60 protein-coding genes and 1 tRNA gene (2 of these 61 cut by a window edge) are annotated in these 55,171 nt (G+C 62.9%); 38 read left to right on the forward strand and 23 right to left on the reverse strand.

Going from position 1 to position 55,171, the window contains the following annotated elements:
* Positions 1-1,407 carry the 3' portion of an NAD(P)H-quinone dehydrogenase gene (locus AB0O87_RS13790; RefSeq protein ID WP_363517160.1) on the forward strand. 42 nt of this gene lie to the left of the window's left edge, so the window shows 1,407 of its 1,449 coding nt (coding positions 43-1,449); the start codon falls outside the window, past its left edge; it ends in the stop codon at positions 1,405-1,407.
* A gap of 239 nt (positions 1,408-1,646) precedes the next feature.
* Here AB0O87_RS13790 and AB0O87_RS13795 read toward each other — a convergent pair whose 3' ends face one another.
* Entirely contained in the window at positions 1,647-2,000 is a 354-nt protein-coding gene (locus AB0O87_RS13795) for a sulfur reduction protein DsrE (protein WP_363517162.1), read from the reverse strand.
* A gap of 85 nt (positions 2,001-2,085) precedes the next feature.
* On the opposite strand from AB0O87_RS13795, the gene AB0O87_RS13800 reads away from it, so the two are divergent.
* Complete coding sequence (locus AB0O87_RS13800; protein ID WP_363517165.1) at positions 2,086-2,706, forward strand: helix-turn-helix domain-containing protein; 621 nt, start codon at positions 2,086-2,088, stop codon at positions 2,704-2,706.
* Between the two features lie 248 nt (positions 2,707-2,954).
* On the opposite strand, the gene AB0O87_RS13805 is transcribed toward AB0O87_RS13800, so the two are convergent.
* Both AB0O87_RS13805 and AB0O87_RS13810 read right to left on the reverse strand, forming a co-directional pair.
* Positions 2,955-4,721, reverse strand: coding sequence for a biotin carboxylase N-terminal domain-containing protein (locus AB0O87_RS13805; protein WP_363517168.1), 1,767 nt, complete (start codon positions 4,719-4,721; stop codon positions 2,955-2,957).
* A gap of 77 nt (positions 4,722-4,798) precedes the next feature.
* The gene (locus AB0O87_RS13810; RefSeq protein WP_363517413.1) at positions 4,799-5,437 is read right to left on the reverse strand and encodes a Maf family protein; all 639 of its coding nucleotides are present in this window, start codon (positions 5,435-5,437) and stop codon (positions 4,799-4,801) included.
* Between the two features lie 23 nt (positions 5,438-5,460).
* On the opposite strand from AB0O87_RS13810, the gene AB0O87_RS13815 reads away from it, so the two are divergent.
* The 6 genes from AB0O87_RS13815 to AB0O87_RS13840 all read left to right on the forward strand — a co-directional run bounded on the left by AB0O87_RS13815 (position 5,461) and on the right by AB0O87_RS13840 (position 11,095).
* Complete coding sequence (locus tag AB0O87_RS13815) at positions 5,461-6,711, forward strand: TRAM domain-containing protein (RefSeq protein WP_363517171.1); 1,251 nt, start codon at positions 5,461-5,463, stop codon at positions 6,709-6,711.
* A gap of 37 nt (positions 6,712-6,748) precedes the next feature.
* Positions 6,749-7,408 carry a response regulator gene (locus AB0O87_RS13820; RefSeq protein ID WP_363517174.1) on the forward strand — a complete coding sequence of 220 codons (660 nt, stop codon included), beginning with the start codon at positions 6,749-6,751 and terminating at the stop codon, positions 7,406-7,408.
* A complete protein-coding gene (locus tag AB0O87_RS13825; protein ID WP_363517177.1) occupies positions 7,398-8,633 on the forward strand; it encodes an ATP-binding protein in 1,236 nt (411 codons plus the stop codon). Before AB0O87_RS13820 ends, AB0O87_RS13825 begins: the two co-directional genes overlap by 11 nt.
* The gene (locus AB0O87_RS13830) at positions 8,630-8,803 is read left to right on the forward strand and encodes a hypothetical protein (RefSeq protein ID WP_363517180.1); all 174 of its coding nucleotides are present in this window, start codon (positions 8,630-8,632) and stop codon (positions 8,801-8,803) included. Before AB0O87_RS13825 ends, AB0O87_RS13830 begins: the two co-directional genes overlap by 4 nt.
* Positions 8,804-9,622, forward strand: a complete 819-nt coding sequence (locus tag AB0O87_RS13835) for a hypothetical protein (RefSeq protein WP_363517183.1) — start codon at positions 8,804-8,806, stop codon at positions 9,620-9,622.
* Positions 9,623-9,895: 273 nt separating this feature from the next.
* Positions 9,896-11,095: an ROK family transcriptional regulator gene (locus tag AB0O87_RS13840; RefSeq protein ID WP_363517416.1), complete on the forward strand. Its 1,200-nt coding sequence runs from the start codon at positions 9,896-9,898 to the stop codon at positions 11,093-11,095.
* 11 nt (positions 11,096-11,106) lie between these two features.
* Here AB0O87_RS13840 and AB0O87_RS13845 read toward each other — a convergent pair whose 3' ends face one another.
* The 4 genes from AB0O87_RS13845 to AB0O87_RS13860 all read right to left on the reverse strand — a co-directional run bounded on the left by AB0O87_RS13845 (position 11,107) and on the right by AB0O87_RS13860 (position 14,736).
* On the reverse strand, positions 11,107-11,301 hold the full coding sequence (locus tag AB0O87_RS13845) for an acyl-CoA carboxylase subunit epsilon (protein WP_363517186.1): 195 nt from the start codon (positions 11,299-11,301) through the stop codon (positions 11,107-11,109).
* Positions 11,302-11,345: 44 nt separating this feature from the next.
* Positions 11,346-12,944 (reverse strand): acyl-CoA carboxylase subunit beta, encoded by a 1,599-nt coding sequence (locus tag AB0O87_RS13850; protein ID WP_363517189.1) that lies wholly within the window; start codon positions 12,942-12,944, stop codon positions 11,346-11,348.
* An 81-nt stretch (positions 12,945-13,025) separates the two neighbouring features.
* A complete protein-coding gene (locus AB0O87_RS13855) occupies positions 13,026-13,964 on the reverse strand; it encodes a hypothetical protein (RefSeq protein WP_363517192.1) in 939 nt (312 codons plus the stop codon).
* Between the two features lie 79 nt (positions 13,965-14,043).
* Positions 14,044-14,736, reverse strand: coding sequence for an NTP transferase domain-containing protein (locus AB0O87_RS13860; RefSeq protein WP_363517195.1), 693 nt, complete (start codon positions 14,734-14,736; stop codon positions 14,044-14,046).
* A 249-nt stretch (positions 14,737-14,985) separates the two neighbouring features.
* Between AB0O87_RS13860 and AB0O87_RS13865 the strand changes: the two genes are divergently transcribed.
* From AB0O87_RS13865 to AB0O87_RS13875, 3 genes are read left to right on the forward strand one after another with little or no spacing between them, the layout of a single operon-like run.
* The gene (locus AB0O87_RS13865) at positions 14,986-16,641 is read left to right on the forward strand and encodes an ATP-binding cassette domain-containing protein (protein ID WP_363517198.1); all 1,656 of its coding nucleotides are present in this window, start codon (positions 14,986-14,988) and stop codon (positions 16,639-16,641) included.
* Entirely contained in the window at positions 16,617-18,182 is a 1,566-nt protein-coding gene (locus tag AB0O87_RS13870) for a hypothetical protein (protein ID WP_363517201.1), read from the forward strand. The genes AB0O87_RS13865 and AB0O87_RS13870 overlap by 25 nt, the downstream gene beginning before the upstream one ends.
* A 40-nt stretch (positions 18,183-18,222) precedes the next feature.
* Entirely contained in the window at positions 18,223-18,489 is a 267-nt protein-coding gene (locus tag AB0O87_RS13875) for a DUF3039 domain-containing protein (RefSeq protein WP_363517204.1), read from the forward strand.
* A gap of 2 nt (positions 18,490-18,491) precedes the next feature.
* Here AB0O87_RS13875 and AB0O87_RS13880 read toward each other — a convergent pair whose 3' ends face one another.
* The gene (locus AB0O87_RS13880; protein ID WP_363517207.1) at positions 18,492-19,817 is read right to left on the reverse strand and encodes a nicotinate phosphoribosyltransferase; all 1,326 of its coding nucleotides are present in this window, start codon (positions 19,815-19,817) and stop codon (positions 18,492-18,494) included.
* A gap of 62 nt (positions 19,818-19,879) precedes the next feature.
* Between AB0O87_RS13880 and murI the strand changes: the two genes are divergently transcribed.
* From murI to AB0O87_RS13900, 4 genes are all read left to right on the forward strand, one after another.
* Positions 19,880-20,731 carry a glutamate racemase gene (gene murI / locus AB0O87_RS13885; protein ID WP_363517210.1) on the forward strand — a complete coding sequence of 284 codons (852 nt, stop codon included), beginning with the start codon at positions 19,880-19,882 and terminating at the stop codon, positions 20,729-20,731.
* Between the two features lie 32 nt (positions 20,732-20,763).
* Complete coding sequence (rph, locus tag AB0O87_RS13890) at positions 20,764-21,501, forward strand: ribonuclease PH (protein ID WP_363517213.1); 738 nt, start codon at positions 20,764-20,766, stop codon at positions 21,499-21,501.
* A 2-nt stretch (positions 21,502-21,503) separates the two neighbouring features.
* Positions 21,504-22,097, forward strand: a complete 594-nt coding sequence (gene rdgB / locus AB0O87_RS13895; RefSeq protein WP_363517216.1) for an RdgB/HAM1 family non-canonical purine NTP pyrophosphatase — start codon at positions 21,504-21,506, stop codon at positions 22,095-22,097.
* Between the two features lie 99 nt (positions 22,098-22,196).
* On the forward strand, positions 22,197-23,120 hold the full coding sequence (locus tag AB0O87_RS13900) for a cation diffusion facilitator family transporter (RefSeq protein WP_363517219.1): 924 nt from the start codon (positions 22,197-22,199) through the stop codon (positions 23,118-23,120).
* Positions 23,121-23,154: 34 nt separating this feature from the next.
* On the opposite strand, the gene ligD is transcribed toward AB0O87_RS13900, so the two are convergent.
* Positions 23,155-25,098, reverse strand: a complete 1,944-nt coding sequence (gene ligD, locus AB0O87_RS13905) for a non-homologous end-joining DNA ligase (protein WP_363517419.1) — start codon at positions 25,096-25,098, stop codon at positions 23,155-23,157.
* 57 nt (positions 25,099-25,155) lie between these two features.
* Here ligD and AB0O87_RS13910 point away from each other — a divergent pair, with 57 nt between their 5' ends.
* The gene (locus tag AB0O87_RS13910) at positions 25,156-25,965 is read left to right on the forward strand and encodes a Ku protein (RefSeq protein ID WP_363517222.1); all 810 of its coding nucleotides are present in this window, start codon (positions 25,156-25,158) and stop codon (positions 25,963-25,965) included.
* 8 nt (positions 25,966-25,973) lie between these two features.
* On the opposite strand, the gene AB0O87_RS13915 is transcribed toward AB0O87_RS13910, so the two are convergent.
* The 5 genes from AB0O87_RS13915 to AB0O87_RS13935 form a co-directional block, all read right to left on the reverse strand.
* The gene (locus AB0O87_RS13915) at positions 25,974-26,738 is read right to left on the reverse strand and encodes a VTT domain-containing protein (RefSeq protein WP_363517422.1); all 765 of its coding nucleotides are present in this window, start codon (positions 26,736-26,738) and stop codon (positions 25,974-25,976) included.
* A gap of 75 nt (positions 26,739-26,813) precedes the next feature.
* Positions 26,814-26,895, reverse strand: a tRNA-Leu gene (locus tag AB0O87_RS13920).
* Between the two features lie 58 nt (positions 26,896-26,953).
* The gene (locus tag AB0O87_RS13925) at positions 26,954-27,535 is read right to left on the reverse strand and encodes a hypothetical protein (protein WP_363517225.1); all 582 of its coding nucleotides are present in this window, start codon (positions 27,533-27,535) and stop codon (positions 26,954-26,956) included.
* Positions 27,532-28,365: an endonuclease/exonuclease/phosphatase family protein gene (locus AB0O87_RS13930; RefSeq protein WP_363517228.1), complete on the reverse strand. Its 834-nt coding sequence runs from the start codon at positions 28,363-28,365 to the stop codon at positions 27,532-27,534. Before AB0O87_RS13930 ends, AB0O87_RS13925 begins: the two co-directional genes overlap by 4 nt.
* Positions 28,362-29,162 carry a glycosyltransferase family 2 protein gene (locus tag AB0O87_RS13935; protein ID WP_363517231.1) on the reverse strand — a complete coding sequence of 267 codons (801 nt, stop codon included), beginning with the start codon at positions 29,160-29,162 and terminating at the stop codon, positions 28,362-28,364. The genes AB0O87_RS13930 and AB0O87_RS13935 overlap by 4 nt, the downstream gene beginning before the upstream one ends.
* 106 nt (positions 29,163-29,268) lie before the next feature.
* Between AB0O87_RS13935 and AB0O87_RS13940 the strand changes: the two genes are divergently transcribed.
* From AB0O87_RS13940 to AB0O87_RS13975, 8 genes are read left to right on the forward strand one after another with little or no spacing between them, the layout of a single operon-like run.
* A complete protein-coding gene (locus tag AB0O87_RS13940; protein WP_363517233.1) occupies positions 29,269-30,435 on the forward strand; it encodes an ATPase, T2SS/T4P/T4SS family in 1,167 nt (388 codons plus the stop codon).
* Entirely contained in the window at positions 30,432-31,289 is an 858-nt protein-coding gene (locus AB0O87_RS13945) for a type II secretion system F family protein (RefSeq protein WP_363517236.1), read from the forward strand. Before AB0O87_RS13940 ends, AB0O87_RS13945 begins: the two co-directional genes overlap by 4 nt.
* A complete protein-coding gene (locus AB0O87_RS13950) occupies positions 31,286-32,224 on the forward strand; it encodes a type II secretion system F family protein (protein WP_363517239.1) in 939 nt (312 codons plus the stop codon). Before AB0O87_RS13945 ends, AB0O87_RS13950 begins: the two co-directional genes overlap by 4 nt.
* 21 nt (positions 32,225-32,245) lie before the next feature.
* Positions 32,246-32,458 (forward strand): hypothetical protein, encoded by a 213-nt coding sequence (locus AB0O87_RS13955; protein ID WP_363517434.1) that lies wholly within the window; start codon positions 32,246-32,248, stop codon positions 32,456-32,458.
* 1 nt (position 32,459) lies between these two features.
* Positions 32,460-32,858, forward strand: coding sequence for a TadE/TadG family type IV pilus assembly protein (locus AB0O87_RS13960; protein WP_363517242.1), 399 nt, complete (start codon positions 32,460-32,462; stop codon positions 32,856-32,858).
* Positions 32,830-33,288, forward strand: coding sequence for a TadE family protein (locus AB0O87_RS13965; protein ID WP_363517245.1), 459 nt, complete (start codon positions 32,830-32,832; stop codon positions 33,286-33,288). Before AB0O87_RS13960 ends, AB0O87_RS13965 begins: the two co-directional genes overlap by 29 nt.
* Positions 33,285-33,713 (forward strand): pilus assembly protein TadG-related protein, encoded by a 429-nt coding sequence (locus tag AB0O87_RS13970; RefSeq protein ID WP_363517248.1) that lies wholly within the window; start codon positions 33,285-33,287, stop codon positions 33,711-33,713. The genes AB0O87_RS13965 and AB0O87_RS13970 overlap by 4 nt, the downstream gene beginning before the upstream one ends.
* Before the next feature lie 36 nt (positions 33,714-33,749).
* On the forward strand, positions 33,750-33,944 hold the full coding sequence (locus AB0O87_RS13975; RefSeq protein ID WP_363517251.1) for a hypothetical protein: 195 nt from the start codon (positions 33,750-33,752) through the stop codon (positions 33,942-33,944).
* Positions 33,945-33,987: 43 nt separating this feature from the next.
* Here the strand turns inward: AB0O87_RS13975 and AB0O87_RS13980 are convergent, their stop codons facing one another.
* Positions 33,988-34,293: a hypothetical protein gene (locus AB0O87_RS13980; RefSeq protein ID WP_363517254.1), complete on the reverse strand. Its 306-nt coding sequence runs from the start codon at positions 34,291-34,293 to the stop codon at positions 33,988-33,990.
* Between the two features lie 175 nt (positions 34,294-34,468).
* Positions 34,469-35,002 carry a hypothetical protein gene (locus tag AB0O87_RS13985; RefSeq protein WP_363517257.1) on the reverse strand — a complete coding sequence of 178 codons (534 nt, stop codon included), beginning with the start codon at positions 35,000-35,002 and terminating at the stop codon, positions 34,469-34,471.
* A 211-nt stretch (positions 35,003-35,213) separates the two neighbouring features.
* On the opposite strand from AB0O87_RS13985, the gene AB0O87_RS13990 reads away from it, so the two are divergent.
* On the forward strand, positions 35,214-35,663 hold the full coding sequence (locus AB0O87_RS13990) for a VOC family protein (RefSeq protein ID WP_363517260.1): 450 nt from the start codon (positions 35,214-35,216) through the stop codon (positions 35,661-35,663).
* Here the strand turns inward: AB0O87_RS13990 and AB0O87_RS13995 are convergent.
* Together AB0O87_RS13995 and AB0O87_RS14000 are read right to left on the reverse strand one after the other, a co-directional pair.
* Complete coding sequence (locus tag AB0O87_RS13995) at positions 35,644-36,195, reverse strand: NUDIX domain-containing protein (RefSeq protein ID WP_363517263.1); 552 nt, start codon at positions 36,193-36,195, stop codon at positions 35,644-35,646. The genes AB0O87_RS13990 and AB0O87_RS13995 overlap by 20 nt on opposite strands.
* Positions 36,192-37,445 (reverse strand): MFS transporter, encoded by a 1,254-nt coding sequence (locus AB0O87_RS14000; RefSeq protein WP_363517425.1) that lies wholly within the window; start codon positions 37,443-37,445, stop codon positions 36,192-36,194. The genes AB0O87_RS13995 and AB0O87_RS14000 overlap by 4 nt, the downstream gene beginning before the upstream one ends.
* A gap of 121 nt (positions 37,446-37,566) precedes the next feature.
* On the opposite strand from AB0O87_RS14000, the gene prfB reads away from it, so the two are divergent.
* The gene (prfB, locus tag AB0O87_RS14005; protein ID WP_363517266.1) at positions 37,567-38,676 is read left to right on the forward strand and encodes a peptide chain release factor 2; all 1,110 of its coding nucleotides are present in this window, start codon (positions 37,567-37,569) and stop codon (positions 38,674-38,676) included.
* Between the two features lie 51 nt (positions 38,677-38,727).
* Here the strand turns inward: prfB and AB0O87_RS14010 are convergent, their stop codons facing one another.
* Together AB0O87_RS14010 and AB0O87_RS14015 are read right to left on the reverse strand one after the other, a co-directional pair.
* Positions 38,728-39,582 (reverse strand): DUF2510 domain-containing protein, encoded by an 855-nt coding sequence (locus tag AB0O87_RS14010; RefSeq protein ID WP_363517269.1) that lies wholly within the window; start codon positions 39,580-39,582, stop codon positions 38,728-38,730.
* 8 nt (positions 39,583-39,590) lie between these two features.
* Positions 39,591-40,421, reverse strand: a complete 831-nt coding sequence (locus AB0O87_RS14015) for a DUF2510 domain-containing protein (protein WP_363517272.1) — start codon at positions 40,419-40,421, stop codon at positions 39,591-39,593.
* Between the two features lie 203 nt (positions 40,422-40,624).
* Here AB0O87_RS14015 and ftsE point away from each other — a divergent pair, with 203 nt between their 5' ends.
* From ftsE to smpB, 3 genes are read left to right on the forward strand one after another with little or no spacing between them, the layout of a single operon-like run.
* Positions 40,625-41,749, forward strand: a complete 1,125-nt coding sequence (gene ftsE / locus AB0O87_RS14020; protein WP_363517275.1) for a cell division ATP-binding protein FtsE — start codon at positions 40,625-40,627, stop codon at positions 41,747-41,749.
* Positions 41,746-42,660 (forward strand): permease-like cell division protein FtsX, encoded by a 915-nt coding sequence (ftsX, locus tag AB0O87_RS14025; RefSeq protein ID WP_363517278.1) that lies wholly within the window; start codon positions 41,746-41,748, stop codon positions 42,658-42,660. Before ftsE ends, ftsX begins: the two co-directional genes overlap by 4 nt.
* A 57-nt stretch (positions 42,661-42,717) precedes the next feature.
* Positions 42,718-43,194, forward strand: coding sequence for an SsrA-binding protein SmpB (gene smpB, locus AB0O87_RS14030; protein ID WP_363517281.1), 477 nt, complete (start codon positions 42,718-42,720; stop codon positions 43,192-43,194).
* Positions 43,195-43,200: 6 nt separating this feature from the next.
* Here the strand turns inward: smpB and AB0O87_RS14035 are convergent, their stop codons facing one another.
* Entirely contained in the window at positions 43,201-45,069 is a 1,869-nt protein-coding gene (locus AB0O87_RS14035) for a prolyl oligopeptidase family serine peptidase (protein WP_363517283.1), read from the reverse strand.
* A gap of 187 nt (positions 45,070-45,256) precedes the next feature.
* On the opposite strand from AB0O87_RS14035, the gene AB0O87_RS14040 reads away from it, so the two are divergent.
* Positions 45,257-46,204 carry a methylenetetrahydrofolate reductase gene (locus AB0O87_RS14040; protein WP_363517286.1) on the forward strand — a complete coding sequence of 316 codons (948 nt, stop codon included), beginning with the start codon at positions 45,257-45,259 and terminating at the stop codon, positions 46,202-46,204.
* Between the two features lie 37 nt (positions 46,205-46,241).
* On the forward strand, positions 46,242-48,554 hold the full coding sequence (gene metE / locus AB0O87_RS14045; protein ID WP_363517289.1) for a 5-methyltetrahydropteroyltriglutamate--homocysteine S-methyltransferase: 2,313 nt from the start codon (positions 46,242-46,244) through the stop codon (positions 48,552-48,554).
* A gap of 62 nt (positions 48,555-48,616) precedes the next feature.
* Here the strand turns inward: metE and lexA are convergent, their stop codons facing one another.
* Entirely contained in the window at positions 48,617-49,309 is a 693-nt protein-coding gene (gene lexA / locus AB0O87_RS14050; RefSeq protein WP_363517292.1) for a transcriptional repressor LexA, read from the reverse strand.
* Positions 49,310-49,598: 289 nt separating this feature from the next.
* Between lexA and AB0O87_RS14055 the strand changes: the two genes are divergently transcribed.
* The 6 genes from AB0O87_RS14055 (at position 49,599) to AB0O87_RS14080 (ending at position 54,005) form a co-directional block, all read left to right on the forward strand.
* Complete coding sequence (locus tag AB0O87_RS14055; protein WP_363517295.1) at positions 49,599-49,967, forward strand: LysM peptidoglycan-binding domain-containing protein; 369 nt, start codon at positions 49,599-49,601, stop codon at positions 49,965-49,967.
* A 69-nt stretch (positions 49,968-50,036) separates the two neighbouring features.
* A complete protein-coding gene (locus AB0O87_RS14060; protein WP_363517298.1) occupies positions 50,037-51,122 on the forward strand; it encodes a histidinol-phosphate transaminase in 1,086 nt (361 codons plus the stop codon).
* Complete coding sequence (gene hisB, locus AB0O87_RS14065) at positions 51,119-51,742, forward strand: imidazoleglycerol-phosphate dehydratase HisB (protein ID WP_363517301.1); 624 nt, start codon at positions 51,119-51,121, stop codon at positions 51,740-51,742. Before AB0O87_RS14060 ends, hisB begins: the two co-directional genes overlap by 4 nt.
* Positions 51,739-52,374, forward strand: a complete 636-nt coding sequence (hisH, locus tag AB0O87_RS14070; RefSeq protein WP_363517304.1) for an imidazole glycerol phosphate synthase subunit HisH — start codon at positions 51,739-51,741, stop codon at positions 52,372-52,374. The genes hisB and hisH overlap by 4 nt, the downstream gene beginning before the upstream one ends.
* A 103-nt stretch (positions 52,375-52,477) precedes the next feature.
* A complete protein-coding gene (gene priA / locus AB0O87_RS14075; RefSeq protein ID WP_363517307.1) occupies positions 52,478-53,224 on the forward strand; it encodes a bifunctional 1-(5-phosphoribosyl)-5-((5-phosphoribosylamino)methylideneamino)imidazole-4-carboxamide isomerase/phosphoribosylanthranilate isomerase PriA in 747 nt (248 codons plus the stop codon).
* Complete coding sequence (locus AB0O87_RS14080; protein WP_363517310.1) at positions 53,208-54,005, forward strand: SseB family protein; 798 nt, start codon at positions 53,208-53,210, stop codon at positions 54,003-54,005. The genes priA and AB0O87_RS14080 overlap by 17 nt, the downstream gene beginning before the upstream one ends.
* Before the next feature lie 36 nt (positions 54,006-54,041).
* Here AB0O87_RS14080 and AB0O87_RS14085 read toward each other — a convergent pair whose 3' ends face one another.
* The gene (locus AB0O87_RS14085) at positions 54,042-54,440 is read right to left on the reverse strand and encodes a DUF1844 domain-containing protein (protein ID WP_363517313.1); all 399 of its coding nucleotides are present in this window, start codon (positions 54,438-54,440) and stop codon (positions 54,042-54,044) included.
* Between the two features lie 230 nt (positions 54,441-54,670).
* Here AB0O87_RS14085 and infC point away from each other — a divergent pair, with 230 nt between their 5' ends.
* A protein-coding gene (gene infC / locus AB0O87_RS14090; protein ID WP_363517428.1) for a translation initiation factor IF-3 crosses the window boundary here: on the forward strand, positions 54,671-55,171 show its 5' portion. The gene runs 150 nt beyond the window's last position; 501 of the gene's 651 nt are visible here — the first part of the coding sequence; its start codon is at positions 54,671-54,673; its stop codon lies beyond the right edge, outside the window.

Raw genomic sequence — 55,171 nt, forward strand, 5'->3', positions numbered from 1 at the left:
GTCGCCGTCCTCGGCGGCGGTCCCGGCGGTTACGAGGCGGCTCTTGCAGCAGCCCAGCTCGGGGCTGAGGTCACCCTGGTCGAGCGGGTGGGGGTCGGCGGATCGGCTGTTCTCACCGATGTCGTGCCCTCCAAGAGCCTGATTGCGACGGCAGATGCTGCGGTGGCAATCTCTGAGGCGAGTGATCTCGGCGTGAACTTCTACGCGAAGGGGGATCGGAGCAGGCCGCTTCGTCCCGAAATTGCGATCAACCTCGCCGCCGTCAACAAGCGGCTCCTCTCCCTCGCTGGCCAGCAGTCCGAAGATATGCGCGCCACGCTCTTGGAAGCCGGTGTGCGCATTCTCTCCGGTCATGGCCGGTTGGAGGGGCCCACAGCCATCATCGTGTCGACGGGGGACGGCGGCACTGACTTTGACAGGGTAGAGGCAGACACCATCATCGTGGCGGTGGGTGCTTCGCCCCGAGAGCTGGATTCGGCAAAGCCGGATGGGAAGCGCATTCTCACCTGGACTCAGTTGTACGACATGAAGGCGCTGCCTGAGCACCTCATTGTTGTCGGATCTGGTGTCACCGGTGCGGAGTTCGCCTCGGCGTACATGAACCTCGGAGCGAAGGTCACTCTCGTCTCCAGCCGCGATCAGGTGCTCCCTGGCGAAGATCAAGACGCGGCCAGCGTATTGGAGAAGGTGTTCAAGCGCGGCGGCATGCAGGTGCTTTCAAAATCCCGCGCTGAACGAGTTGAGGTGGTCGACGACGGCGTTGTCGTCACCCTGTCAGACGGACGCACCGTCGATGGCAGCCACTGTCTGATGGCTGTCGGTTCCATTGCGAACACCGCAGGCATCGGTCTGGAAGAAGCGGGTGTCGAACTCGACGACTCCGGACACGTGCGGGTCAACCGCGTAGCCAGGACATCCGTTCCCAACGTGTATGCCGTCGGGGACTGCACGAACTTCTTCCCGCTCGCATCTGTCGCGGCGATGCAGGGGCGCACGGCGGTGTTCCATGCGCTGGGCGACATCGTTATTCCGCTTGATCTGATCAAGATCACCTCGAATATCTTCACGGCACCTGAGATCGCCACTGTCGGCTACAGCCAGAAAGACGTCGAAGACGGTATCGCCGACGGCATGGTCTACAAACTCCCGCTGGCGGCTAACCCCCGCGCCAAAATGATGGGCATCAAGGATGGTTTCGTGAAGCTCATCGCTCGCAAGGGCAGCGGCACCGTCATCGGTGGCGTGATCGTGGCTCCGAAAGCCTCTGAGCTGATTTACCCGATTGCTATCGCTGTCGAGCGTCGCCTCACTGTCGATCAGGTTTCTCGCGTCTTCGCCGCGTACCCCTCGCTGTCCAGCAGCATCACCGATGCGAGCAGGGCCATGCACCTCGTCAACATTTCATAAAAGAGGGGGTGCCCCGCTTTCGCGGCGCGCCCCCTGCTATCCCTGAGCCTTCCTCAGGTCCCTGAGCCGTCCTTCGGTCCCTGAGCCGTCCTTCGGTCCCTGAGCCGTCCTGCGGTCCCTGAGCCGTCCCGCGGTCCCTGAGCCGTCCCGCGGTCCCTGAGCCTGTCGAAGGGTGGTCCCTGAGCCTGTCGAAGGGCGGTCTCATCGAAACCGGCAGCCGGGCCCCGTTGCGCCTCCGGTTAGAAGTTGAGAATCTGGCGTCCGTCCTGCACGAGGTTGCGAATGCTGGCCTCACCGTTGTTGTCGGTCAGCAGCGTCCAACCGGCCGCCTGAATCGCGGCGGCCGACTTGTGTGCCTTGGCGCAGTAGGAGCACGCTCCGAGGATGTTCGACCTCAGCTTCTCGGCGAGTGGATGCATCGGATTGGTCGGGTCGGAGATTGCCGCGAGGGTTTCCACTCCGGAACCGTCGAACACGACCACGACATCGTCGCCGGCCTCCTGGAATTCGATCGCTGTCTTGAGTCCGCGGTAGGCGCGCGCGTCTCCAGAGTTGGTGGATTCGTAGATGACCACGGCAATTTTGTTCGACATTTTGTCTCCTGTGGGTGGTGACCCATCTCGATTAGACGGATCTGTCTAGATCAGATTAGACGGATTAGTCTAGAATTGTCGAATCATGTCGCAAACCACTCATCAATCCGCGCGCGGCGTGGAGCACGCCGCAACCGCTACGGAGCCCAACACTGCCCGAGAGCGCCTGCTCCAGACGGCTGCGCAGCTGTTCTACGGGCGTGGGATCAACTCGACAGGGGTCGACCTGATCCTGGCCGAGTCGAAGGTGGCGAAAGGCAGTCTCTACCATCACTTCTCCGGCAAGCAGGCACTGGTCCTCGCATACCTGCAACGCGAGCGCGACGACTGGCAACGGTCCGCAACCGCGAGCGACGATCTGACGCTGGATTCGGGCGCCCGTCTTGACGCACTCTTTTCGGGCGTCGTCCACTCCGTCCATGCCGGAACTTTCCACGGGTGCCCGTTCACCAACGCCATCATCGAGCGCCCCGACGATGCTGAGGTGCGGGCTGCCGTAGACGGATACTGCGACCAGTTGCGACAACACCTCGCTGCGATCACCGGTGAGAGCCCAACCTCGGCTCTCGTGCAACAACTATTCATCGTCTACAACGGCGCGCTCACAGCGTTGAAGCTCACCCGCGACCTGGAGGCCGTCGAAAGCGCCCGGTGTTTGGCGCAGCAACTCCTTCACGAACAGCAGGCGCAACGACTCCGCGGGTGATGGAGACGTGGAAAGCGTCGCCAGCTATGGCCGTCGCGGGAGGGTCCCTGAGTCTTCTCTAGGTCCCTGAGTCTTCTCTAGGTCCCTGAGCCTTCTCTAGGTCCCTGAGCCTGTCGAAGGGTGGGGGACGCTTCGACAAGCTCAGCGACCCGGCCGTGGTCCCTGAGCCTGTCGAAGGGCGGTCCCTGAGCCTGTCGAAGGGTGGTCCCTGAGCCTGTCGAAGGGTGGTCCCTGAGCCTGTCGAAGGGTCAGCCGATCGTCAGCAGCTGGTGCCCAGCGGCGACGGTTGTTCCGGCTTCCGCATTGATGTTGCCGACGACGCCGTCTCTGTGCGCCTGCAGCGGCTGTTCCATCTTCATGGCCTCCAGCACGACCACCAGGTCGCCCTTGACGACCTGCTGACCCTCGGCGACGGCGATCTTGACGACTGTCGCCTGCATGGGGGATTTCACTGCGTCGCCAGATGCTCCGGCGTTGGCGGTGGTGGCGTGGCTCCGACGCGCAGGCGGGACGACGGCGGGGCGTCCTGCTGTTCCCGGCGCGACGGCGACGCGATCTGGCAGGCTCACTTCCAGGCGCTTGCCAGAGACCTCGACGACGACGGTGTGCCTGGCGTCTGCCGGTGCTGGCGCTTCGAGTTCTCCGTCCCACGCGGGGATGTCGTTGACGAACTCGGTTTCAATCCAGCGTGTGAAGATGCCGAATTCGCCGTTCTCGGCGGTAAAGGCGGTGTCGCGCACGACCTTGCGGTGGAACGGAATGACGGTGGGAAGCCCCGCGACCTCGAACTCGTCGAGTGCGCGACGAGAGCGCTCCAACGCTTCTGCGCGGTCTTTACCCGTGACGATGATCTTGGCGAGCAGAGAGTCAAACGCTCCAGAGACGGCGTCTCCGGCGGTGACACCGGAGTCGAGGCGCACGCCAGGACCACCGAAGGTCTTGAACACGTGGATCGGACCGGGCTGGGGGAGGAATCCGCGCCCAGGGTCTTCGCCGTTGATGCGGAATTCGATCGAGTGGCCCTGCGGGGTCGGGTCGTCGTAGTCGATGGTGCCTCCGGCGGCGATGCGGAACTGCTCGCGCACCAGGTCGATGCCAGTGACTTCTTCTGAGACGGGGTGTTCGACCTGCAGACGGGTGTTCACCTCAAGGAAGGAGACGGTGCCATCTGCGCCGATCAGAAACTCACAGGTGCCTGCGCCGACGTAACCGACCTCTTTGAGGATCGCTTTGGACGAGGCATACAGCTGAGCGTTCTGCTCGTCGGTCAGGAATGGTGCCGGTGCCTCTTCGACGAGCTTCTGGTGGCGACGCTGCAGGGAGCAGTCGCGTGTGGAAATCACTACGACGTTGCCTTCGGCGTCGGCGAGGCACTGGGTCTCCACGTGGCGTGGCTTGTCGAGGTACTTCTCGACGAAGCACTCGCCGCGCCCAAAGGCGGAGACAGCTTCGCGAGTGGCGGACTCGAACAGCTCGGCGACCTCATCGAGTTCACGCGCGACCTTCAGGCCGCGACCGCCGCCACCATATGCCGCCTTGATGGCGATGGGGAGACCGAACTCTTTGGCAAAGGCAATGACCTCGTCTGCTCCCTCGACCGGACCAGGGGTACCAGGAGCGAGCGGCGCGCCCACCTTTTCAGCCACATGGCGTGCGGTGACCTTGTCGCCGAGGGCCTCGATCGCTTCGGGGGATGGGCCGATCCAGGTCATCCCCGCGTCGGTGATGGCGCGTGCGAACTCGGCGTTTTCGGCCAGGAAGCCGTAGCCAGGGTGCACGGCGTCTGCGCCGGCACGGCGAGCGATCGAGAGAATCTTCTCGATCTGGAGGTACGTCTCGGAGCTGGTGGTCCCGCCGAGGGCATAGGCCTCGTCGGCGAGCCGGGTGTGCATGGCATCCCGGTCTTGATCTGCATAGATGGCAACAGACGCGATTCCCGAGTCTCGGGCGGCGCGAATGATGCGTACGGCGATTTCGCCACGGTTGGCGATGAGAACCTTGGCGATATCAGGCATGGTTGCCAGCCTAGCGAGAAGGCTCGCAATACTTTTGACGACTCTCCACAAGAAAGACGCGAAAACGTGGAGAGGGTCTACGACCACAACTCCGTCCAGCGCACTCCGAGTTCGGCTGCCAGCTTTCGCACGGTCGAGAGCGACATGCCGACGACGGTGGAAGGATCGCCCTCTACGCGGGTGATGAACGCGGCGCCCAGACTGTCGACGGTGAATGCTCCCGCCACATGCAGCGGCTCTCCCGAGGCGACGTAGGCCGCGATCTCGGCGTCGCTCACGTCAGAAGCGAAGGTCACGGATGCTTCGGCGACTGCCGTTGCCTCGGCAGGCTCGTCTCCAGGGGAGACCCGGAACACGGAGTGCCCCGAGTGCAAGATTCCGGTGTGTCCGCGCATCTCCTGCCACCGTCTGGTCGCTTCCTCTGCCGTGTACGGCTTGCCGTAGACCCGGCCTCCGAGGGCAAACATCGAGTCGCCTCCGATGACGAGGCCATCGAAGGATCCCTCCTCCGCAAGGCGATGCGCCACGGCACTGGCCTTCGCGCGGGCAAGCAGTAAGACCAGCTCGGCCGGATCGAGCGGACCGCCTCGCTCCGCTTCCGCGGCAGCGGCGACGGCATCCTCATCCACCTCCGGCGACGCGGTGAGAGGTTCGATTCCCGCCTGTCGGAGCAGCATGAGGCGGGCTGGGGAGGTGGAGGCGAGGCAGACACGCATGTTCACCACCGTATCCTCGAAGAATGACTTCCTCCCCAGCCGACGTGCTCGAACTTGACATCACCGGCATTGCGCACGGGGGTACCTTCATTGCCCGCCACGAGGGACGTGTGGTGTTCGTCTCCGATGCGATCCCAGGTGAGCGCGTGCGCGCACGTGTGATCCCGCCGCAGGAAGGAGCAGACGCGTCCACTCGTAGCTTCTGGCGGGCGGAAACGATCGAGGTACTCGATGCGTCTGAACATCGTCGTCCGCACGTGTGGCCGGAGGCGGATGTCTCCAACGACCCTGCCGATCGGCCCGGCGGCGCTGACCTCGGTCATATCGATCTTGACCACCAGCGTGCACTCAAACGACAGGTGCTGGCCGAAGCACTTGACCGCTTTGCCGGTGAAGGACTTGAGGCTCCAGAAATCGAGTCCGTCGAGTCCGGCGACGGTCTCGGCTGGCGCACCCGCGTCACACTGCACGTCGGGGAAAACGGAGAAGTGGGTCCTTTCGCTGCCCGTAGTCACCGCGTGATCCCTGTCACTTCACACCCGCTCGCACGCCCGGCTATCGCCGAGGCAACTCTCGCGTTGCAGGGCGAGGCACCAGGGCGCATCGAGCTTGTGGAGCCGGCAGACGGAAAGGTGCGCGTCATTCGGCGTGAAGAAACCGCACGTCCCGCCAAGGTCGCCCGTGGATTCCGCCGCAGGCCGACGCCCGAGGTCATTCACGAAGTTGTTAATAGCCGGCGGTTTGAGGTTGACGCCACTGGCTTCTGGCAGGTGCATCCCCGGGCTGCTTCGGTCTTGGATGCTGCGGTGTACGGCATCCTCGATGGACACGTCGATGAAGACAAAACGCACCTCGACCTCTATGGGGGAGTCGGATTGTTCGCCGCCACCCTCGCTGACCTCGGTGGTACCGACATTGTGACCGTGGAATCCAGTGCACGTGCTACTGAGCACGCCGCAGCCAACCTCGCCCCGCTCGAGGTCAAAGCGGTGACGGCGCGCGTTGATCGCTTCCTGTCCACCAACGCCGGTGCTGGTCGCACGGGGGCTGTTGTGCTCGATCCGCCTCGAGCGGGCGCAGGGCGTCAGGTTGTCGAGGGCGTTCATGCACTAGCCCCAGATGCCATTGCCTACGTGGCCTGTGATCCGGTCGCACTTGCCCGCGACCTCGGCACCTTCCGATCGCTGGGATGGAAGGTCGAGCGTCTCCGCGGCTTCGACCTCTTCCCCCATTCGCACCACTTTGAGGTCGTTGCGCTGCTCACGCGCTCCTAGATTCTCCGGTTTTCGAGGCACTCAGTAGGCTGTCCGGATGAGCACGGTCGCACTCATCGACGATCACGAGTCCGTTCGCCTCGGTCTCGAGGCCGCGTGCGCGCGCGATTTGCAGACTGTCGTTTTCTCCGGCAGCACCGTGGCCTCGTACCTCGAGTGGAGAACTGTAAGCGCAGCCGCCTCAGCAGATGTGGTGGTGCTGGACCTTACTCTCGGCGATGGAACCACAGTGACCGAGAACGTCACTTCGCTGATGGATGACGGCGCGAGCGTGGTGATTCACAGTGTTGCCGACCGGCCTGCGGCGGTGCGCGAGGCACTAGCGGCGGGAGCCGCAGGGGTCGTGAGCAAATCGTCTGCCCTCGACGATGTGCTCGATGCGATTCGCACGGTCGCTCAAGGAGAAGCGCTCAACAATGTGGAGTGGGCGAGTGCTGTGGAAGGGGACCGCGAGTTCGCGGACGCGCAGCTCGCCACGCGCGAGCGCGAAGTCCTTCGCCTGTACGCGATGGGGTTGCCGCTGAAGGCAGTCGCCGAGCACCTCGGCGTCGCGTACTCCACTGCCAAAGAGAACATCACCCGCATCCGGGTCAAGTACGTAGAAGTCGGACGCCCAGCACCCACAAAAGTCGATTTGTTGCGCAGAGCGATTGAAGACGGGATCGTCGCTGCCGACGGGACGACCAGTGTCAGCTGAGCCGCTGAGCATTCGTGACGCCTGGAGCAAGATTCCATCTCCCGACAGCACGGAAACCGCATCTGAGCGTTTTACAGCCAAACGGATGGAACGCATCCTGGCGATCGTTGCGGCGGTCGGCTCCGCCGTTCTCGGCGCGCAGGCTCTGATCGCAGCGATGGCGCCGCTGCCCACCGCGAATTTCGCCCATCTCGCCATGGTCTTCGTGGTCTTTGTTCCTCTCGCGGCAATGTTGCTTGCCTGTTTGACTGGCCGTGCAGTGCGCACCTTTTCTGGCATTTTTGCCGTGGTCTATTTGGCTGCCTTGAGTGCGTGGCCTGCGGTGGTCGACGCCTCAGGTAAAGGCGCGGCCGGACAGCCCTGGATCTTCTTTCTCGTCAACGTTGGCGTCGTCGCGGCGATGCTCGCTTTCCCGCTTTGGCTCCAATTTGCGTGGGTTGCCGTGATGCCCTTCGTCTACGGATATGTGCGGCTTGTTGAGGGAGGGTTCTCGCGGGGATTCTGGGTGACGACCGCGTTTGATGTGTCTTTCACGCTCATTTTGGGGTTCGTGATCGTCTCGCTCGGCTGGATGTTCCGCTCGGTCGCTGCAGGGGTAGACGAGGCCAGGGGGCAGGCGGTGGCCTCTTACGCCGGTGCCGCCGCGACAGCCGCTGCCGAAGAAGAGCGGTCCACGATGTCGGCGCTCATGCACGACAGCGTGTTGGCCGCACTGATCGCTGCCGAGCGTGCAGAAGGTGAACGGGCTCAGGAGCTGGCTGTCGCGATGGCACGAGAGGCCCTCACCCGACTGGCGAACACCGAGGCTGCTGTCGCTCAGGAGGGGAGCGACGAACCGGTAGCGCTGGGGCAGATCGTTGCGGAGCTTCGTCGAGCTTTGTCGGAGTCCGGGGCGGACGCCATCGTCGAAAAACGCGGGGACAGCAGCGTGATCCCTGGGCGCGTCGCCAGGGCGCTGGTGTTGGCTGCACGTCAGGCGATCGGCAACTCTGTCGCGCACGCCAACGGTCGTGGACTGCACATCATGGCCATTGGGCACGGCGACGAGGGCGTCAGCGTGAGCGTTTCTGATTCGGGGCCCGGCTTCGACATGGCAACGATCGGGGCCGACCGGCTCGGAATTCGCGCCTCGATCCTCGCCAGAATGGCCGGGGTGGCTGGCACAGCCACGATTGACTCGAATGCTCGTGGCACGACCGTCACTCTGGCGTGGAGGCCCTCATGAACCGCACAGTGCGCAGTGTCGCTACGTCGCTGGCCGTCGGGTTCGCGCTCTACTTCGTCGCCAGAGGTATCTGGTGGATAGAGCAGCCCTCTGCACCCTTGCTGATGGTCCTGGCGTTGGTTATTTACCTCGTCGGCGTGAACCTGGCGATCCTTGGCGATGGTGCTTAGGTGCGGATGCCGCTGTGGGCGGCGATTTTTGCGTTAGTGGTGAGCATTGCAGTTCCGCCGCTGGTGACGCTGTCACTCGACGCTATTGACCGCACAGCACCATTCGCCACCTGGTACATCGGTGCCCTGGGTCTGCTCAGCGTCGTCTGCATCGTGCGGAGGCGGCCGGTGATCGGGTGGCTGACGCTTGTTGCCCTGGTCGCGTTAGCGTCGATTTCTCTGGGGTTCACCGTGGCGCTCAACCTGGGCCTGGTCGGCTCCGTTATGTGGGTTGTTGTCGCTCGACTGTTGGTTTTGTTTTGGGATCGAGCGGTGCGCGACACCGAGCGGCTTGCGGGCATCCAACAGGCGGTATCCGCTTGGCATGCGACCCAGCGCGTGCGTCAGCGTGAGCGTCGCCTACGGACGCAGTTTGCCCTGGCCGTAGCAGGGCCGGTGCTGAGCCAGGTGGTGGCTGTACGCGGCGCCTTGAGTGATGAAGAGAAGGCGGAGGCGCGCCTCGCTGAGGGGCGGCTCCGGGATGAGCTTCGTGGTGCGGATCTGCTCAACGACGCCGTGCGAGACGCGATCGAAGCGGCACGACGACGCGGCGCTGTGGTGACGGTGTTCGATGAGGGAGGCTTCGACGGCATCGACGAGGCGCGACGCGGCGAGATCCGCGACGAGCTCGCTGCCGTGCTTGTTCGTGCACAGGCATCACGTCTCATCATCCGTTCCGCGCAGGATGCTCGCGTCGCTGTCACGGTGGTGGGGCGGGCCAGCGTGCGCTCATCTGGTGACGATGACGCGGTAGACCTCTGGCATGAGATTCCACGATGATGCCGGGCGCGCACACAGCGAGAAAAGGAAGTGGCGAGGGGCGGCTAGTCTGCCAGCCCCTCGCCGTGCGGACAGTTACCCGAAAACCATCCGCTGGTGACCGATCAGCGTCTGCCTACCCTGGGACAGAGAGACCAGCCGAACGCGAAGCGTCTCTCATAGTCTGACTGCTGGAATTGATGTTGTCTGTAGGTATTTTGGGGGACAAGACTTCGACCAGAGATAGGGGATCATTAGACGATGGGCATGCGTCGAGGTACCAACCTGCCGCGAATGGGCGACTTCAATCAGTCTGTGATTTTGGAAGCCATTCGGCAGTCCGCTGAGGGTTTGAGTCGGATTGAGCTAGCGGCGGCGACAGGACTGTCAGCACAGACGGTCACAAACATCACCAGAAGACTCCTCGATGGGGGGTATATTCGCGAGGCAGAGCGCACCATCAACGGTCCTGGGAAGCCGCGGGTCACCCTGCGACTCATCGCTGACAGCCGTTTTGCTGTGGGGGTGCACCTTGACCCCACGCTGATGACGTTTGTGTTGCTCGATCTGTCTGGTGCCGTCGTGCGCCGCACGAGCGTGCGCACTCCGACGGTCGCCCCTGAGCAGATCGTCGAGGCGATGGCATCGTCGGTGGAGAGTCTGATTTCAGGTTCCGGGGTGACCCGCGAGCGAATTGCAGGGATCGGTCTCGCCGCTCCTGGCCCGCTCGACCCGAAGCTGGGCACCGTTATCGATCCGCCGAAGCTGCTGGGGTGGCACCGCGTGCCTCTCCGCGGCGCGCTCGAGGAGGCAACCGGTTTGCCGGTGGTCTTGGAGAAAGACACCACAGCGGCCGCCGTAGGAGAGCTCTGGACGCGGCAAGAGTCCGCCGATGACTCATTCGTGTTCGTCTACATCGGAACAGGCATTGGAGCCTCACTGGTGCGCTACGGCGAGGCGGTCAAGGGAAGCACACGAAACGTCGGTGAGGTGGGACACATCATCGTGAACCCGGATGGCCCCGTGTGTTCATGCGGCTATCGCGGATGCGTAGAGGTCGTGTGCACGCCGCAGGCCATTGTCGAGTCCGCTGAGCGGCTAGGCGTCTTTACTGAGGCGCAGGAAGATACTGACGCGGCGACTATCGACGCCCGTTTTACTGAACTGTGTGAGCGTGCGGCGGCAGGGGACGCGCTCGCCGCGTCTGCACTGCAGCAAGCAGCAGCGGACATGTCGGTGCTGGTCGCTGTGCTGACGAACATCCTGGACGTCGATCGCGTGGTCTTCGGTGGGCCATTTTGGTCCCGGCTCTCCGATGTCTACCTGCGCGAGATTCCTGACCTGCTGGATCGCGCAAGTGCGACGCGGGCCGTACGTACTTTGCCTGTTCACGGCACAGTAGTCGGTGATGACGTCGGAGCCGTTGGTGCCGGTTGCGCGGTACTCGATGTGGTTTTGAGTCCTCGTGCCTCAGACCTCTTGCTGGAGGGCTAGACGAGCCGCATTCAGCCCGAGAACCGTCCCCACGCGATGTCGCGCCGCAGTGGACGGCGAATCGGGCGTTGCGTGCGCGTCCATGCAGACACAACAGGCTCTTCGGCGACCGCGTCTGCGGCCTCTGAAGAGTAGGCCTCGCTGATCACGGCGATAAGGGCGGCAAGTTCCTCTTCTGTTGCCGACCCTCGAGTGATGTCGAGCATCGGCGCATCGTCGCCTGACATCCCGCTCTCTCTGCTGTCCTCGGTCACAGTGGGATGTTCCCGTGCTTCTTCGGAGGGAGCTCTGCACGCTTCCCGCGAAGCGCGCGCAGCGCCTTTGCGATCGAGACACGTGTGTTCGCCGGCTCGATGATGCCATCGAGCTCGCCTCGCTCCGCCGCGAGGAAAGGTGATGCCACGTTGTAGGTGTATTCGTTGGCGAGCCGCGTACGCACAGCAGCGACGTCTTCGCCAGCTTCTTCGGCCTTCTTGATCTCGCCGCGATACAGGATGTTGACCGCACCCTGACCACCCATGACGGCGATCTCTGCGGTCGGCCATGCGAGGTTCACGTCGGCGCCGAGCTGCTTGGAACCCATCACGATGTACGCGCCGCCGTATGCCTTTCGCAAGATAACGGTGACCAAAGGCACTGTCGCTTCTGCGTAGGCGTAAAGGAGCTTCGCACCGCGGCGAATCACACCCGTCCATTCCTGGTCGGTGCCAGGCAGGTACCCAGGCACGTCGACGAGGGTGACGATGGGGATGGAGAAGGCGTCGCAGAATCGCACGAAGCGGCTTGCCTTCTCGCCAGCCTCGATGTTCAAGGTGCCGGCCATCTGTGATGGCTGGTTGGCGATGATGCCAACGGAGCGACCTTCGACGCGTCCGAAGCCGATCACAATGTTCGGGGCGAACAGCGGCTGCACCTCAAGGAAATCGCCCTCGTCGACCACATGCTCAATCACCGTGTGGATGTCGTACGGCTGGTTGGTCGAGTCGGGAACGATTGTGTTGAGTGTGCGGTCGGCGTCGGTTGTCTCGAACTCGAACGTGCTCTCGTAAGAGGGCAGCTCTGCCATGTTGTTGTCAGGCAAGAAACTGAGGAGCGTGCGCGCGTAATCGATCGCGTCGTCTTCGTCTTCTGCGAGGTAGTGGGCGACACCGGAGCGCGTGTTGTGGGTGTACGCGCCGCCGAGCTCTTCCATCCCTACGTCTTCACCCGTGACTGTCTTGATGACGTCAGGGCCCGTGACGAACATCTGGCTGGTCTTATCGACCATGATGACGAAGTCGGTGAGCGCGGGGGAGTACACAGCGCCACCTGCAGCAGGGCCCATAATGATCGAGATCTGCGGGATGACGCCGGAAGCGCGGGTGTTGAGGCGGAAGATCTCGCCGTACTTTCCGAGCGCGACGACACCCTCTTGAATGCGCGCACCGCCCGAATCGAGAATTCCGATGCAGGGCATCCCGCCAGCGAGCGCGAATTCCATCACCTTGATGATCTTTTCGCCCGCAACCTCGCCCAGCGATCCACCGAAGGTCGAAAAGTCCTGCGAGTACACCGCAACGGTGCGTCCGTTGATTGTGCCAACGCCAGTGACCACAGAGTCACCGTACGGACGAGAGCGGTCCATACCGAACGCCGTGGTGCGGTGGCGCACGTACTCATCGAATTCGACGAAGCTGCCGGGATCGACAAGAAGCTCGATGCGCTCGCGGGCGGTCATCTTGCCCTTGGCGTGCTGCTTCTCCTTCGCCTTCGCTTCCGCGTCGACGACGGCTTCGGTGTAGCGAGCGCGCAGATCCGCGATCTTGCCGGCAGTGGTATAAAGGTCGGGCTTGTCCGTCACGGATTCCACCCTATCGTCGGCTCGGCCTCGACTGTTGGATGCTTGGCACAACGGGGTGGCTGATCCTTTGGTCAAGTCAGCGAGGTGCGGTCACTTCTCGAGGTCGCTCTGTCCCAGAGCCTGCTCCGCCTTGTGGGAGCGTCGTGCGGAGAGAACTTTATGTCCAGCCCATTCGACCGCTCGCACGGTGGATCCTGCGGCGCCAGTGACCGCATTACCGGCGTACCTGGCTCCTCGCAGCATCTTGAATTCGAGTTTTTCGCTGCCTGGAACAGGCTCGAGCTCGATGGGGAGATCGATTGGCGCCATGCCGAACGCGCGGTGCGAGGTGGTGAGTACCCTGCGTCCGAGTATGTGGTTGCCTGCGCCGCCGATAGCCGCGCCAATCCCGAACGGCAGCGCCTTTCCAATGATCGATGCTCCGCCTCTTGTTGCGAACTGCTTCACGAACATGCTCTTCAACTGGTCCACGAGGGGCCCGACTGCTGCGCGCGGTAGTGATTTGGTGACGAGCTCACCCCAGTAGGCCGATCTGGTGCCCGACCGACCAGCGGCCTGCCCAGCGAGTTGTCCGACCAGATCAACTCCTTCTTTACCGAGCATCAGCGTCATGACCAGCGCTCTGGCGCGGTCAGGGTTGGCGACCGCGATTCCGTGTACTTCGGCCACGGACTGCGCGAACAGGGCTGTGGATTCCACGAAACCCACGGTCTCTACGCCCGAGAGCGCGAGCGTCACCCCGGTACCAATCCCTGGAACCACCGCTGTCGCTCCTACCGCCGCGCCACCGGTCGTCACTGCCGCCAGATAGCGCCGTTCTAGTACTCGGATTATCTCGGTCGGTGAAGCTTGCGGGTTGCGCAACCGGATGCTGCGGATGTGAGCTAACACCAACGGGCGCTGGATAGCGAGCACCCTGTCGAGCCCCCGCACCATCATCGGATGCTCTGAGGAACCGACGGGTGGTACCTCTTTATCCCACGGAGCATCGTCGGGGAGGGAGTGAATCTTGTGCACCTTGGAGGCCATGCTGCGATCTTATGGAGCGAGTCCGCGAAAACGCCGAAAGCCCGGCTCCTCGCGGAGCCGGGCTTTCGTGCGGTGCAAGCTAGACGAACAGGTTCGCCCGCTCAAGGTCTTCTGCAAAGTCGACCTCTACTGCATACAGGTCAGAGACATCCATCGGCTCGAGGAGCAGGCCGTCTTCGGCGATCGCAAGCTCAAGGCCGCGTTCGAAGTAGTCCTGGTCGCCGACCCGCTGCAACTGGCGCATGAAGGCCTTCTTGTTTGCGGAGGAGATGTAGTTGATGCCCACGGCTTCGCCGAGTCCACCCTTGACGGTCTTGGACAGCTCGTTGATGAAGCCCTCGGCCGTAACCGTGTACTTCACCTCTTCATCGCTGACCTTTGAAGTGTTGACCGTCACGAAAGACTGATCACGCTCGATGTACTCCAGCGCACGCCCGAGAATCATCGGGTCGAAGACAACGTCGCCGTTCATCCAGAGAACGCCGCTACGCCCGGTCGCGCCGAGGGCACGGAGGAGGCTCTTCGAGGTGTTCGTCTCGTCGTAACGCTCGTTGTGTACGTAGTTCACCTGAGGGAAAGCATCGATGATCGTTTCGGCGCGGTAGCCGACGACTGTGGTGATTCGGGCGCTTGAGCCAAAGGCTGCGCGGATGTTGTCGTGCTGCTGGCCCATGATCGTGCGGCCGTCGCTCAGTTCGGTGAGCGGCTTCGGCAGCGCTCGGCCGAGGCGCGAGCCCATGCCAGCGGCGAGAATGACGGTCTGAAGAGTCACGAGTGCTCCTAAAGGAAGTTGTGTTCACGGTCGATTAACCGACCAGACACTTCGTCGTGCCGTTTTCTATGGTAGCGATTTCGCCTGAGAAGTCATCGGCTGGATGCCCCCGTTGCCGTTTCGTGATCGAGTGCACACCAGACGTCCAGGTTCGCACACGGATCGCACTCGCGCTCGAGGTGCGTAATTTAGCGGAAGTTTGTTGCGTTGCGACCTTCGCTCAGGCCAAGCGGTTGATACCTTAGGTAGGTGACTGCCTCCCCTGACGACCGCACCGACCAGGTGGACGAAACCGAGACCGCGCCTGAGACGACGGCGCAGCGCGAGCCTGCGAAGAAGACGGCAGCGAAGAAGCCAGCATCCAAAGCGGCCGCGGCGAAGAAGCCCACACCGGCTAAACGCCCAACTGCGAAGTCGACTACCGCGAAGTCGACATCTACAAAGGCAGGGTCGCTCAGGGCCGCCGCTGATCAGGCGGCGACCACTCCGGAGGTCGTCATTGAGCCTCTGACGAAAGCTGTTGCCGCACGCAGTAGCGCAACGAAGAGCACGACAGAGACAGATAAAGCAGCCGTCGTGGCCGCGGCAGCGAAGTCGTCAGCGAGCAAACCTGCTACGGCGAAGAAGACAGCCGCCTCGAAGACGACGGCGGCGAAGACCGCGGCGGCGAAGTCGACGGCTTCCAAGACGGCGGCGTCGAAGGCGACAGCTTCCACGGCAGCGGCGGCAAAGGCCGCGACCGCAAAAACGGCCGCCGAAAAGACCGCAGCGGCTAAATCGACAGCGCGCGCTGCCTCAGCGAAAACGACGTCGACAAAGACTGCAGCCGCAGCAAAAGCCGCCGCGACGAAGGCTGCAGCGGCTCGAGCAGCGAAAGAAGAAGCCGAACGCAAAGCATTAGAAGAGCAAGCTACGGCGAGTGACGTAGTTGAGGACAGTGAAGTAGTTACCGACAGTGAAGTAGCTACAGACAGTGAAGTAGCCACAGACAGTGAGGTAGTTGCGGACAGCGAAGTCGCTGCTACCGACATTGCGGTCACTGACGAAGTTGCGGGCGATACCGATCAAGCGGAAGAGATCGAGGCGTCAGCGGAGCAGGCCGAGCCAGTCCCAGAAGTTCTCATCGGCGTTGAGGCGGCGACGGGTAGCGAGGCACTCACCATTCGCGGTCTCGTGAAGCAGTTTGGAGACAACCGCGCGGTTGACGGCATCAACCTGACTGTTCCGGCAGGTTCGTTTTACGGTGTCGTCGGTCCCAACGGCGCGGGTAAAACAACCACACTGTCGATCGTCGCCGGTCTTCTCCGTGCAGACGAGGGAAGTGTGGTGATCTGCGGTGTCGATCAGGCGGCGAGGCCGCAGGCCGCTAAGCGACTGATGGGCGTGCTCCCAGACCGGTTACGTACCTTCGACCGGCTCACAGGCCGCCAGCTTCTGTATTATTACGGCCTTCTCAGGGGGCTTGCCGCCGACGTCATCGAGAAGCGCGCCGCTGATCTGGCTCGTGCTTTCGACCTCGGTGACGCTTTGAGCAGAGTGGTATCGGACTACTCCGCCGGTATGACGAAGAAGATCATGCTCGCCGGAGCGATGATCCATTCGCCTCGCGTGCTGGTGCTCGATGAGCCATTTGAGTCTGTCGATCCGGTGTCGTCCGCCGTCATCCTCGATATTCTGCGGGCCTATGTGTCGCACGGCGGCACCGTCATCCTTTCGAGCCACGGTATGGATCTGGTGGAACGCGTCTGTTCTCGAGTCGCGATCATCGTCGGTGGTGAAGTGCTTGCTGAGGGAACCATTGAAGAGGTGCGCGCGGGGCAGACCCTCGAGGCGCGCTTCGTTGAACTTGCCGGTTCCACCGGAGAGGTAGAGGGACTCGAGTGGCTGCACACATTCTCCGACTGAGGGCTGCGCTTCTCGTAGGCTCGCTGCGCGGCGAACGTCGCGGTCGCACCATCCTCGGCTTCGCTCTGATCATTGCCGTCACTGTCGCGGTGTGCCTCGCCGTGTTCAGTCTTGCGGATGCTCCTGTCCCTGTGGCGCGGGCGGTCACTGTTCTCGGCGCTGCCGCGCTGATGCTCGGCTTCTTAGTTGGCCCGATTCTGGTGGGGGCTTCAGATCAGCTCGACCCACGACGGTTCGCGGTATTCGGCGTCGATGAGCGACAGATGCCGTGGATGCTCACGCTTGCTGCTTTCGTAAGCGTGCCCAGCCTCGCGCTCCTTGCCGTGTACATCAGCTTCTGCATTGTCGCCATCAACGCGGGAACCCCGTGGCCTCTCGCCATTTTGATGACCGTCATCGGTGTGATCACAACCGTTCTCACCTCAAGAATCGGTATGGCGGTGAACGCGCTGGTGCTCCCAGAACGCCGTTCGCGAGAACTCACCGCCCTCTTCGCTCTCGCGGTACTCGTGATCGCCTTTCCGGTAGCGGTGTTCTTCGGTTCGCAGCGTTGGGATGGCTTGGTACCAGACTCGATCGCTACTCTGACAACGTTCTTCGGGTTCAGTCCCCTCGCCGCTGCTCCCGCTTTTCTCTTCGCGGCGGCCGCAGGCCAAACGGCCTCGGCGTGGACGAGTGCGGTCATTGCGGTGCTCACCGTCGGGTTGCTTTGGGTGGTCTGGGCTTGGCTCGTTCGCCGCCTCCTCACGACGACGGAGCGCCCTGCCGCTTCACGAGAGCGCACCGGTCTCGGGTGGTTCGGTCTGCTCCCCTCGAACGCATTTGGTGCGATTGCATCGCGGAGCCTCGTTTACTGGCTTCGGGATCGTCGTTACATCATGAACATCATCGTGGTGCCGGTAGCTGGCTTGCTTACGGTGTTGCCGCTGATGGTTGCCGGCGTTCCTCTCGAATATGCCGCGCTGGTGCCCGTGCCGGTGATGGCGCTGTTCTTTGGCTGGCTTCCGCACAACGACGTTGCATACGACTCGACTGCATTGTGGACGCACGTCGCCAGCGGAGTCCGTGGCCTTCCTGACCGGCTGGGGCGTCTTGTCCCCGTGCTCTTGGTCGCGATCCCGGTTCTCGCTATCGCTGTTCCGCTCTCGCTTCTCCTGATCGGGAACTGGAGCTTGCTGCTGCCTCTCAGCGGACTCGCGGCGAGCTTGCTCTTCTCCGCGCTTGGGATGTCGAGCATTGTTTCGGTTGTTGCTCCGTACGCGGTATCTCGTCCTGGCGACAGCCCGTTCCAGCAACCACAGCGTGCTGCGTCGCGGGGGACATATGGCCCGGCGGCAACTTTCCTCGGTGCGATGATCTTTAGCGTTCCGACGATCTGGCTGTTTGCGGCGACGATCCTGGAGGGGTCGGCGTTCGCGCCAGCGACCTTCTGGGTGGGACTCCTCGTGGGGCTTCTTGTCTTGATTGCGGGGGCGATCATCGGCGGACGCATCTTTGAGCGCAGCGGCGAGCGGTTGATGGAGTTCGTAGAGACCGCATAACGACCGCCCGCAAGGGGCTTGACGCGGCTAGACTCACGGCATGAGTACTCCGCTGGACAGCCCCGATCAGGGTGGCGTAGCAACGCTTGATCGCGAACTGGAAGAGCTTCTCCGCGAGGAGGGCATTGAGCCGGGAGATCACGAGCGCTTCTCGCACTACGTGAAGAAAGACAAGATCTTAGAATCGGCGATCTCCGGAAAGCCGGTACGCGCACTGTGCGGCAAGAAGTGGACTCCTGGTCGTGACCCAGAAAAGTTCCCTGTGTGCCCGACGTGCAAAGAGATCTACCAGTCGATGGTCAGCTGAGGTCAGTCGGCTTCGAGGTACACGGTAGGAATCGCCGGGTCAGACTTGCTCAGGGCCAGAGCGCGCACCGGAAGCTCTTCCCGCACGCGCATGTGGTGAGCCCGGGCTGCCGCAGTTCCCGCGGCACCCTCGTACGCGCTTTCGATCTCGCCCGCATCAACGAAAGTGACCTGTAGCGCCCGCGCGTCCGGGTGCTGATCGGGGGTGTCGAGGTCTTCGAACCCATCGGAGACGACGATCGTCTCTGATGAGGCAACCCCTTCGGCGAGGGTGCGAAACGCTGCCTTGCGTCCGCCCTGGGAGCCTTTGTCTGCGGACTTTTTCGCGACACCAACCCAAGATCCAGCTGCGTCCTGACGAGCGACAAGCTTGTAGACCATGCTCGCTGTCGGGTAGCCGGATCCTGTCACCACAGACGTGCCGACACCGTAGGCATCAACGGGCGATGCCGCGAGGGCGGCGATTGCGTATTCGTCGAGGTCACTCGTCACCGTGATGCGGGTGTTGACCGCCCCGAGGGAATCGAGTTGCGCTCTTACATCGGCGGCGACAGTCGGGAGATCGCCAGAGTCCACGCGCACGCCCCCCAGCTCGGTGCCCGCAACCCTGATCGCCGTCTCGACGCCAGTGGAGATGTCATAGGTGTCTACGAGCAGGGTGGTGCCCACGCCCATGCTCTCAACCTGTGCCTTGAATGCCTCTTCTTCGGTGTCGTGCAGCAGAGTCCAAGAATGGGCGGCTGTCCCCATTGTGGGAATGCCCCAGCTGCGGCCAGCCTCCAAGTTGCTGGTCGCGCTGAAACCCGCGATGTAGGCCGCGCGAGCGGCAGCAACGGCCGAGCGCTCCTGCGCCCTGCGTGAGCCCATCTCTGCCAGCGGACGCTCGCCTGCCGCGATGCTCATTCTCGATGCGGCTGTGGCGACGGCTGAGTCATGATTCAGAACGCTCAGCGCCAGCGTCTCCAGCACCACTGCATCCGCGAAGCTCCCCTCAACGGTGAGGATAGGGGAGCCGGGAAAATAGAGCTCGCCCTCTCTGTAGCCGCGAACGGTGCCGGTGAAGCGATAGTTCTCGAGGTGCTTCATCGAGGCCGCGTCGACGATCTTCTCGTCTCGCAGGAATCGCAGTTCGTCGTCTCCGAAGCGAAACTCGCGCAGCAACTCAAGGAGGCGTCCGGTACCGGCGACGACACCGAAGCGACGTCCGCCGGAGAGCCGACGTGAGAAGAGCTCGAAAACGCTGGGACGAAAAGCCGTGCCGTCTCTCAGGGAGGCGGCGAGCATCGTCAGCTCGTATCGGTCGGTGAGCAGCGCCGTCGACGTGGTCATGCGCTCAGCTTACTGAGGGTACGGATGACGTCGTGGTGCGCGCGCGGGTAGGCTGGGGAGTCATGAATGACGCACCGATCGGGATCTTCGACTCCGGTGTCGGTGGGCTCACGGTGGCACGAGCCATCCGCGCCCAACTGCCACGTGAGTCGTTCGTCTATATCGGCGACACTGCGCACTCGCCGTATGGCCCGAAACCTATTGCCGATGTGCGGCGGTACTCGCTTGAGGTTCTCGACACGCTCGTTGATCAGGGCGTCAAGATGCTGGTGATCGCCTGCAACACCGCATCTGCCGCGATGCTGCGCGATGCGCGTGAGCGCTACGACGTGCCGGTTGTCGAAGTGATCGGACCCGCCGTCCGCCGCGCCGTGTCGACGACCCGCAACGGCCGCGTCGGTGTCATCGGCACTGTCGGAACGATCGGATCCCGTGCCTACCAAGACATGCTCGAGGTCAACGAGAAGCTGAAGGTCTTTACCGCGGCCTGCCCTCGCTTCGTCGAGTTCGTCGAGGCGGGTATCACCGGCACGCCTGAGGTGCTTGCCGTGGCAGAGGAGTACCTCGCCCCGCTGCGGGAGGCTGACGTTGACACACTTGTGCTCGGTTGTACGCACTACCCCTTCCTGCGCGGAGCTATCAGCTATGTGATGGGGGAGGGCGTCACGCTCGTCTCCAGCGATGACGAGACAGCGGGAGATGTGTACCGCCATTTGGTGCGTGGCGGCCTGGTGGCATCACCAGATGCCACCGCAACCTACGTCTACGAGGCGACAGGCGCCTCCACCGACGACTTCACCGCGTTGGCGAACCGCTTGATGGGCCATGAGGTCCGCGACGTGCAGTTCGTGCAAACCGGTGTCATCACCCTTCCCGATGCCGCCCTTGACGAGACCTCTTACGAATCGCTCTGACCGATTCACCCACCCCAACCCGAGAGAAGCACATGACCGAGACAGTCCGCGTCGACTCCCGTACCCCCGATCAGCTCCGCGAAATCACTATCGAGCGCGGCTGGAGTGCGCAGGCCGAAGGATCAGCTCTGATCAGCTTCGGCGGCACCAAGGTGCTCTGCACGGCATCGTTCACCAACGGCGTGCCTCGTTGGCTTACCGGCAAGGGCAAGGGCTGGGTCACGGCTGAGTACGCCATGCTCCCGCGTGCGACCAACAGTCGCAACGACAGGGAAAGCGTGAAAGGACGCATCGGCGGACGTACCCACGAGATCTCTCGCCTGATCGGACGCGCCCTGCGTGCTGTCGTCGATACCAAGGCGCTGGGGGAGAACACCATCGTGATCGACTGCGACGTTTTGCAAGCAGACGGCGGAACTCGCACGGCAGCTATCACTGGCGCATATGTAGCGCTGGCGGATGCGATCGAGTGGGGACGTGAGAAGAAGTTCATCGGCAAGAACTCCACTCCTTTGCTCGACTCTGTCGCCGCTGTTTCCGTCGGAATCGTCGACGGCGAGCCCATGCTCGACCTGGCATATGTCGAAGACGTGCGCGCAGAGACCGACATGAACATCGTCGTTACAGGGCGCGGACTCTTTGTCGAGGTGCAGGGAACGGCCGAGGGGGCGCCGTTCGACAAGCGTGAACTCGATGCACTGCTCGAACTGGGTGTCGCCGGTTGCGAAGATCTGAAGGGCAAGCAGCTCGCCGCACTGGCAGGGGAGTGACCATGCGAGTGGTGCTCGCGACCCACAATCCTCACAAGGTGGCGGAGTTTCAGCAGATTGTGGCGCAGGCGCGTCCCGATCTCGAGATCGTGGGGTACGACGGCCCAGAGCCAGTGGAAGACGGCGTGACCTTCGCCGAGAACGCGCTCATCAAAGCGCGCGCTGCTGCCGCGCATACCGGACTTCCCGCCGTTGCCGATGACTCTGGCATCTGTGTCGACGTACTTGGCGGCTCGCCCGGAGTGTTCTCTGCCTATTGGGCAGGGCAACGCAAAGATGCAACGGCCAACTTGGAGTTGTTGCTCGATCAGTTGCGCGATGTCGCCGACCCGCATCGGTCAGCGCACTTTATCTCGACGATCGCCCTCGTCCTGCCTGCGGGACGAGAAGAGGTCGTTGAGGGCAAATGGCCTGGGCGCCTTGCACACGAGGCATCAGGCAACGGGGGCTTCGGGTACGACCCGATCTTCGTACCCGATGGCCAGCCAGCGGGACACGAGCGAGCGGTCGGAGATTTCACCGCAGCGGAGAAGCAAGCACAGTCGCATCGCGCGCGCGCCTTCACTCAACTCGTCCCTCTTCTCGCCGACCTCTAACGAGCGATAAGACACTCGCCGGTGAGAGTGGTTCTCGTTACCTTTCCCGACTAGCCGAAATGGCCGTTTGCGGGGTCTCGGCCGGTCTAGCCTGGGGGCATGCACGATCACGCACCCGCTCCAGGCGGCATCCGTTCGGCCAGCAGTCGACGTCTGCTTGCGATCTCTCTTTCGGTAACAGCAAGCGTCATGCTTGTGCAGGTCGTCGGGGCGCTGCTTAGCGGATCGCTGGCGCTGCTGGCGGACGCCGCGCACATGTTCACGGATGCCTCCGGTCTGGTGATCGCGCTGATCGCAGCGACCGTCGCCGCTCGCCCTGCCGATGACAGGCGCACGTTCGGGTACCAGCGTGCTGAGGTGTTCGGGGCGCTCATCAACGCGGTCATCCTGATCGCTCTGGCCACCTGGATTGCCTTTGAGGGTGTGGGACGCCTGCTCAACCCGCAGGATGTCGAGGTTGCTGGCGGTCTGATGATGGTCGTCGCGATCGTCGGTCTCCTTGCTAATGCGGTGTCGATGTGGCTACTGAGCCGCGCTCAGCGCACCAGCATCAACGTGCGCGGTGCCTACCTCGAAGTGATGGGCGACCTGCTCGGTTCGGTAGCCGTCATCGTTGCCGCGGCGATCATCCTCGTGACGGGCTGGATGCCGGCCGATGCGATTGCTTCCCTCTTCATCGCCGCGATGATTCTGCCGCGCGCAATCATGCTGCTGCGCGAAGTTTTCTCTGTGCTGGCGGAGTCCGCGCCGAAAGACACGGAGGTCAGCGAGATTCGTACCCATCTGCTCGCCTACGACGGCGTGGTGGGGGTGCACGACGTGCACGTCTGGCAGCTCACGCGCGGCGCCCCCGTCTTCACCGCTCACGTGATCGTGGAGCCCGCCCTGATGACGGATGGACGATCCGGTGCGTTGCTGTCGGAGATCCAGGCGTGCCTCGCAGACCACTTCGATGTGGAGCACTCTACGTTCCAGATTGAGCCGGCGGAGCAAGCAGACTGCGAGTCATCGCACCACGCGTAGGGGGAAGCGGCTCGTGGCCGTCGGCCTCTGCTCATCAGGGCTCGATCGTGATGTCACCCGGGGTCTTATCCGGACGCAGTCCGCGCCACGTTGCGTGACGGAGAGAGCCCTCCGGTGTCCAGTTGGCGAACTCGACCTCGCCGACCAGCTCCGGTCGCACCCATAGTGCGTCAGAGGCATCGGCTGTGGGCACTCCACTGAGTGGTGCTTCGCTGACGCGCAGTGGTGTGAGGCGGGCGAGGAGATCTCGAAGGGTTCGGTCGGTGAATCCGGTGCCCACTCGTCCGACATAACGCATCCCATCGCGGGGGGACTCCTCCTCAGGGACAGCAAGCAGCAACGAGCCGAACGTGCGTGTTCTGTCGCCCTTGCCCGGTCGCATGCCCACGATCACCGCTTCTTGCATGCGGGTGTGCTTGATCTTCAGCCATGACGCCGAGCGCTGACCAGGGCGGTACGACGACTGGGGGTCTTTCACCACAACGCCTTCGAGCCCGAACTCGCGGCTCGCGGCAAGGGCTGCGTCTACATCGTCGAACACCGGCGGCACCTGCACAGTGTCACCGAGCTCCGAAGCGACTTCTTCGAGCAACTCTCTGCGGTTGCGTAGCGGCATCCCTGTCAGGTCGTGACCGTCGAGGTGCAGAAGGTCGAACAGCATGTACACGACCGGCGTACGAACGACTTCTCGTTCGATCTCGCGTGCGCGGGTCAGGTGCATCCGGTTCTGCAGAAGCGCGAAACTCGGTCGGCCCTGCGCATCGAACGTGACAACTTCTCCGTCGACGATGGCATCTGCGACGGGGAAGAACGGAGCACCATCAGCGGTGAGCTCCGGGTAGCGAGCGGTGATGTCGGTGCCGCTTCGTGCATGCATTCGCATCTGCCCGTCTGCCCAGGAACCGATGGCGCGGATGCCATCCCACTTCACCTCCACCCACGATGGGGTGCTCAGCCGTCTGGCGATGCTCGGGGCGGTACTCTCCGCCAGCATCGGCGCGAGAGGCCCGCGGTGCCGTGAGGTCGACGGCTCGACGTGCTTCACGGGCTTCACCCGTTTAACGGGTGTGACAGGTGCCGCGTCGAAGGATGGGGGCTGAAGCGGCGTGAGGTGGTCGACACCGTCGGCGATACGTGCGAGTACTTCGTCGAGATCGAGCTGGGCAAGGTGTGGGTCATCGAGCTCTTCCCAGGTACGTGGGGCCGCGACCCAGGGCCGTGCGCGTCCGCGTAGAGAGTACGACGAGATCGTCGTTTTCTTGCCGTTGTTCTGGCTCCAATCCAGGAACACCTTGCCACCACGGGCGGCCTTCGCCATCACGCTCGTGGCGAGATCGGGGTGCTCGCTCTCAATGTAGCGGGCCAGCTGTTTGACGACCGCAGAGACTTCGTCGCTCGTCTGTTCACCTGGGAGGTGGGCGTAGAGGTGAATGCCCTTGCTGCCGCTTGTGACGGGTAGCGGATCAAGCCCCATGTCGCCGAGCACACTGCGCGCGATGCGCGCTACCTCGGCGCACTGAGCCAGTTCTACGCCCTCACCAGGGTCGAGGTCGAGGACGAGCCGGTCAGGGCGGCCAGCAACCCCGGCAGGCGTGAAGCGCCACTGGGGCACGTGGAGTTCAATCGCGGCGACCTGAGCGAGCCACACCAGGGTGGGGACGTCTTCGACGAGTGGATACTCTTTCGGTCCGTCTGTGTGCTCGATCGCTTGACGGGGGATCCACGAAGGAGCACCGGGTTCGAGCTGTTTCGCAAAAAACGAGTCGGTGGGGTTCGCTGTTGTGCCGACACCATCGACCCACCGCTTGCGGGTGACTGGGCGGCCGTGCAGATGGGGGAGGAGCAGCGGAGCGATTGCCGTGTAATAGGCAATGACTTCACCCTTTGTGGTGCCGGTTTCGGGGTAGACGACTTTGTCGAGGTGGGTGACGCGCAGACGACGCTCCCCGACCTGCACAATCTGCCCTTGTCCGACCATATGGCCAGCGTAGTCAAGGGGCTGGTTTGCCATCTCTATCGGGTGTTCACTGTTCCCATGAGGACCATTTGGAAGGGCGCACTGACGTTCGGACTCGTGAACGTGCCGGTCAAGGTGTACTCCGCGACAGAAGACCACGACGTGCCACTGCATCAGGTGCATGAAAAGGACGGCGGTCGCATTAGGTATCAGCGCACGTGCGAGGTGTGCGGCGAGATCGTGGCGTATGCCGACATCGATCGGGCGTATGTCGACGATGGCCAAACCGTGGTGCTCACAAAAGATGACCTGGCCGCTCTTCCTTCCGAAAAGAGTCGTGAAATCGACGTCGTCGAGTTCGTCCCTTCCGATCAGGTGGACTTGCTCACGCTCGATAAGCCGTACTACCTCGAGCCGGATTCAAAGTCGCCGAAGTCCTACGTCTTGTTGCGCAAAACCCTGGAAGCAACGGATCGTACGGCGATCGTACGATTCACACTGCGTCAGAAGACAAGGCTGGCGGCACTTCGGGTGCGGGGCAAGGTCTTGGTGTTGCAGACGCTGTTGTGGGCAGACGAGGTGCGCGAGGCTGCGTTTCCTGCCCTCGACGAAGACGTGCGCATTTCGAAGAAAGAACTGGAGCTCTCCGCGTCGCTTGTCGAAAGCTATTCGGCGGACTTCGAGCCGGAGTCGTTTGTGGATGAGTATCAGAAAGAGCTGCGTACCCTCATCGACGCCAAGATCGATGCGGGCGACACCTTCGATGTCGCCGAGACCTTCGGCGAAACAGAGAAGGCAGCGGAGGGCGGGGAAGTGATCGACCTCATGGAAGCGCTACGCGCGAGTGTGGCTCGTTCCAAAGAGGAGCGCGCAAAGAACGCCGGTTGACCAGCGGATCAGTGCCGACCATCTCCATCGAGATCAGGGGCACGATTAAAAACCGCGGCATCGAGCGTGAGCTCCTGCGCTTCTTCAGCGTCGGTCACCACGTCTTCTCCTGAGGCCTCTGCTTTTCGTGCCTTGTAACGCTCGAAGAAGTAGTGCCACAGGGTGACGGCGGCAGTGCCACCGACCGCTACCAGCAAAATAAGGTCGATGTAGGCCACGACGAAGTTGCTCACCCAGGGGATGTAGGCGATCAGGTAGCCGATCATGGTGAGCCCGAAACCCCAGATCATCGCGCCGATGAGGTTGTACAGCGAGTATCGCCGCCACGGCATATGTCCCACACCGGCAGCGACGGGGGCAAAGGTGCGCACAATCGGGACGAAGCGAGCGAGGATGACGGTGAGCCCGCCGAACCGCTCGAAGAATGCATTGGTTCGCTCGACGTTCTTCTTGCTGAACAGCCCGGATTCTTTGCGCTCGAAAACTCTCGGGCCGCCCTTATGGCCGATCAGATACCCGACTTCGCCGCCGACAAAAGCAGAAAGCGCAATGAGCAGGGCGACGACCCAAATGTTCAGCCCAAATACGTTGCTCGTGTGAGTCAAAAGCCCCGCAATGATGAGCAGTGTGTCGCCGGGCAGCAGGAATCCGACCAGGAGTCCAGTCTCCGCGAACACGATGAAGCACACCACAAGGAGAGCCCAAGGCCCCGCCGCACCGATGATCGTCTGGGGATCAAGCCAGGGGATCAGCGCAGTCGGCGCGTGCAACATGGATTCGAGCACGGAGGCTTCCCGTCGGTTATCATTCTTCGGCTGCCTGCGGCGAAGGTGCTACAGCAGCCGTTGTGCGGAAGGTGGGACTTGAACCCACACGCCCAGAGGCACAGGAACCTAAATCCTGCGTGTCTACCAATTCCACCACTCCCGCGGGCTGTGTTCAGTCTACCGACCTTTGCCAGCGACTTTTTTGGTGGGCGTTGCGCAATCTAGTGAGCATCCGGGCGCTCGAGCGTGACATAGGCCAGCACCACGCCAGCTATGAGGGCACCCAGGCCCCCGGCTGCCATGTCGCCGATGGTGTCTTCATAGGTGACGAAAATCTCGGCAGTGACGAAGGTGCGGCCCGCCCACTCGATCATTTCCCAGAGCGCGCTCACCGCGAGTCCCACCACTGTGGAGATCACGATAGCGGTGCGCTTGCGGAAGGCTGCGCTGTCCTGCGCCGGAACGACGCCGCAACGGGCAAGTACGAGATAGCTCGTGGCTGCGAGCACACCAGTGCATACGAGATGCACGACGATGTCCCATCCGACGACCGTGCGATAGAGGTCTAAGACATTGCTGCCGGCGGCGACAAGCACAGTGGCGCACACCACAATGTCTGCCCAGGCGCGCATACCCATCATGCGCGGCACCATCAAAGCAGGAAGGCCGAGGGCGAGGATGCCCGCATCCGTCCCTGTCGACCAGATCGCTGCAACGAGCACACTGAGCACGCCCAGCAGCCGCAGGCCGTCTGCGGTGAACTCGGCGATGCCGTGTGGTGCTCGCAAGAAGTTCACTTTCATGTGGGCTCCTTTCGAGCGGGGAGGGTGAGCAGAGCCTGCACAGGCAGATGGTCGGAGGGCCACCCACCTCCGTACTGTGCATGGTTGATGGCGATGTTGCGGACCCGGATCTCGGGCGACACCAGGAGCGCGTCGATGCGCTTGCCGAGACGCGGCTCGCGATAGCCGGCGTAGGTGGCCCACTCCGCGGACAGGTGACGCTCTGCTGTCTGCCACGCGTCGACGAGCTGGTGATCTGCGCGCAGAGTGCGCCACACCGTCGAGTCGGCTGACGCATTGAGGTCGCCGAGAAGCAACACAGGTTCACTGTGTGCTGCGATCAGGCGATGGAGCACCTCGGCGGACTTCTGTCTGGCCCGAGCGGAGAAAACATCGAGGTGCGTGTTGATGACAGTGAATTCGTGCGACGTCGCTCTGTCACGGAACTCCGCCCGCACAAAAACGCGAGGGAAGATGTTGCCCCACGAGACGGAGCCAGGAACCTCGGGTTGGTCGGAGAGCGCCATCTGTTCCCAGCCGCGCAGCTGCACGCGGCTCGCGTCGTAGAAGACAGGACATGCTTCGCCTTTGGGGCCCCGCTGACGTCCGTGTCCGACGCGGCGGTAGGAATCGCCCAGCGCGGTGCGCATGACGGAGGCTTGGTCGGGAAGCACCTCTTGCGCTCCAACGATGGTGGGCCGCTCTGCACGCAGGAGCGCCGCGACTCGAGAACGACGAAGGGGCCATCGATCCGCAGGTGGCCAGGTGAGCGCATTCATTCGGCGGCGCACGTTGAACGTCATCACGTGCAGATCAGGTGCCGCCGCCTGGCCGACAAGAGTCGCGTTCATCGCGCCATGCTCCGCGGGGTAGGGACACCCAGGCGGTGCAGCGATCGGCGGAGGGCCAGACGCACCCAACGCACCGGCGGGAAGTCTTCTGGCCAGTGCAGGGTTACCGTGCGAAAGCCCCGTACAACGCGGCGTCCGAAGGCACGACCGCTCATGAACGGTCGCATCGAGATTCCCATATCGCTGTCCGGCAGCCGGCGGATGCGGTGGCGCTCACCCAAGTGAAACGCGAGGTCAAGGTCATCGTGCACCTCAGGGTCGTCACGCTGCACGTCGGCACGCACATCGAGCCAGGCCGAACGCCGGAAAGCGAGATTCGAGCCGAACAACGGTAAATGTCCAAGCGACGCCGCGCAGACCACCGTGTAGGAGGTGAGATAAGCGGCGGCCAGCGGTGCGCGCAACGCAGGCGGGCCGTCGATGAAGCGCGCCCCACCGGTAAAGACCGCGACCCGAGGGTGCTGAGTAAAGGCATCCACGACGCTCTCGACCCAGGTGGCGGGCGGCATACAGTCGGCATCCAGTCGCAGAATGAGTTCCCCCACGGCGCTGTCGTATCCGGTTGCGCTCGCGGCAGGTATGCCCGGCTGGTCACAGCGCACGACGCTCGCGCCATGAGTGAGCGCCACTTCGGCTGACGAATCGGTGGAGCCGTTGTCGACGACCACGATTTCGTCCGGTGCGTGAGTCTGCCGTGCGAGTGCTGTCAGGCACTCCTGTAGAAATTCGGCGTCGTCCTTCACCGGAATGACCACAGATACGGTGGGTAGCCGTCCGGCGGATGGGGGGCGATGCACGTCTTCTCCTCGTCGGGTAGTTCTTCCAGGCTATGGGATCGGCGCGGGGGAGGGCGCCTGTGGATAACTTCGGGGGTCGTTGCGCGATTCTTGCGAGGATGCCCGGGTGAGTCATCCATCCCTCCTCGTTGCTGATCGCCTCCGTGCACGCCTGCGGGCCGAAGGTATCGATCCATCCGTTGACCCGGCCTCTGCGCTGCGCATCGCGCAGGCAGAGGTGCGTAACCACGACGACCAGGCGCTGGCCAGGGGCGAGTCACTGATCGACGATGAAGCCGCGTGCGTGCGCGATGTGCTGGCTTCGGTGAGCGGGTTCGGCCCCCTCCAACCGCTGCTCGACGACGCCGCGATTGAAGAGATCTGGGTCAACGGCGATGGTCATGTGCGCGTGGCCAGGAGTGGGGTGGCTGAGCGCACAGGTCTGCAGCTCGAAGATGCGACGGTGCGCGATTTGGTGGAGCGGATGCTGCAGTCCACCGGACGACGGGTAGACATCAGCCAACCGTTTGTTGATGCGTCTCTGCCGGATGGTTCGAGACTGCACGTGGCAATCGCCGACATCGTTCGTGGCTCGTGGGTCGTGAACATCCGAAAGTTCCTCCCGGAATACCGCACGCTCGATGCGCTGGCAGACCAGGGGATGATGCCGGCACGAACCGCCCAGATGTTGCGCGGCGCGATGAAAGCCGGGCACAGCGTCATCGTTTCCGGGGCGACACACGCGGGGAAGACCACGCTCCTCGGTGCCTTGCTCGCATCGTGTGCAGACTCGCAACGCATCGTCACCGTGGAAGAGACCTTCGAGCTGGCCGTCGAGGGTCCTGACCTGGTCGCGTTGCAGGGGCGTCAGGCCAGCATCGAGGGCACGGGAGAGATCACTCTGCGTCGTCTGGTGAAAGAGGCACTTCGTATGCGACCGGACCGACTCGTCGTCGGTGAAGTACGAGACGCAGAAGCGCTCGATCTGGTGCTCGCCCTCAACACCGGCGTGCCCGGTGCCTGCACCGTGCACGCGAACTCCGCCACAGAGGCCATCGAAAAACTCAGCATCCTCCCGCTTCTTGCGGGACGAAACATTGACCGCACATTTATCGCTCCCGCGCTCGCCGCATCCGTCGATCTTGTCGTGCACTGCGTGCGCGACTCCACAGGTCAGCGTCGAGTGGGAGAGATTGTTGCGCCCACAGGGGCGATCCACGACGGGAAGATCAGCACCACGACGATCTATCGGACCAACTATCGCGAGTTCCGCCCCGTTGACGGTGCCTCGTGACGCTCTTTGTCGGTGCGTTGCTGGCGGCTGGCGTGTTGTTGTGTGTCTCACCGTGGATGTGGCCGCACCGGGAGGTGACGGTTTCCCCCGCGCGGAACGGACGCATCGTCCGGCTCATCGCAGAGGCAGGGCTGGAGGCGCTTTCGCCCCGAGCACTCCTCAGCATGATGACGGCGCTGGGGATCGTCGCTGCCGCTGCGGCCTGGCTTGTTACGGGTATCGCCGTGCTCGCCGTCCTTGCGGGAATGGCGGGGGCAACAACTCCGATCCTGCTCTTGCGTGCGCGCAGGATTCGGCTACGGCGGTTGCGACGCCAGCTCTGGCCCGACGTCTGCGATCTGCTCATCGCATCGATTAGGGTCGGGCTCTCACTTCCCGATGCGGTGGCGAGTTTGGGGGATTCCGCGCCGACAATGCTGAGGCCAGCTTTCGTCGTATTCGCGCGAGACCTGCGAGCGAGTGGTCGGTTTGAGACCAGTCTCGACCGCCTCAAAGCCACCCTGGCCGATCCGATAGGCGACCGGATTGCGGAGACACTGCGCATGGCTCGTCAGGTAGGCGGCACCGAACTCATCGGCGTGCTCCGATCGCTTTCCCGATCAGTACGCGCTGATGCCGCGTTACGCGGCGAAGTCGAAGCCCGGCAGTCGTGGATCCGCAGTGCTGCGGTGCTCGGGGCTGTCGCGCCGTGGGTGATCTTGGGGCTTTTGGTCATGCGGCCGGAGGGCGCAGACGCGTACGGCACACCAGAGGGTGTGCTCGTGATCTGCGCAGGAGCAGCGGTTTCCGTGGTCGCTTTTCAGATCATGGTGCGCATCGGCCGTCTTCCCGAGCCACGACGCTGGTTCGGATGAGTGCAATTTCTGCTCTTGCCAGCGCGGTGCTTCTCGGAGGCGCCTTCGCTCTCGGGGTCGTGAGCAGTCTGTCTGCATTGCCGAGATGGAGCGCGCTGTCGTTGACCGCCCGCATCGGGCCGTACGTGCGCGATGTGGTGCCAGATGAGCGGATGCCGCGCGGGATCTTGCCCGCAGTCGGCGCGCTACCGGCAAGCGGGCGCACCCTGTGGAGCGCTGCGCAAAGTGGGTTCGCAAAACTGCTCGGCGGGGGAGAAGCCCTAGGGCAAAGACTCGCTCAAGCCGGGCTCAGCACTCAACCTTCCTCTTTTCGAGGACGGCAACTCGGGTGGGGGATCGGTGGAGTGGGGGCGGGCGCGGTTGTGCTGACGGTGCTCGCGTTGACGGGCAACCTGTCGGCCTCGACGGGACTCTTGCCGTTGCTCTGCGGTGTGGGCGCGGCACTGGCCTATGACGCGCAGCTCTCGTTTCGGGTGAAGGCTCGGCGCGTCCGGCTCACAGACGAGCTGCCAACGACGCTGGAGTTTCTGGCGTTGTGTCTCTCGGCGGGAGAAGGGTTCCTTGATTCCTTGCGCCGCGTGTCTGATGTGGGTTCCGGTGAACTCACTGCGGAGTTGCGCAAGGTCGTGCTCGCTGTGGGAACCGGGTCGCCTTTGGCCGATGCGCTTGCAGAGATGTCGAAGCGGTTGCAGTTGCCTGGGCTGTCGCGTGCTGTCGATCAGGTCACTGCCGCTCTTGAGCACGGAGCGCCGCTGGCTGCTGTCTTGCACGCCCAGGCGGGGGATGCGCGCGACGATGCGAAACGCGTGCTCATCGAGCAGGCGGGCCGGAAAGAAATCTTGATGTTGTTGCCCCTCGTCTTTCTCATCCTCCCGCTTTCGGTACTTTTCGCCGTCTACCCGGGACTCTTCATTCTTCGGCTCGGCATCGGCTGATCCACGACAGAAAGGACGACCATGACGGATCGAACAGAACAACACCTTCAGCGCCCGCGGCGCACTATCGCCATGCGCTTCCGGGGTTTTATAGACGACGAGACTGGCGATGTGCCGGGGTGGGTGCTGGTGACCTTGATGACAGCAGGGTTGGTGGTTCTCATTTGGGCGGTAGCTGGTCCTGCACTGACATCGTTGTTTGAACAGGCGATCCAGCGCGTCTCGGGGATCTAGCGTGTCGGGCTGGCGCCGGTTCGCGGATGATCGCGGCTCTAGCCCGGTGGAATTCGTGCTGGTGGGAACGCTGCTCACCGCTCTTACCCTGGCCGTGCTGCAACTTGCCTTCGCTGTCTACGTGCGAAATGTTGTGCATGATGCGGCTGTGGAGGGCGCGTACTACGCAGCGCTCGCTGACACGGCGCCGGAAGAGGGCACAGAGCGCACGCGCGCGATCATCTCTCGGGCTGTGGGGCCGGCATATGCCGAAGACATCCAAGTTGCGGCCTCCGGTGCTCCTGGTAACGAAACCTTCACCGTGCGGGTGCGCACCACGTTCCCTCTGCTCGGTCTGATCGGCGTTCCCTTCGGGATGGAGGTGCAAGCTGATGCACCGGCAGAAACATTTGGGGGCTGACGACGAGGAAGGTTCAGCGGCGCTGGAGTTCATCGCGGTCGGTGTCATCTTGCTCGTACCGCTGGTCTACCTTGTGATCGCGCTCGGCTCAATCCAAGAACAGACTCTGGGAGCAGAATCAGCCGCCCGCCACATTGCCCGCGTCGTGGCTCAAGCACCAGACGCAACGACAGCCGCCGCGCGCAGCGACGCAGTGCTGACCAACATCATCGAGGAATACGGCCTGGACGCGGACCAGGTCGATGTCTCGCTTTCCTGCACTCCAGCGGGGGTCGAATGCCCCTCTGCTGGTGCGACGATCATCGTCACGGTAGCCACGCAGGTTCGGTTACCTCTGGTGCCAGAGCTCTTCGGACTCGATCGGTCGACATCGATGCCCGTGCAGGCTCAGGCTGTGCGAAAAGTATCTCGACTGTGGGGTGCGGGATGACCGTCCAAGCCCGTCTGGGGCACGACGACGAAGAGGGGAGCATGTTGCTCCTCACCCTCGGCTATCTGCTGCTCGCCATCGCCGTCATCTTCGTCTGCGTCTGCGCCACCGACCTCTACATCACGCAGAAAAAACTCGACGCACTCGCCGACTCCGCCGCGCTCGCCGGAGCAGACGGCTTCACCCTGATCGTGAATGACGGCATACCCCGCGCAGAACTCACCGATGCCGGTGTCGAAGAGCAAGCCGCGGCATTGGTTTCTGCTCTGCCGAGCGAGGCATCAATTGCCGCCGCCAGCACACCAGACGGCGTCTCCGCCCGCGTCACGGTGACCGTTGACTGGCGCCCACCGTTGCTGTCACCCTTCGTCCCCAACGGGGTGCGGCTGGAAGCGACCGCCACCAGCCGCACAGCCCTCCGCTGATAGTGCACTGAGCCGACGGCGTCCCGGGGAGTGCACGTGAAACTGGCCGATACGTTTGCAGAGATGTCGAAGCGGTTGCAGTTGCATGGGTTGTCGCGTGCTGTCGATCAGGTCGCTGCTCCTCTTGTGTATGGAGCGCCTCTGGCTGCTGTGTTGTCCGCCCAGGCGGGTGATGCTCACGCCGATGCGAAGCGCGTTCTCATCGAGCAGGCGGGCCGGAATAAGTCCTAATGCTGTTACCGAGCAATATTGGATAGGCATGCCGACGACGGGGCTAGCCCGCTGAAGGGTCGTCGCGTCGCCCGTTCAGTGCGTCGCCTTGCTCACTCAGGCGACCGGCTGCTTTCCCTACTTCGAGGTGTGAGAAGCCCATGACGGCCGCGAGAGCGACGATCGCAACTGCGGGAAAAAGGTCGGCTTCTTCGGTTCCGGCCGTGGAGCTGATTGTCCAAAAACCGACTCCGATGCCGACAAGGCCGATCACTATCGCCGAGTAGAACATGAACACTGAGAGCACGAATAAAGACCGGGCTCGAGCGTGAAGCCGCTCTGGTTTAGCGGCTGCAGAATTGTTCGACATGGCACGAGAGTAGTGCTTCCTCAAGAACGTTTAGAGAGGGAGCATGATCGCTCGGTCGCGCAACATCGCGTCGTGATGCCCTCGTTGGCCTTGGCCCACCCGCGCTGAGCGGACACCGACCATCTTCGGGCAGGCACGAAACGGTCGGCCACTAGATGGTTTGCTGCTCAGAGAGCTAGCCGATCTCCCACTTTGCGGAGTCACCCTTGTCGTTGGTGTAGCTGACAGTTTCGAGCGCTGAATCCTCTCCAACAACGAACGTGATCCAACCGCGATGACACGTTCCGCCAGCCACAGGTTGCTCACCCCACGCATAGGCAGGCGCAGGGAACGCCGAATAGCCGGTGCTGGAAGGCTCCCAACGGCGATTGTCGGCAGAGTCCATGCGCCACCAGTAAGACGTAACAGCCGTGTCGCCCGCCGTAGCGCAGAACTCGACATCGGCGGAAGCCCATTTGTTTTCGGGGCGATCCGGCTGAGGTGCTGGCTCGGGTGCAGAATCCAGATCGACCGCGTGAACAACCAAGGTGAACGTATCGAACGTAGCTACTGCTTCGAGCGCCAAGACTTCTTGCGGGTCAGGCGCGTCAGGCGTGTCCGGCGTAGCCATAACAGTTTCATACACCGTGACAGTTGGGGCTGGCTCTGCTGTTGAGCAACTCGTGAGCAGCAGCCCCGCACCCGCAAGCGCAATCAGCTTCTTTCGCATGCCCGGATGCTAGCGGCTGACGCCAACGCGCTGCGTAACGTTTTGTGCCACATGCCCGCTCGATCACCTTCCCACGCAAACAATAAACGCCAACAGCAAGACCCAGCGTGCACATTGACGGCCAGGCCTACCGAACACGCGCACTACTGTGCACTGAGCTGACGGTCCCCCGGGAGCGGACGCGCATTGAGCCAACTGCCACCATGAGGGGGTGACTTCCTCTACGCCGGACCCTGTGCTCGTGCCCGAGTTATTGGTGAGCGATACGCAAGCAAGCCTCGAGTTCTGGTGCGGACTCTGCGGATTCGCCGTTGAGTATCAGCGTGTGGAAGAAGGCTTCGCCTATCTGTCCAGAGGATCTGCGCACATCATGCTGGATCAACTTGGCAGCGGCAGAGACTGGATCACCGCCCCGCTCCAACGGCCATTCGGCCGCGGGATCAACTTTCAGATAGGCGTTCCCGCCATTGAGCCGATACTTGTGACGCTGCGCAATGCGAGCTATCCACTGTTTCTGCACCCGGAAACTCAGTGGTATCGACTCAGTGACTTCGAGGAGGCTGGCGTCCGCCAGTTCTTAGTTGCTGACCCAGATGGCTACCTCATCCGTTTTCAGGAGTCGCTGGGGCATCGAGCAATTACTAACAGCGAAGGCGCGTGAGGAGTCCATCGATCCGTTGATCGAGTTGAGGGGGAACCTCGGCGGGAAGGTCGTTGACGGGCCACCAGCGCACGTCTTCCGACTCGTGGCTCACGGTGATCGCAGCTTCGCGGTCGACCACGATAGCGATCCCGATATCGAGGTGAGAAGCACAGCGGCCGAAGCTCGATGAGAGTGCGTGATGATCGAGGTCGTAGGCGGGCACCTCTGCTGGCACCGCGACCTCGATACCTGTTTCTTCCGCGAGCTCCCGCACAGCGGCGGCCGCTACCGACCGATCACCCTCTTCGATGTGTCCGCCTGGTTGCACCCAAAACTGACCCTTGCGGTGGAAGACGAGCAGGGTGTGTTCGAGGCTGTGATCAAATGCAACGCATGATGCGGTGAGATGATCCGGCCCAGATTCGCGGAAGAGTGGCCCGTCGTCGGCACCGAAGAACGAGGCAAAATCGGCCTGCGCATCGCGTTCGCGCTGCGATCGCGGTTCCAGCGTCGAGATCAGGCGGTGTGCGTCAGATGCCAACAGGTTCATTCGGATGCCTCCTCTGGCGAGTCGTCGGCGGACCGCTTTTGGTCAGCGAACCGCGGGATCCAGCGCAGGAACCCCGCGGCGCCCGCGAGGCCGATCACTCCCATCGCTGCCGCGGCAAAAGGCAGCGCGGCAGCGGCGGTGATCGCCGATACGAGCAGGGGAGCGACCGCACCGCCCGCGTCGGTCAGGGTGCGCCACGACCCGAGGAATGCCGCCGGATCGCGCTGAGGTGCGGCGTCGGCGCCGAGAGTCAACAGGATGCCGCTGGAGAGGCCATTACCCAGCCCCAGCACGCCAGCAAAAATCCCGAACCAGACCACTGCGCCCTCCACATCGTGCGTGAACGAGAGGGCGATGAAACCGGCTCCCATCAGCAGCATCGCGGGCATCGCCGCCCAGAGCCTGCCGAACCGGTCCATCACCTGACCGCTGGCATAGAACAGAGCGAAGTCGATGGCGCCAGATACCCCGACGACCAACGCGATGCTCGTCGCATCCATCCCCAGCGACAGGCCCCAAAGCGGCAACACCACCTGGCGTGCCGACCGGATGGCCGACAACGATGCGGCGGCGAGACCCAGCCGTCCGAGCACGGCGCGTTGCCGCCACATGGTCTGGAAGATCCCCGCGCGCTCAATCGTCGGGATCGACCCGCTGACCGCTTCACCCGAGTCCACGACGGCGTCAGCGCGGTGAATGGCAGACACCGGCGCGAATTTCGTTTCAGGATCCGGACCAAAGGACACAAGTACGACCATCGCGATGAGGCATCCAAGGAAGAACCAGATCGCGGCGCTCTCGCTGCCGAAAAGCTGGAGAAGCCCAGCGGCGACAAACGGGCCAACAAAGATGCCGAGCCGAAAGCTTCCCCCGAGCAGCGACAGTGAGCGCGCACGAAAAGCAGCAGGAACCCGCGTCGTCATGAACGCGTGACGAGCGAGGCCGAACGCGGCAGCGCAGATACCGAGCAAAAAGACCGACCCAGCCAGCACCCCCAGTGTGGGCGCGAGCACCATCCCCACGGCGGCACCGATCGCGATGAGCCCGGCGATCACCATCGTGAACCGTTCGCCTATCCTGCCTACAGCCCACCCCGCCGGGAGGTTGCCGCACAACTGGCCGATCACGAGCGCGGAGGCGACCAGCGCTGCGGAGGCGACGTCTGCCCCCATCGAGACAGCGAGCACGGGAATGAGAGGGATGACAGCGCCCTCGCCCAACGCGAAGAGCGCCGTGGGCAGGTACACCATCGGCCCGAACTGGCGAAGGACCGTCGAAGCACTGCTCACCTCGCTCACGCTACCCCGATTACCGGGCGTCTTCGGCGGGAGCGTCCCCGCACGGCGGGGCAGCACGTTAGGCTGAGGTGTCATGCTCGAACTAGATCTCTCCGCCGAAATTCAGGCGCTCAGGCACACCTTCGGTGACATCAGCGAGGTCGTCGATGTCTCCCATCTCCGCGACGAGATTGCGCGCCTCAGCGAAGAGGCTGGCGCGCCCGATCTCTGGGACGACACCGAGAACGCTCAAAAGGTAACGAGCGCTCTCAGTCACCGCCAGTCGGAGCTTGCCCGCATCACCGGCATCGCACAACGTCTCGATGACCTCGAGGTGCTTGTCGGTCTCGCGCTCGAGATGGAAGACGAAGACTCCGCGCAAGAGGCCAGGGCTGAGCTCGCCGCCCTCACCAGCGTGATCAACCAGCTCGAGGTGCAGACGCTTCTTGACGGCGAGTACGACGAGCGCTCGGCGATCATCACCATCCGTTCGGGGGCAGGTGGCGACGACGCCACCGACTTCGCCGAAATGCTGATGCGCATGTACTTGCGCTGGGCGGAGCGTCACAAGTACCCCGTCAAGGTGATGGATACGTCATACGCCGAGGGTGCAGGCATCAAGTCAGCCACCTTCGAAATCGACGCACCCTATGCTTTCGGCACGATCTCTGTCGAGGCTGGCACCCACCGTCTCGCCCGCATCAGCCCGTTCGGCTCGGCGGATAAGCGGCAGACGTCGTTTGCCGCCGTCGAAGTGATCCCGCTGATGGAAGAGGCGACCGAGGTCGATATTCCTGAGAGCGACATCCGTGTCGACGTTTTCCGGTCGTCTGGCCCCGGTGGGCAGTCCGTCAACACGACCGACTCTGCCGTGCGCTTGACTCACCTTCCCACCGGCATTGTCGTGTCGATGCAGAACGAGAAGTCGCAGATCCAGAACCGCGCCGCGGCAATGCGCGTGTTGCAGACTCGTCTCTTGCTGTTGCAGAAAGAGTCAGAAGCGGCCAAGAAGAAAGAACTGGCAGGTAACATCACCGCCAGCTGGGGCGACCAGATGCGCTCCTACTTCCTCTACGGTCAGCAGCTGGTGAAAGACCTCCGCACCGGGCAAGAATCCGGAAACCCGGCTGCGGTGTTCGATGGCGACCTCGACGACTTCATCTCGGCTGGCATCCGCTGGCGCAAACGCAAGATCGAAGACTGATTTTAAAAAATGGCCCCGGAGAAAACCGGGGCCATTTTTATTGATCGCTGATCAGTATTGCGCGTCTTTCAGAGATCCTGTGATGTCTTCGTAGCTGAAGAGAATGCAGTGGATGGTGCGGTCATCTGTCGCCGTCCATGACGTGCGCGTGGGCTGATACGTGTAGAAATCGATCGCGGATTCGTCGTAAGAAGTGCCGACGTACCCTTCGAACTCTTCAACGCACCGGCCCCACGCGGTCTGTTCGAGCGACTCTTCACCGGGAAAGCTGTCGCCATCGACGGTGAAGATGAAGTACACCTCTTCGGAGTGCGGCTGATCGCAGGGCACAACGGGCAACTCGGAGATGAGGTCGTCCTCGTCGTACTCGACATAGGGGAGGCAATCGCCCACTTCGAGGTCATCGAACGGCACCAGCTCGGACTCTTCGACAACAGGCGAACCTGCGTCACCCGGAGTTGGGTCCTCTTCCTGCATCGCCGAAGCGAACGCAAGAGCGACGAACGACACAACGAGTGCAAGAATCACGCCGAGGACAGCAATCACGATGCCGGCGATGCCCGGCCACTTGCGCCCTCGGAGAAAGAGCGAGACGACCGAGAGCAAGAAGCCAGCGGCGAGCAGGCCCCACCCCGCGAACGAGATCAACGGAATAAAGACGCAGGCTAACCCCAACCCCGCGGCGACCAGACCGATCACCCCGACGGGTGATATCGGGGGAGACGCCGATACGGGAGGAGCTGCCGATACCGCGGGGTTTGCGGGCTGGGTGGCTGTTGGCTGAATGGTCGGTGCGTCAGCTTGCATGGGTTGCGGGCCGCGCGTGACGTGCGCCGTCCACTGTTGCCCATCCCACCAGCGTCGGTTTCCCGAGCCGTCGTCATACCAACCTGAAGGAATCGTCATGCTGTTGCTCAGGGAACGGCGCAGACAGGCAGCGCTTCGGTGAACACCTCGGTGAAGGCGAGCGCGAGCTGAGGATCTTCGAAGGCCGCGGTCGTGCCGTTAGCAATCTCCCACAGGGTCGCGTCATCGAGATCGGATGCCTCAAACTCTTCCGCGAAGCAGGTGATGTGCTCTTCGGTGTAACCTTCCGCATCGCCCGACGCGATGATGGCCTCGAGTCCGACCGACAAATCTTCTACCGTGGGTCGCCCACCGCTGGTCGCGCCGTCGGTCACGTCCTCGTTTTCATCCGCGTCCGGTTCGATGGCTTCGCTTGTCGGGTAGGCACTTTGCAGTTGTTCGTCGATCTCGCGGCTCACGCTGTCTGTCACCGCGAAGAGATAGACAAACGACATCACAATGCCGATGATCGTGCCGACAACGGCCAATACGAGACCTGCGATGCCTGGCCACTTCTTTCCTTTGAGAAAGAGCGAGATGAGAGAGACGACAAAGCCGGCGGCGAGAAGGAAGAATCCGATGAAGCCGATGATCGGAATGAAGACCAAGATGGTTCCGAGTGCCGAAAGGCCGAGGCCCACAAGTCCCAGCACCGAGACAGATTTGGGTGCCTCTGGGGGCATCACTGCCTGTGCTGTGGGAGCGGTGTAATCCGAGGGTGCCATCGCATACGCTGGCGTGCTTCCCGGGTAATCAGTCACGGCCGGAGCGCTGTACTCCTGCTCCGCAGGCGCGGCCGGTGTTGCAGATGCCGGTGCGAAGTGCTCGGTCCACTGCTGACCATCCCACCAACGCTGTCGGCCAGATCCATCGTCGTACCAACCTGCGGGCGTGGTCATTGCTCCCCCTTGAAGAAATAGGTTGCTGCAATCCGCGCAACCGTCGCCTTCATGTATAGCAGTGGACAACGACGTATAGCAGTGGGGGGTGACCTGTGAGAGGCCGTAACGGAGGAAGAATACGCTTCTGAGTCCGAGACGGACGCTCGCCGCGGGGTGTCGCTCGCGGTGAGTCGGGAGGGCGCACGTAGGCTCGGAGGGCCATGATTCGGTTCGAAAATGTTACGAAGCGCTACCGCGGGACCTCGAAGCCTGCCCTCGCAGGTGTTGACTTTGAGGTGCAACGCGGGGAGTTTGTCTTCCTGGTCGGCGCCTCTGGGTCCGGTAAATCGTCTTGTCTGCGGCTCATTCTGCGCGAAGACGTACCGACAACGGGGCGGGTCGCGGTGCTCGGTCGAGACCTTCGCGCGCTCGCGAACCGCAAGGTGCCATACTTCCGGCGCCACATCGGCTCGGTGTTTCAAGACTTTCGGTTGTTGCCGTCGAAGACCGTCTATCAGAACGTCGCCTTCACCCTGCAAGTAACCGGATCCTCGCGAGGGTTCATTCAGCAGGCTGTGCCGGAGGCTCTTGCCCTGGTCGGCCTCGACGGTAAGCAAAAGCGTATGCCACACGAGCTCTCCGGCGGTGAACAGCAGCGCGTTGCGATCGCCCGCGCGCTTGTGAACCGCCCGCAAGTCTTGTTGGCCGATGAGCCGACCGGAAACCTTGACCCCGCCACATCAGTTGACATCATGCAGCTCCTCGCACGCATCAACGCCGGTGGCACCACAGTTCTTATGGCGACGCACGAGGCAGGGTTTGTCGATCAGATGCAGCGCCGCGTGATCGAGCTGAGCGACGGTGAGATGGTGCGCGACGAGGTTCATGGTGGCTACGGTGACACCTCCAACATTCCGCGCCTTGTGCCGCAAGAGATTCGTGGAGCAGCAGCCGCCGCCGCGCTCACCGCGGTGCAGGAAGTGCAGCGCCAGACTTCCGATCTCTCGCTGGTGCGCGCAGCCCTCGCCGAGGAGCTCAGCACCCAACGCTCAGCCGCAGCGGCTTCCGGTGGCAGGTCGACGGAAAAGTCGGCAGCCGACCCTGCTCGCACGGTAGAGCCGCCAGAGCCGGTGCAGAATCCGCTCAGCGCTCCAGACGCCGCTCAGGACGCAGAAGTGGTGGAGCCACCGGCGCCCGTCGAGACGACTGCCTCTGAAAAACCTGCCGTCGTTGGCCCTCGCACGCACCCGATCACGCTCCCCGCCGTGGACGTCGCCGAACTCGGAGTTGCTGACCGTCTCGGGCTTTCAGACGAAGACGACCAGGAAGTGGGACCGACCTCATGAGAATCGGCCTCATTCTGACCGAAGCGCTGGTCGGCCTCCGACGCAACATTTCGATGGTGATCTCTGTCATCCTCGTCACCTTCGTCTCGCTCACTTTTGTGGGAGCGGCAATGCTGATGCAGTCCCAGATCGGTGTGATGCGCGGCTACTGGGCCGAGCGCGCCCAGGTCGCGGTGTACATGTGCTCCGATGTCTCAGAGTCAGAAACCTGTCTCGATGGTGCAGCGAGCGAAGAGCAGGTCGATGCGGTGCGCGCCCAGCTCGAAGGCGAGGCGCTGCAGCCACTGATCAGTTCCCTCACCTTTGACACCAAAGAGGAGACCTACGCCAAGCTCGTCGAGCAACTCGGCGAAGATCAGGCGAGCGTCCTCACCCCGGATCAAGCATTCGAGGTTTTCTTCGTCACGATGAAAGAGCCAGAACAGTCGCAGGTGCTCTCTGAAGCATTCAGCGGTCAGGCCGGTGTAGAGCAGGTCAAAGACCAGCTGCAATATCTCGAGCCGCTCTTCTCCGCCCTCACAGTGGCCACCTATATCGCGATCGGTATCGCCGTACTAATGCTGATCGCTGCGACCCTGCTCATCGGCACCACCATCCGATTGTCGGCATACGCGCGCCGAAAAGAGATCGGCATCATGAGACTGGTGGGAGCCTCCAACCGATTCATCCAGACTCCCTTCGTCCTCGAAGGAGTCTTCGCGGCTTTCCTGGGATCTGCGCTGGCCAGCGCAGCCGTTATCGCAGGGGTACATTTTGGCGTCAATGGATATCTGCGGGGACGCGTGCCTTTCATTACCACCTGGGTGACCATGCACGATGTGGCGCGAGTGGTGCCGGTATTGATCGGTATCGGTATCGTTCTCGCCGCGCTGTCTGCCGGCTTCGCCATCCGGCGCTGGCTTCGCACCTGATAGGCTGAAAGGCTGTTCGGCCGGTGGTCGAACTCATCACGGCCACAGGAGAAGATCATGCCAAGGGAACGCGGAGAGAAGGTCATCGCGACCAATCGTCGCGCGCGACATGACTACGCGATCGAGAAGTCGTACGAAGCGGGAATGGTGCTCAGCGGCACCGAGGTCAAGTCGTTGCGCCAAGGACGCGCCAATCTGAGTGACGGTTACGCGTTCGTCAAAGGCAACGAGATCTTCCTCGACTCCGTACATATCCCGGAGTACTCCCAAGGGCACTGGACTAACCACTCAGCTAAGCGCATTCGCAAGCTCTTGTTGCACAGGGAAGAGATCACGAAGATCGCGCATGCGGTCTCCGCAGGTGGCTACACGCTTATCCCACTCAAGCTGTACTTTTCCGATGGCCGCGCCAAGGTCGAGATCGCTCTCGCGAAGGGTAAGCGCGAATACGACAAGCGGCAGACTCTGCGCGAGCGTCAAGACACGCGTGAGGCTGACCGTGCGATGCGTCTCCGCAACCGCACCGGCGAGTAACGCCTCCTAAAGCTGCGGTTCGAAACCGAACACTCGGCCCAGAAACGCGAGCTCGCGCTCGAGAGCATCAACGATTGTCTCTGCGTTGCGAAAACCATGCCCCTCCGCGGGATACAAGACGTATTCGTGGTCGACGCCGCGCTCCGCGAGTGCGGCACGGATGGCCTCGGACTGCGATGGCGGCACCACACGGTCGTCTTCGCCCTGGAACAGCAGCACAGGAACATCGATGCGGTCGGCATGCGTGAGTGGCGAGCGCTCGACGTAAAGGTGTTCATGGGAGGGGAGCGGGCCCACTAAGCCGTCGATGTACGGCGCTTCGAAGTCGTGGCTCTCCGCCACCAACATGCGGAGGTCAGCGACGCCGTATCGGCTGATTCCCGCCGCGAAAGCACCGCCCTTCACCAGCGCAGAAAGCACCGTCCACCCGCCAGCGGAACCTCCACGGATGGCGATGCGCGCCCTGTCGGCGAGCCCGGCGTCGGCGAGGAATTGCGCCGCGGAGATCACGTCATCGACGTCGACGACGCCCCATTGGCCGTTCAGTCGCTCTCGGTACTCTCGTCCGTAGCCGGTAGAGCCGCCGTAGTTCACATCGAGAACGCCGATGCCGCGACTCGTGTAGTAGGCGATTGCTGCCGAAGAGGCGCCGGTGACATGGGCGGTCGGTCCGCCGTGCACGAACACAATATAGGGCGGCAGTTCGTCATCTGAGGCGCTGATCTCGGGATGAGCTGGTGGGTACGCGAAGGCATGCACAGCGCCGTGCCGTCCTTCGACCTCGAGCGAGACTGCCGGAGGCATCCACTGCGGATCTGTGGGCTCTCCGCCGCGAATCGTGACGACTTCGCCCGAGTCGACATCTACGCACCACACGCCCGGCGTCACGCGCGAGCCGTTGCCGGAAAGGAGCACTCGGGTCCCGCTCGCATCGTCGACGCTGACATGTCCATCCCCGGGAACTGGGAGCGGACTCACCGCTCCGTCGCGGTCGATCATGACGACCTCATCGCGCCCATTCGTGTGGACTGCGATGATGCGTCCGTCATCCAGCACGCGGTACCAGCGGTTGCCGAGCACCCACAGGCCGTAGCCAATGTCGGCGTCTGCCGATGTCAGGGGCCGGGCAGGGCCCGTCGGATTCACGCCGTCGAGCGTGATGGTGTGAAGCCCCCAGCGCCCGTGCGGGTCGTCAGCGAAGATGAGCTCGTTGTCGTTGAGCCACTCAGGTTGCAGTGCCGCTCTCGTTGGTACCTGCTGGGGCAGCCCACCTTCGACGGACGCGACCCAGACGCTGGCCTGTTCCCACGGCATCCGTCCGTTTTCCCAACCCACCCACGCGACGCGTGAGCCGTCTGGCGAAAGTGCCGGGTGGGCCACGAAGCCGTTTCCTGTGGTGATGACGCGCAGCGCCGAGGCATCGTCTGCTGCGGATCCGTCTACAGGAATCTCCACGATCGCACGGGCGTGCGGCTCCACCGAAAGGTCTTCGCGCACCGCAAGCAGGCGACCACTCTTGAAGCGGAGGCCGCCGTGGGATGGCCCAGGAGGGGTGAGGGGGAGTGGATCCGCTCCCGGCGTCACCTTGTACACCCGCTGGCTGGCGGCGTCGACGAAGTAAAGCGTGTGCTCACCATCTGCTTCCCACGCACCGCCGCCGTACTCGTGCACGCGAGAGCGGGCGCTCCACGGTGCAGGCAAGATCTCGCTGCCGGAGGAGCTGCGCACGCTCACCCTTCCCTTTTCCTGCGGCACAGACTCGCCCCACCAAATCTCTGTGCCGACGAAGCGAGCGCCGTCGATCCGGGGCGAAGAGGCCGCCACAGCCGAGGCGGTGAAAGGCGATGACCAGGAACCGTAGGGGGACGAAGACATGCTTCGAGCCTATGGGCCCACGACATACGGCGTCACACATATGCGCCAAAAGAACGCTCTGTTCTAGGTTTCTGGAAACACCCGGTTCACCCCGAGGTGTAGAGCGACAGCCGAGCCCGGCACCCGCCAGCGAACGACGTTATCTGCGCCGTCCGCGGCCCAGGCCCGCCTTGTCCCCAGGAGAGAAATGTCTATTGAGACGCATCCAGCACCCGAGTCTCGAGTGCCGTTCTCTTTCGAGTTGTATCCGCCACGTTCGGCGTCGAGCGAAGCGGCATTGCACGATACCGTGCGGCATCTTGCCGCGACCGGTCCCGACTTTTTGTCGGTCACGTACGGCGCGGGCGGGTCGTCGGGTGGACGATCGCTGGATGTACTCCGCTTCATCCGCGAGCACACAGGTGTCGAACCGTTGGCGCACCTGACTTGCGTCGGAAACACGTATGCGGGAGCGGCGACGCTCATCCGAGAGTTTCTCGACGCCGGCATCCTCAGCTTCCTCGCTCTTCGGGGCGACCCGCCTGCGGGAGAGAGCGAGGCCTTCCTCGGTGACCTGGAGAGTTCCGCGCAGCTTGTGCAGCTGATCGGTCGCGTCCAGGCCGAACGAGCGCCATACGAGGAGACCCCAGTGCCAGGGCTTCCTGGCGCTGCTCGCGTGACGCCGGGCAAGAAGGTCAACATCGCCGTCGCCGCATTCCCCAAGGGACATCCACGGGCAACTCACCGCACACAAGATGTCGAAGCGCTGCTGGCCAAACAGGCAGCCGGTGCGACCTTCGCCATCACGCAACTGTTCTTCCACCCGGATGACTACCTCGCCTTCGTGGAGCGCGCTCGAATTGCCGGGGTCACGATTCCGATCGTTCCAGGCATCATGCCCATCACATCGCCTGCGCGTCTTACCCGCGTATTGGAACTCACGGGGGAAGACCTTCCGAGTGAACTCGCCATCGCTCTCGACGTCGAACCCACCAGCGAAGGGCGCCGCGAGATCGGTATCGCATGGGCAGCTCGGCTTACCCGCGATGTCGTCGAGGGTGGCGCCCCTGGCGTGCATCTGTATGCGTTCAACCAACACGAAACCGTTCTGCGTGTTCTTGCAGAAGCCGGGGTACTCCCGGCACTGCGCCACTAAACCCCTGTCGTATACACATCTGTCGAAAGGAAAGATCATGACTGCATTCCCTAAAGGCACGATCCTCGGCTATCCGCGGATCGGTCGTCGCCGTGAGCTGAAGAAAGCCGTCGAGTCGTTCTGGGCCGGACGCATCGGAGAAGAGGAACTGGAGCGCACAGCAGCGGAGCTTCGTACGGCGACGCGTCAGCGGCTCGCCGCGCTCGGACTGGGCCAGCACGACTCAGCGATCCCTGAGTCCTTTTCGTTCTATGACCAGGTTCTCGATACGGCGGTCACTGTCGGAGCCATTCCGTCGCGGTTCGACGATCTGCGCGAGAGCGACGGCACGATCGGCTTGTCTGCGTACTTCACTGTCGCCAGAGGGCAGGGCGAGCGGGCCCCGCTGGAGATGACGAAGTGGTTCGACTCGAACTATCACTACCTGGTGCCAGAGATCGGTCCTGAGACGGTTTTCACGCTGGCGCACGATCGGATCGTTCGCCAGGTAGCCGAGGCAAAAGCGCAGGGGTACGTCACCCGTCCGACGCTTGTGGGTCCAGTGACGTTGCTTGCGCTCGCGAAGGCGTCAGAGGCAGCGCCAGACGGCTTCGAGCCGTTGAGTCGCCTGGATGATCTGCTTCCCGTCTACGTCGAACTGCTCGCGAGGTTGAAAGAGGCGGGTGCGGAGTGGATCCAGATCGATGAACCGGCGCTTGTCAGCGAGTCGCTCCCTGCCTCCGTTGCACGGTTGGCAGCATCTGCTGAACGGGCACTGGCGGCGCTCGGCGGTGCACAGCTGCGCCCAGCGATTCTCGTTGCGGCGCCCTACGCCGATCTCGGCGATGTCTTCCCTGTGCTGGCGGCTGCGCCCATTGAGGCCATCGCGATCGATCTGGTGCGAGGCCAGGTTCCTGCCGCGGTGCCAGGCATCGAGAACAAGGTGATTGTGGGCGGAGTCATCGACGGGCACAACATCTGGCGCGGCGACCTCGATGCCGCTCTCACGACATTGGAGTCTCTCCAGGGCATCGGGGCTCGCAGCATCGCGGCCGCGACGTCGACCTCGCTTTTGCATGTGCCGCACGATGTCACCGACGAATCGAAACTGGATGCACGCCTCGTCTCATGGCTGGCTTTCGCCGATCAGAAAGTCGAGCAGGTGGTGACGCTTGCACGCGGCCTCACTGACGGGCGACAGGGGATCACCGCCGCCCTCGAGTCGGCGTCTGCTGCCCTGGCAGACCGACTGTCCGCGCCCGGGGTGCGTGATGGGGCGGTTCGCCGGCGCGAGCTTGCACAAGCAGACTTCTCGCGCGTCGCCTACGCAGAGCGAGAAAGCGCACAGGAAGCGCTCGGACTGCCACCCCTGCCGCTGACGACGATTGGCTCGTTCCCGCAGACGGCAGATATCCGTCGTGCGCGCGCCCAGTTCATCCGGGGCGAGATTCCGGAAGATGACTACGAAGAGTTCCTGCGCCGTGAGGTCGCTGCGGTGGTCTCCCTGCAGGAAGATCTCGGCCTAGACGTCTTGGTGCACGGCGAGCCAGAGCGCAACGACATGGTGCAGTACTTCGCTGAGCACCTCGAAGGCTTCGCAGTGACGGAGAACGGGTGGGTGCAGTCGTACGGATCGCGGGCCACCCGACCCTCGATCCTGTGGGGTGATGTCGCAAGACCAGCGCCCATCACGATCGACTGGACAACGTACGCCCAGTCGCTGACAGCAAAACACCTGAAAGGCATGCTCACCGGTCCTGTGACCATCCTCGCCTGGTCATTCGTCCGTGACGACCAGCCGCTTCGCGACACAGCTAACCAGGTGGCCTTGGCACTGCGCGAAGAGGTGCAAGACCTCGAACGCGCGGGGATCGCCATCATTCAGGTCGACGAACCAGCGCTGCGTGAACTGCTGCCGTTGAAACAGGCAGACCAAGCCGCCTACCTCGAATGGTCAGTCGGCTCGTTCCGGCTGGCGACGGGCGGTGCGTCTGCAGGAACTCAGGTGCACACCCACCTGTGTTACTCGGAGTTCGGCGTGGTGATCGATGCGATCCGCGCTCTTGATGCCGACGTCACCTCAATCGAAGCCGCGCGCAGCCGCATGGAGGTGGTCACCGATGTCGCCCAATCAGGCTTCGATCACGGCATCGGGCCTGGGGTCTACGACATTCACTCACCGCGCGTACCTACGGTCGAAGAGGTTGAGTCGCTGCTGCGTCGTGCTGTCGAAGAGATTCCCCTTCGACAGCTGTGGGTCAATCCCGACTGCGGTCTGAAAACGCGAGGCTACGCCGAGACCACTGCGTCGTTGCGCAACATCGTCGAAGCAACGCACCGTGTGCGAGCGGACGTGAGCGTGGCTGTCTAGGTTCCGACAAATGAACGAAGGCTCTCCCTGTGTCAGGGAGAGCCTTCGTCGCGCTTAAGGGATCAGACGGCGCGCAGCACGGCGACAATCTTGCCGAGCACTACGGCCTCATCACCGAGGATCGGCTCGAACGCCGAGTTCCGGGGCAGAAGCCAGGTGTGCCCGTCCCGACGGCGCAGTACCTTAACTGTCGCCTCGCCATCCAGCATCGCTGCTACGATCTCGCCGTTCTCGGCACTGTTCTGTGACCGCACCACTACCCAATCGCCATCGCAGATTGCGGCGTCGATCATTGACTCACCAGAGACTTTGAGCATGAAGAGGTCGCCCTTGCCCACCAGCTGACGCGGAAGGGGAAAAATCTCCTCGACCTGCTGGTCGGCGGTGATGGGCACGCCGGCCGCGATGCGACCCACCAGAGGCACCAGGGCTGCATCGCCCACAGGGGTCGCGCCATCGTCTGGGTTCTCCGTGCCGCCGCCGCTGCCTGGCAGATCGATCAAGACCTCCATCGCCCTCGTCTTGCCAGGGTCACGCCGCAGGTAGCCGCTGAGCTCGAGCTGGCCAAGCTGATGAGTCACACTCGACAACGACTTCAGACCAACCGCATCGCCGATCTCTCGCATACTCGGCGGGTAGCCCTGATGGGCGATCGAGTGCTGAATGACCTCGAGGATCGCCATCTGCTTGGGGCTCAGATTCTTGCGCCGGCGGGTCCGCGGTGACTCCGACTCGGGGGCAGAGTTCTCGCTCATCGTGCTCCTTAGGTGCGTAATCCGACGTCCCTCTTCGAATGTCGGAGGCCCGTGGTGGGGTGTTCCTATCGAAACCGTATCCGAGAATCGGGCAAATCTGGAAGATCTGTTCGAGCGTGTTGCGCAAAACGAGTACTCGGTTTCGAAGAAAACTTGACAGTTATTCGAATTCGAAGATATCTTCGGAACGTAGCTTCGCATTCACGGCTCCCGGCCGAGACGCGAATGCGAACGCTACGCCAACTTCCCCGCAGGGGTCACCACTGCGGAACAGCGTAAGGAGCACGGCATGAGCAGCATCAGCGTCAGCACCGCAGCGGTCATCCCCGCAACGAATGGCTCGACGACGCGCCTCCGGCTCACCGGTCGCGGTCGTGCGGTGCTTCTTGGGCTTGCTTCTGTTCCCCTGGCGGCTGGCATTGCCTTTGCTGCGATTAGCGGGGGAAGTGCTTCCGCATCTGGTGACGACGTTGCCGCGGTGAACGTCGAGACCGTTACGGTGATGCCGGGCGATACGCTCTGGTCGATCGCGACGACGGTCGCTCCTGGTACCGACCCGCGTGAGGTTATCGGAGACATCACTCGCATGAACGTGCTGCGCAGTGGAGAACTGCAGATCGGCCAGACGCTCGCGATCCCGGCGCAGTACGCAAGCTAATCAGGTTGCAGCTGCGCAGCTTGCAGTGGGTTTGGGCATTGGCTCGGTTGGCGGCTTAGCATGGGAAGGGTGACCCTCTCCCTCAACGATCTGCCGCTACGCGACGACCTTCGTGGTCTTACTCCGTACGGTGCTCCCCAGGCTCCACTACCGATCGCCCTCAACGTCAACGAGAACACGCATCCGGTTCCTGACGAGGTGGCGAGCGACATCCTTGATGAAATCGCCGTAGCGATTCGCGATGTCAACAGGTACCCGGACCGGGAGTTCACTGCCCTTCGTGAAGCTTTTGCGGAGTACCTGGGTCATGGCGTGATGCCAGAGCAAATATGGGCTGGCAACGGTTCAAACGAGGTGCTGCAGCACATCTTGCAGGCTTTTGGTGGCCCAGGCCGCACCGTCTTTGGATTCGGGCCGACCTATTCGATGTATCCGCTGATCGCCCAGGGCACGGGCGCGCGTTGGATTGCGGGGACCAGGCAACCCGACTACACGATCACTCCAGAAGATGCGGCGGAGCAGGTACGCGCAGCAGATCCAGACGTCGTCATTCTTTGCACGCCGAACAACCCCACGGGCACGCCTCTCAGTCTTGAAGTTGTTGAGGCCGTCTACGAGGCCGCGCGGGGAATCGTCATTGTCGATGAGGCATATCAGGAGTTCGCTCCGCACGACTCTGCCTCGGCGCTGACATTGCTTGAAGGGCGTCAGCGGCTCGCGGTCTCGCGCACGATGAGCAAGGCATTCGCCTTCGCCGGCGCCAGAGTGGGCTACCTCGCGGCAGATCCCACGATTATTGACGCGCTCCGACTTGTCCGTTTGCCGTACCACCTGAGCACGCTCACCCAGGCTGCAGCCGTGGCTGCGCTACGCAACTCTGACGTGATGCTCGGGATGGTAGATGAGATTGTCGAGCAGCGCGATCGCATCACCGCAACGCTTGAGGCCCTCGGGTACGCGCCGCACGAGTCCTGGTCCAACTTCGTGCTGTTTGGCGGGGTTACAGATCCGCAATCGACCTGGCAACAGTTGTATGACCGCGGTGTTTTGGTGCGCGACGTCGGAATTCCCGGACACCTCAGGGTGAGTGCCGGTACTGAGGCGGAGACCACCGCGTTTCTCGATGCGCTGGCCTCGATAGGATCGGCGTCATGAGCATTTCCGCATCCACGCCGGCGCCGCGCACCGCACGCCGTGTACGCAGCACTTCGGAGTCGTCCGTTGAGCTCGAACTGAACCTCGACGGATCCGGTGTCAGCCGCATCGATACCTCCGTGCCGTTCTTTGACCACATGCTCACAGCGTTTGCGAAGCACTCGCTGACCGATCTGACAGTGCGTGCTTCCGGAGATACACACATCGATGCGCACCACACAGTGGAAGACGTGTCGATCGTGCTCGGTCAAGCGATTCTGGAGGCCCTTGGCGACAAGTCAGGCATCTCGCGCTACGGTGACGCTCTCGTGCCGCTCGACGAGGCACTTGCCCAGGCGGTTGTCGACATCTCGGGTCGCCCCTATCTTGTGCACACCGGTGAGCCAGTGGGCTTTGAGCACCACCTCATCGGCGGTCACTTCACCGGCTCATTGGTGCGTCATGCCTTCGAAGCGATTACTTTCAACGCGGCGTTGACGGTGCACGTCCGTGTGCTGGGTGGGCGTGATCCTCACCACATCGCGGAGGCGGAGTTCAAAGCGTTCGCGCGTGCGTTCCGTGAGGCTAAGGCGCTCGACCCGCTCGTTGACGGTATTCCGTCTACGAAGGGTGCGCTGTGAGCGCATCCCCGCGCATCGCGGTCTTCGACTACGAATCCGGCAATGTCCACTCCGCCGTCAAAGCGCTCATCGCCGCCGGTGCAGATGCAGTATTGACGCGCGACCGTACGACCGCGCTGGAGGCTGATGGTCTTCTCGTACCGGGGGTAGGAGCCTTCCAAGCTGTTCGTGATGCCCTGGTGGCACATGGCGGAGACGAGATCATCGACCGTCGTCTCGCTGGCGGGCGCCCTGTACTGGGCATTTGCGTTGGCATGCAGGTGTTGTTCGAGCGCGGTGTGGAGCGCGGTCACGACGCCGCAGGTCTGGGCGAATGGCCGGGAGTCGTGACAGAGCTCAACGCTCCTGTGCTGCCCCACATGGGGTGGAACACCGTAGAGCCCGCCGAGAACAGCGTGCTGTTTCGCGGGCTCGAGCAGGAGCGCTTCTACTTCGTGCACTCCTACGCAGCGCAGTCCTGGGAACTTGACGTCATCCCGCCGTTCCCACAGCCAGCGCTGACGTGGACAACGTACGGCGACCCCTTCCTTGCTGCGGTAGAGAACGGTCCGCTGTCTGCCACCCAGTTCCACCCGGAGAAGTCAGGGGAGGCTGGCATTCAGTTGCTGCGCAACTGGATCGAGAGTCTCTGACTGCCGCCGCGCGGCATACCCGTTTTGTCCCTCGCCGTCTGGCGGACTACCCTCGGTTCTCGTGCCCGCTTCGGGCCGTAGAGCTTCCCGATCCAAGGAACCCATGAACGACTTTGCGCAGTCCCCCTCGCTCACGCTCCTCCCCGCGGTCGATGTCGCCGGCGGAAAGGCCGTCCGTCTGACCCAGGGCGAGGCCGGAACAGAGACGAGTTACGGTGATCCGGTAGACGCGGCGGGGGAGTGGGCAGCGCAGGGCGCGCAGTGGATCCACCTCGTCGACCTCGATGCCGCTTTCGGTCGCGGAAGCAACGCGCCGATTCTGCGCAAGGTCATTAAGCAGTTCAAGGGTGTAGCTATCGAGCTGTCTGGTGGCATTCGTGACGATGCCACTCTGGAAGCAGCTCTGGAAAGCGGCGCGACGCGGATCAACCTCGGCACGGCCGCTCTTGAGAACCCAGAGTGGGCTGCCGACGTCATCAGCCGATACGGTGAGGCCATTGCGGTGGGCCTGGATGTACGCGGCACCACGCTCGCCGCTCGTGGCTGGACAAAGGAGGGTGGCGACCTCTGGGAGGTTCTCGCCCGTCTCGAAGACGCGGGTTGCAGTCGTTACGTCGTCACAGACGTCACGAAAGATGGAACTCTTCGTGGCCCGAACCTAGAACTGTTGCGGGAGGTTGCCTCTCGCACACCGAAGCCGGTTGTCGCTTCCGGTGGAATTTCGAACCTCGACGACATCGCTGCCCTGCGTGAGCTTGTTCCGCACGGCGTCGAAGGAGCGATCGTCGGCAAGGCACTCTATGCCGGTGCATTCACGCTGGCTGAGGCGCTGGATGTCGCAGGCGTCTGACAGCGACGCCCGCGGGCCCGAATCGCACAACCACGGCGACTCTGCTGGTGTGCCCTGGGAAGGGCGGAGTTTTACCTCCAACCCGCATGCCTCGGATGATGGCTCAGCCGACCCCGCCCTGCTGGCGGCGCTCCTGCGATTCCGAGCAGGGGAGGGGAGCCAGGTCGAGGTCATCGACGCGTTCCGTTCGGCGCGCGTGCTGATCCCGCTCATCGCGGAAAAGGGTGAGGAGGGCGTCGCGCCCAGCGGGCTCGCTGTCGATAAGACACAGGAGCTCTCGATCGTGACGGTGGCTGCGCCGGATGGTCGTCGTGTGCAACCTGTGTTCTCCTCGGTGCAGGCGATGCAGAAATGGGATGCTTCCGCACGGCCGATTCCGGTCGAAGCCCTCCGTGCCGCGTTGGCGGCGTCTGCGGAAGACACAGATTTGATTGTGCTCGACCCGACCTCCGACACTGAGTTCGTGATCAGGCGGCCCGCAGTCTGGGCAATCGCGCAAGAGCACGCCTGGGAGCCGAGCTTCGTCTCGACCGAGGTCTTTACCGCTCTGCAAGACAGCGTGGCTCACGAGCTCGCGGTCATCGACGTGGCAGTCGCGGCAGGAGATCCGGACGCACGCCTTCGTGGCCCTGAGCTCATCGTGATTCTGGAACTCGTCGACGGCCTAGAGCGCGAGGTCCTCGATGCGGTGCTTGCACGCCTCGCGCAGCGGTGGGCGTCAGACGACCGCATCGCCGTGCTGGCGGATTCGCTGACCGTCAAGCTCCGGCGCAGCGCCTGACCCTCACGCAGGATCAGACGCGCGCCGTCACGCGTATTAGTTGACCGGTCCGGTCCACTTCTCGCCGGGGCCCTTGCCGATGGGGTCGGGGATAGCGGATGCCTCACGGAAGGCGAGCTGCAGTGAGCGCAACCCGTCTCGCAATGACCGTGCGTGCATGTCACTGATCTCCGGCGCGCCGGCGGTTATCAGCCCGGCGAGCGCGTTGATGAGCTTGCGCGCCTCGTCGAGGTCAAGCTGCTCCGCCGCGTCAGGTTCGTCGGCAAGACCCAGCTTCACGGCCGCGGCGCTCATGAGATGTACGGCGGCGGTGGTGATCACCTCAACAGCCGGTACATCGGCGATATCACGGGTGGCCGAAGAGGCGGCCTCCTCTTGACGTGCCCAACGCTCTTCGCGCTCGCGTGCAGCCTCGTCCGATGCCTGGTTCGTCACTTCGCCTTGCTTTCTGTTAGACTTCAGCGGGCTCCGGAGCGTTGTGCTCTGGAACGAAAGAGGATTCATTTCCCACCCGCGCTTGCCGTTCCAGGCTACCGGGTCTTGCACTCCACCGGATTCGTTTATAAAACGGATCCGGTAGCTAGGGTGCATAGCCGGCATCTGAACGCCGGTGGGTGGGACGAGTCTGATTTCGCCCGTGATGCAAAGAGCGTTGCGGTGGCCGAATCACATCGTCTAAGGAGCTCCGCATCAGCGATCCCCGTACCAATGAGCGCATCCGCGTCCCCGAGGTCCGCCTCGTAGGCCCCGCGGGTGAGCAGATCGGTGTTGTCCGCATCGAGGCCGCATTGCGCCTCGCGCAGGACGCCGATCTCGACCTCGTCGAGGTCGCCCCCAACTCGAAGCCGCCCGTCGTCAAGATCATGGATTACGGCAAGTTCAAGTATGAGGCCGCCCAGAAGGACAAGGAAGCTCGCCGCAACCAGGCGAACACGATCCTCAAGGAAGTCCGCTTCCGCTTGAAGATCGAGGCTCACGACTACACGACCAAGCTCAAGCGCGCTGAGGGCTTCCTCAAAGCAGGCGACAAGGTCAAGGCCATGATCCTGTTCCGCGGTCGCGAGCAGTCGCGTCCTGAGCAGGGTGTGCGTTTGCTGCGTAAGTTCGCAGAAGACGTTGCTGAGCTTGGAACGGTGGAGTCAAACCCGACCATCGACGGTCGCAAC

This window comes from Microbacterium sp. NPDC076768 (assembly GCF_040687205.1).
In the GTDB taxonomy this organism is placed as follows: Bacteria; Actinomycetota; Actinomycetes; order Actinomycetales; family Microbacteriaceae; genus Microbacterium.

Bases quoted from the DNA above. Each gene is read 5' to 3' on its own strand.
- priA (WP_363517307.1), top strand. From the start codon at position 52,478: ATGAACGACTTTGCGCAGTCCCCCTCGCTCACGCTCCTCCCCGCGGTC.
- rph (WP_363517213.1), top strand. From the start codon at position 20,764: ATGACCGAGACAGTCCGCGTCGACTCCCGTACCCCCGATCAGCTCCGC.
- AB0O87_RS14040 (WP_363517286.1), top strand. From the start codon at position 45,257: ATGTCTATTGAGACGCATCCAGCACCCGAGTCTCGAGTGCCGTTCTCT.
- ligD (WP_363517419.1), bottom strand. From the start codon at position 25,098: ATGGTCGGACAAGGGCAGATTGTGCAGGTCGGGGAGCGTCGTCTGCGC.
- prfB (WP_363517266.1), top strand. From the start codon at position 37,567: ATGCTCGAACTAGATCTCTCCGCCGAAATTCAGGCGCTCAGGCACACC.
- AB0O87_RS13980 (WP_363517254.1), bottom strand. From the start codon at position 34,293: ATGTCGAACAATTCTGCAGCCGCTAAACCAGAGCGGCTTCACGCTCGA.
- AB0O87_RS13915 (WP_363517422.1), bottom strand. From the start codon at position 26,738: ATGTTGCACGCGCCGACTGCGCTGATCCCCTGGCTTGATCCCCAGACG.
- AB0O87_RS14015 (WP_363517272.1), bottom strand. From the start codon at position 40,421: ATGACCACGCCCGCAGGTTGGTACGACGATGGATCTGGCCGACAGCGT.
- AB0O87_RS13875 (WP_363517204.1), top strand. From the start codon at position 18,223: ATGAGTACTCCGCTGGACAGCCCCGATCAGGGTGGCGTAGCAACGCTT.
- lexA (WP_363517292.1), bottom strand. From the start codon at position 49,309: ATGAGCGAGAACTCTGCCCCCGAGTCGGAGTCACCGCGGACCCGCCGG.
- AB0O87_RS14080 (WP_363517310.1), top strand. From the start codon at position 53,208: ATGTCGCAGGCGTCTGACAGCGACGCCCGCGGGCCCGAATCGCACAAC.
- AB0O87_RS13820 (WP_363517174.1), top strand. From the start codon at position 6,749: ATGAGCACGGTCGCACTCATCGACGATCACGAGTCCGTTCGCCTCGGT.
- rdgB (WP_363517216.1), top strand. From the start codon at position 21,504: ATGCGAGTGGTGCTCGCGACCCACAATCCTCACAAGGTGGCGGAGTTT.
- AB0O87_RS13795 (WP_363517162.1), bottom strand. From the start codon at position 2,000: ATGTCGAACAAAATTGCCGTGGTCATCTACGAATCCACCAACTCTGGA.
- AB0O87_RS13950 (WP_363517239.1), top strand. From the start codon at position 31,286: ATGAGTGCAATTTCTGCTCTTGCCAGCGCGGTGCTTCTCGGAGGCGCC.
- AB0O87_RS13965 (WP_363517245.1), top strand. From the start codon at position 32,830: ATGCACCGGCAGAAACATTTGGGGGCTGACGACGAGGAAGGTTCAGCG.
- AB0O87_RS13900 (WP_363517219.1), top strand. From the start codon at position 22,197: ATGCACGATCACGCACCCGCTCCAGGCGGCATCCGTTCGGCCAGCAGT.
- ftsE (WP_363517275.1), top strand. From the start codon at position 40,625: ATGATTCGGTTCGAAAATGTTACGAAGCGCTACCGCGGGACCTCGAAG.
- AB0O87_RS13800 (WP_363517165.1), top strand. From the start codon at position 2,086: ATGTCGCAAACCACTCATCAATCCGCGCGCGGCGTGGAGCACGCCGCA.
- AB0O87_RS13855 (WP_363517192.1), bottom strand. From the start codon at position 13,964: ATGGCCTCCAAGGTGCACAAGATTCACTCCCTCCCCGACGATGCTCCG.
- AB0O87_RS13955 (WP_363517434.1), top strand. From the start codon at position 32,246: ATGACGGATCGAACAGAACAACACCTTCAGCGCCCGCGGCGCACTATC.
- ftsX (WP_363517278.1), top strand. From the start codon at position 41,746: ATGAGAATCGGCCTCATTCTGACCGAAGCGCTGGTCGGCCTCCGACGC.
- AB0O87_RS14000 (WP_363517425.1), bottom strand. From the start codon at position 37,445: ATGGTGTACCTGCCCACGGCGCTCTTCGCGTTGGGCGAGGGCGCTGTC.
- AB0O87_RS13970 (WP_363517248.1), top strand. From the start codon at position 33,285: ATGACCGTCCAAGCCCGTCTGGGGCACGACGACGAAGAGGGGAGCATG.
- AB0O87_RS14055 (WP_363517295.1), top strand. From the start codon at position 49,599: ATGAGCAGCATCAGCGTCAGCACCGCAGCGGTCATCCCCGCAACGAAT.
- smpB (WP_363517281.1), top strand. From the start codon at position 42,718: ATGCCAAGGGAACGCGGAGAGAAGGTCATCGCGACCAATCGTCGCGCG.
- AB0O87_RS13830 (WP_363517180.1), top strand. From the start codon at position 8,630: ATGAACCGCACAGTGCGCAGTGTCGCTACGTCGCTGGCCGTCGGGTTC.
- AB0O87_RS13985 (WP_363517257.1), bottom strand. From the start codon at position 35,002: ATGCGAAAGAAGCTGATTGCGCTTGCGGGTGCGGGGCTGCTGCTCACG.
- AB0O87_RS13930 (WP_363517228.1), bottom strand. From the start codon at position 28,365: ATGAACGCGACTCTTGTCGGCCAGGCGGCGGCACCTGATCTGCACGTG.
- AB0O87_RS13910 (WP_363517222.1), top strand. From the start codon at position 25,156: ATGAGGACCATTTGGAAGGGCGCACTGACGTTCGGACTCGTGAACGTG.
- hisB (WP_363517301.1), top strand. From the start codon at position 51,119: ATGAGCATTTCCGCATCCACGCCGGCGCCGCGCACCGCACGCCGTGTA.
- AB0O87_RS13840 (WP_363517416.1), top strand. From the start codon at position 9,896: ATGGGCGACTTCAATCAGTCTGTGATTTTGGAAGCCATTCGGCAGTCC.
- AB0O87_RS13925 (WP_363517225.1), bottom strand. From the start codon at position 27,535: ATGAAAGTGAACTTCTTGCGAGCACCACACGGCATCGCCGAGTTCACC.
- AB0O87_RS14010 (WP_363517269.1), bottom strand. From the start codon at position 39,582: ATGACGATTCCTTCAGGTTGGTATGACGACGGCTCGGGAAACCGACGC.
- metE (WP_363517289.1), top strand. From the start codon at position 46,242: ATGACTGCATTCCCTAAAGGCACGATCCTCGGCTATCCGCGGATCGGT.
- AB0O87_RS13815 (WP_363517171.1), top strand. From the start codon at position 5,461: ATGACTTCCTCCCCAGCCGACGTGCTCGAACTTGACATCACCGGCATT.
- AB0O87_RS14035 (WP_363517283.1), bottom strand. From the start codon at position 45,069: ATGTCTTCGTCCCCCTACGGTTCCTGGTCATCGCCTTTCACCGCCTCG.
- AB0O87_RS13845 (WP_363517186.1), bottom strand. From the start codon at position 11,301: ATGCTCGACATCACTCGAGGGTCGGCAACAGAAGAGGAACTTGCCGCC.
- murI (WP_363517210.1), top strand. From the start codon at position 19,880: ATGAATGACGCACCGATCGGGATCTTCGACTCCGGTGTCGGTGGGCTC.
- AB0O87_RS13995 (WP_363517263.1), bottom strand. From the start codon at position 36,195: ATGAACCTGTTGGCATCTGACGCACACCGCCTGATCTCGACGCTGGAA.
- AB0O87_RS13805 (WP_363517168.1), bottom strand. From the start codon at position 4,721: ATGCCTGATATCGCCAAGGTTCTCATCGCCAACCGTGGCGAAATCGCC.
- AB0O87_RS13810 (WP_363517413.1), bottom strand. From the start codon at position 5,437: ATGCGTGTCTGCCTCGCCTCCACCTCCCCAGCCCGCCTCATGCTGCTC.
- AB0O87_RS13880 (WP_363517207.1), bottom strand. From the start codon at position 19,817: ATGACCACGTCGACGGCGCTGCTCACCGACCGATACGAGCTGACGATG.